Source organism: Bacillus sp. 5mfcol3.1 (assembly GCF_900114335.1).
Taxonomy (GTDB): domain Bacteria; phylum Bacillota; class Bacilli; order Bacillales; family Bacillaceae_G; genus Bacillus_A; species Bacillus_A thuringiensis_S.
Genome location: NZ_FOST01000001.1, coordinates 1636110 through 1693780, shown reverse-complemented (window position 1 = coordinate 1693780; position 57671 = coordinate 1636110). Strand labels below are relative to the sequence as shown.

Sequence of the window (57671 nt, the reverse complement as noted above, 5' to 3'; positions counted from 1 at the left end):
GTGTAAGTCTGAAATTTGTAGAATTTTATACCCTTTAAAAGAGGATGGTATTTTACTAGAGGTTATTTTAACCTCAGTTATACTTATTAAATTGTTCTGTAAATATAAAAAGATACTACAACCTACTAATGTAGCAATAAGTAATATACTTCTTTTAATCTTCTTGCTCATATTCCCTCCTAAAATCTTCATCAATACTACAATTCTCAAAAACATTTCAATAGATTATTCTTTTTATCTAACGGTTCTCTTTTAAAGTGAAATCGATTTAACTACGATAATCAAGTACAAGTTTCTAATTTTAGGAACTGAAGAACTTATATCACTCTGTTGAAGTAAACATGCCCGGTTCTGTTCTAATCGTAACTCTATCATATAACATTAAAGCCGAAATTCCCAAGTTAAGGAATTTCAGCTTTTTGAGTTCGTATGAATATCTTAGTTTTAGTTCTATGTATCTTGCCGTTGTACATCATAGTACATACCAGTTGTCTCTCTATATGTGGTGAGTTTTTTATCTTTTTCAATAATCAACTATGTATAAAACATTTAACTTAGTTAATACCCTTAATGAATATCATGCTTTTTAAAGTTTCCGCCTTGTACTTCCGCAACATCATATACAGTGACAAAGGCATTTTCATCAATTTCATGAATAAGTTCCTTCATTGTTTCTAAATTTTAAAATTATGTAGCGTCATTCCATTCAGACTTCAATATTGAATATTGATATTCATCAATCCACTGCCCTTTTAGCATGTAATTCTGTAATAAATGACCTTCTCTCCTCAACCCCACTCGTTCTAGTACAGAAATAGACTTATTATTTCGAACGTCCGAAAATGCAATCACTTTATGTTTCCGTAATGAATGAAATATGTAATTCAGTAAGGCACAAACAGCTTCAGTTGCATAGCCTTTCCCCTGATATTCTGGAGAAAGAGTAAATCCAATTTCTACGATGCGAGGTTCATTTACAAGTGTGTGAAGTGCACAATCTCCAATTATTTTGTTATTTTCAGCCAAAGCAATTGCGAACTGGAACCAAGTACCTGGTAGATTAGGATTATTTTTAACTTGTTCATTTACAAACGTTTTAGCCTCATGATATTGATAATTAACCCATGACTGAAATCTAGCCACTTCTGGATTAGAACGATAAAAATGAAAGTAGTTAGTGTCATCCATACTAAACCTTCTCAAAACAAGACAATCTGTTCTCCAAAAGACTTGATTGTCATTCTCCATAACTATTCACCCTCTTTTCTACATTAATTATATCTTTATAATACATAGGTATAAATAGTTTACATGCTTATAAAAAAGCGATTCTTTTCACATTAAAAAGAATCGCTTTCCAAGTTCTTATTTTTAATTATATTACATAAAGAATTGAAAGATTATTACTTAAGAGCCTTAACTATAACTTCCGTTGCCTCTGCAATGAGTTGATTATCATAGCTAGCCTCTTTCTCACCTTTACTAGATAAAATTGCGATGATAATTGGTGCTCTATTTGGAGGCCAAACGATAGCAATATCATTTCTTGTTCCGTAACTGCCAGCACCTGATTTATCTCCAACTACCCAGTCAGTTGGTACGCCTGCACGAATAAGTTTGTCCCCTGTAGCATTTCCTTTCATCCACTCTGTAAGAATTTTACGTTTTTCAGCTGGAAGTGCATTTCCGACCGTAAAAGCTTTAAGATTCGTAGCAATTGCTTTCGCTGTACTAGTGTCACGAATGTCTCCTGGAATAGCTTCGTTTAATTCTGTTTCAAAGCGATCAGACATAGTAACCCGATCCCCCATCTTTCTAAGCGCTTTTTCATATCCTTTAGGTCCGCCTATTTTATTAAATAAAATGTTCCCTGCAGTATTATCACTTGAACGAACAGCAGCCTCAGCAATTTCTCCTAGTTTCATTCCAGTATCTACATGTTTCTCTGTAACAGGTGAATAATCCACTAAGTCTTCTTTCGTAAATGTGATTACTTCATTTAATGTATCAATTGAGTTTTGCTGTAGTAATACTCCTGCTGCTAAAGCCTTGTAGGTTGATGCGAAGGCAAATCTTTCGTTAGATCGATAAGAAATTGTTTGATTTGTACCAGTATCAATCGCATATACACCTACTCGAGCATCAAATTTTTTCTCAAGTTGAGAGAACTCTTTATGCGTCGCCTGATTTTTATGTTTCACTTGTCCAGTCTTTTCTTTCGCTTCAACTTGCAGTGCCCCTCCTGTAAAAGCTTCTAGGCTTGTAATACTTAAACCTAATATACCAACGCATATTCCTATTTTTAGCATCCTCTTATTTTTCAAAATCATCATTCCTTCCAAATTTTTAGCACCTTTTTATACGTACACATAATAGACAATCACCGAACCAAATTTGTTCCATAAACTAAAAAAATTATAGCTAGTATGAGAGTTATTAACAAAATAAGAGATAGTAGCTACGACGCCTCTATCTCCTATTTCATATTTCATTTTTTTACTTATAAATGGCTTTATATGAACAGGTTCTTTCCCTGAGAAAAGTACTCTAATTTTGCTTAGAACTACCTGTACTAGTAGCTTCACCATGTATACGTTGCTGTTTTAAATCAAAGTATACATCTAATACTTCCTTTCCGATTATAGAATTAATTCCATTTTTATCATCATGAAGCCATGGAACTACTACGGAAAATGCTACTTCTGGATTATCATATGGAGCATATCCAACTAACGTTAAGTTGTAACATTCCATACGTTCTCCTTTTGCATTTCTACCAATCGGGTCATCTCCACCATATACAGTTTGGGCTGTTCCTGTCTTTCCTGCTGGTTTATATGGCGCGTTTTTGAAATATTTCACGCCAGTTCCATCACCTTCTTGGAATACCCATCTAAACCCTTCTTTTATCCGATCAATATGTTCTTTCTTCATATCAATTCGATTTAATACGACAGGCTCTATGGAACGTATAACTTTGCCAACCTCTTCTTTTATTGATTGTTCTCGTATTTCTTGTACAATTTGAGGTTGCATTCTATAACCACCATTCGCAATCGTTGAAATATATTGCGCTAATTGCAACGGCGTATACGTATCATACTGACCGATAGAAAAATCTAGTAAAAACCCAGGTTGACTATCTACTTTTCTCGTTTGTCCAATTATTTCATTCGGTAAATCAATACCTGTTGGGACACCTAAACCAAATTGCTTGAAATAATAGCGCATCGTATCAAATGCTCCTTGTTTAATATCCAATGAGCCATTTGGTACGTAATTAACTCCCGCAATTTTTAAAGCTGTCTGGAACATGTATACATTCGAAGATACTTGTAAAGCCCGTAAATCATTAATATTACCAAATCCGGATACATTCCACGATTTCTTAGCTTGTGTACCTTTAAATTTCATCGGCGCGTCATAAAATTGATCTCCTGGATGTATTGCGCCTGTCTCATATCCAGTTAATAAAGTAGCACCTTTTACAGCTGACCCTAGCTCATACGAAGTTGTCATGTTTCCTAATGCCAAATCCTCAACTTCTATTTTCCCTTCTTTTTCTACAATCTTTTTGCCTGCCATTGATAAAATTTGTCCGTTATTTGGATTCGTCATGACAACAAAAGCTCGATCGAGCAGTGGCTCTGAACTCTTAAAAGCTCTCAAGTTTTTCTCTATACTTTCTTCCACTTTCTTTTGTAATTCCATATCAATCGTTAATGTTAAACTATTACCACTTTTTCCTTTAGAGATTATTTCTGTGCTAACAATGTTTCCTGATTTATCAGTAATATTTTTCACTTCTTCTTTTGTGCCGTGTAATACATCTTCATATCGTTGTTCAATATAACTTTTTCCAACACGATCATTACGGTTATATCCACGTACTAAATAAGAATCTAAATTTTCTTTCGGTAATCCTTCTTCACTACTCGTAATATTTCCTAATACAGAACGAAATAAATTACCGTTTACATAATTACGTTCCCAATCAACAGTTGCATCTACTCCTGGAAAATTCGCAAGATTTTCGCTTATCCGCGCATACTCTTCATCTGTTACATCTTTTTTAATGATTTGTGGTGTTAGTTGATAACCTGAACTCATTTTACTTTTAATAGCTAACACCTTTAAATCTTGTGCTGTTAATTCTGCTAATTCTACCTCTGTAACACGACCTCGTCTTAAGTCTTCTATTTTTTTATCTAACTCTTTTCCCTCTATACCCTTTTCTTTAAACTTTTCTATATCTTTCTTAGTAATCTTTGTCTCCGCACGTTTCGAATTCAACTGCATCCAAAAATCTTTTTTATCGATATCTGTTAATTTATTTATATCTTGTTCAGGCATTTCAAGTACTTTCGCCAAGTCTTTTGCTGTTTTTAAAATATCTTCACTCGTAATTCCCTTCACCCTTGTATACGTAATTGTGCGAAGAGATTTATTATTAACAACTGTTTTCCCTTCTCGATCTAAAATTTGTCCACGTGGAACTGGAATACTAGTTATTGCATTTTGACTACTTTCCACTTGGTTCTTATAAGCCTCTCCCTCAACGATTTGTACCTTTCCTAGCTGCATAATAATAGCTGAGAATAGTACAAATATGCAAAGGAACATTATATTTAATCGAATAGATATATATGTCTTCTGCTTCTTGCCTTTTTGTTCTTTCATAAATCCTCCATTTAATCCTTTCAGAAATTGCTACAAATACTAAAAGCATTCCTTATATATTAGATACCGATAATCGGTTATAAATATTGCCTCAATTTTTTGCTTAATCCTTGTAAGCAACCATTTCTTTTCGTTTAGATACGGAATTAATAACTCTCCCTTCCTGTTTTCTCTCTATTTTTTTGCCACTTGCATGAGAAGTGCTAAACTGTATAATGACTCTTATTAAACCTTACATATAAACTTGCTAGTAAATTTTCATGCTAATTATTCCTTTCTTCATGCTGTAATACTTAATAGACAACCTAAACAATAAAGTTGTTCCACATTTACAAAAAAAATAATTAAATATAAGATGAAATAGGCTACATAAGGGAGGGTTATATGTTACATATAAAAAGATGGAGATTTTTTGCGTTTTTTTCTATCGTAGGTTTGATTTTACTAATTTTATTAAAAATCAACTTCATTTCAATTACTATCGCAACTTCTTCAGCTGAAAGAGGAAAGATTTTTGATCAAAATGGTGTAATACTAGCTACAAATAAGAAAATTAAGTCTCTATATTGCACTTCTAATGACGAAAAGCTATCGAAACAAGATACATCAAACACATTAGCTTTTTTTAATCAATTTTCAAGCGAGTTTCAACATGATATTTCTACAGAGAACATAAAATCTCAATTACAACAATCTTGTAAAAAGCAGACTATGAATGGTATACCGTTATACTCTGATATAAATGAGAATGAACTTGCATTCATAAACAAAAACAAACCCAATAATGTAATAATTAAAGATGAATGGATTCGATATTATCCTAAACACGAAATTGGTTCACAAGTAATTGGGTATGTAGAAAATGACCTTAATTCAAAGCATTTGGCTGTTGGAAAAAGCGGGATTGAGCTGCAATATGAAAATGATTTAAAAGGAAAACCAGGTAAAACTCTTATTTTTAAATTGAATAATAAAAAGTTCTTATGGAACATTCAAAACGTACAAAAAGGTAAAGATGTACGGCTAGCTTTAGACTCTGAGTTGCAGCAAAAGGCAGAAGAAGCATTAAAATCTCAAATTAAGAAAACACCTGATGCTAAAGCTGGTTATGCTGTAGTGAGCGATGCGAAAACTGGCGCAATTTTAACTATGGCCAACTCGGTAGTTTTTGATCCAAATATATTAAATACACATGTATCTTCTAGAAAAGAAAACATTAAATCTCTTTCGCAAAATAAAGCAATTCAAAAATTAAAGTATGGTGAATCTTATGTAAATATGGCTTCTACTATAAAACCACTTACTATTTTAATTGGATTAAATGAAAAGCTTTTCCAACCCGAAGATACTTATTTAGATAAAGGTACTTTTCAGTATGATAATCAAAATAACATTACGAATGCGCCTGGAACACCAACAGGGGAGATTACACCGAGGCAGGCTATCATTAATTCATCTAACACATTTATGACAGCAAAAGTAGCTCTGCCCCTATTCAACCAAAATAATGGGAATATAAAAAAAGTGGCACATATATGGACAGATTATTTAATACAATTCGGCCTACGTTCTAAAACCGGGATTGATTTACCCTTTGAAGAAGACGGACAATATGAATTCCATCCATCTAATAAGTTTGAAAATGGAATCTCCGCTTTATTAAACGCCTCTTGGGGAGGAAATGAAGTGCATACCCCTCTTCAACTCGCTCAATATGCAGCAACTTTGGCAAGTAAAGGTGATAAATATAAACCTCAAACTGTAAGTGCAATTATTAGTCCGGACGGTAAGGAAACAAAAAAGTTTAAACCAATTTTAGAAAGTTCAAATCGTTACCCGATGACCTTTTGGAGTGTCGTGCAAGGTGGAATGAGTCAAAATATAGAGGAAATTAAAAAGTTGCCCTTTGACGTCGCAGGTAAAACAGGTATTACAGGTTTTCCGAATGAGCAAGAAAGAATGATAAATCATTCTCTTTTCATTGCATATGCTCCTACCGAAGATCCACAAATTGCCGTTTCTGTCGTTATTCCTGGTAGTAATTCAGAAAAAAACATCGCTGCTCTCGTTACATCAGAAATTTTAGAGTCTTGGCATACACTTCAAAAAGAGAATAAAAACAAAGAGGAAGGTTCATTAAAGTGAACCTTCCTCTTTTACCAAATAGAATCTATATTTATTATTTTCCATTCACCATTATCATTTTTTTCGAACATAAATGAATACTTAATATCAGTTAAAACATACTCTTTTTGTACGTATCCAGTATTGCCATTAATTGTCGATATTTTTATATATCCATCATTTTGCACTTTTTCTGGAATCCAAGCTTTTACCATTTCATTAGATACTTCATATAACACTTGTGATTCTCGTTTTGGTTCAGCTAAAATTTTCGTTTTATTTCCAGTAACCGTTGCATATATAAAATGCGCTTGCTTTGGTTGGTTACTTTCTGTCAATCCACTTGGTACTTTGTATACTTTTTTTGTATCATTTGCAAACTCTCCCCCCATTGTAAGAGCGACTTGCAACTCATGAAAAATATCTTCATCAAACTTCAGTTCATCCTTTTTATAACTCTTCCCTTTAAATAGAACTTCATCATTTAACGCTTTGTACAGGTCATTTTCATTTTTTGAGTTCGTACTTTGATATAGTTCATTCATAAATTGTTTTAATGATGGATCTTGAGCAGACTCATCTTTTGTTTTAGGCTTAATTTGAGTACTACTTTGTACCGGTGATTTATTATCATCAAGCCAAGGTTGTTGAACAATGAAAAATAACATTGTACAAACCAAAACAACTACAATAGGTAATGCTTTTTTACGAAATGGTCTTTTATGTTTTACAAAATCCACTTCATTATTTTCATATATAGACTGCTTTATTTTAGAAATAAATTCTTCTTCATCTTTACGATTCTCCATTGGCCCTTTTTTTATTTTTCTATACCAGTCAGGATTTTGTTTATTGTTCATCACTACTACCCTCCCCTATTAATTTTGAAACCTTACTTCTCGCTCTACTTAATCTCGATTTTACAGTTCCAATGGATACTCCTAATGTTTCAGCCATTTCTTCATAAGATAATTCATATTTTGCGTCCAATATAATTATTTCACGGTGCTTTTTAGGTAGTTCTAATACAACCTTCCACACATCATTCATTTCTTCTTGCTTAAAAAATTCTTGTTCTGCTGACAGGGATTGCTTATCGTCACTAAAAAATCCTATTAAAGATATCCTTTTAAAATAAGAGGATTTCAAATAGTTTATTGCCGTATTTCTTGTGATTTTTAATATCCACGTTTTAATAGATGACTCCTTTCGAAATGAATTCCAATTTTTAAACACCTTTATAAATACATCTTGCGTGATATCATCTGATAAGTGTGGATCTTTCGTAATAATAAATGAATAATTCCATACATCTTGCCAATAGTCTTTTATAACATAGTCCAGCTCATCATGATTACACTTTTCAATAAACGTCTGTTCCATTTCCACACCTCAAACTTATTTGAATAAACATAAGACTGCCCTCACTTTTTTATTATGGTTTCAATATATAGACAAGATACAAGTTTCATTTGTTCCATTGTTTATCTTTTTCAGGCAGAATAATACTACTAAAAAACAAGTAAAGCATACAATGATAAAAATCCACTCACAACAATCTGTTTTTTTGAATTTAATGTAGCACTCCACTTGTCCATTTCAATTTGCTATCTCCTTCTATTTACCATTAGCAATGCCAACTTTTCTAGAATCACAGCAAAAAAGCATTCTTTCTAATCGAGAATGCTTTTTTGAAATTTAATTGTTCTATATTTTCCCCAATTTATATCTTTGAGTTAAGCAAACATGTAATAAATTTAGTCAAAAAATTCACCATATAATTAAGTATTATTTCTGAAATACATGTTTTACTTTTTCACCTGGAACGTTACTTCCTCCTCTTCCTTTTACATCTTCAATCATCATTGTAACAATCATGTCTGGCGCATTTGCATCGAAAGCTGCGAACCATCCCAGTTCTTTTCCGTCTGCTTCTTTCGACTCTTTCAGTTCTGCTGTGCCAGTTTTACCAGCAAGCGTTACACCATCAACCTTTGCAATTCTCCCTGCACCATCAGGGTCATTAATGACTTTGATTAATGCACTCTTTAATATCTCTTGATTCTTTTTAGAAACCACATTTTCTTTCCAATTCCCTGCTACTTTTGCTTCTTTTAAAAGATGTGGCGACGGAATATTCCCTTCATTCACAATCGGTGCATATGTTAATGCTAAATGAAGTGGCGTCATTAATACTTGTCCTTGTCCATAGCCCGTGTCTGCTAGTTGAATATCGTTTTTTATCCCATCTTTTGCAATGATTGAAATAGGAAATTCGTATTCGATTGGTAATTTTTCATGAAATCCGTACTTTTTAAATTCCTTTACATACTGATCTTTTCCCATTTTCAAAGCTTGTTGAGCAAAATAAATATTATCAGAGTACTTCATTGCCTTATCAAAATCAATTGGACTTGCATCCTTTACACGCGTTACATAGTAATTTCCCCAAGATGAATCTTTTGTCCACTTCAATCCTTGAATTTTAAATTCTTCCTTCGGATTTATTGTGTTTGTTTCCAAACCAATTGCACCTGTGATCGTTTTAAATACGGAACCTGGTACAAATGCTTGTGTAAAGCGATTCGTCATTGGTAGTTTCGAGTCGTTACTCCATGCTTCTCGTTGGGCTTTCGATGCTCCTCTAACTATTATATTTGGATTATAAGCAGGGCTACTTACAAGTGCGATTGTTTCACCTGTTTTAGGATTGACCGCTGCACTAGACCCTGCTTCAGTTTTCATCTCATTAAAGATTTTTTCTTGAATTGCAGCATCAATTGTTAACGTAACATTTTCTCCTTCTTTTGCTTCTTTTTTTGCTACGTTTTTAATCTCTTTCCCCTTCTCATCTTCTATAAATACGCGTCCACCCTTTTCACCACGCAATTTATTTTCTAACACTTTCTCTAAACCGGTCTTACCTACTAAATCATCTGCTTGATAACCTTGTTTTTGAAGTGATTTTAACTCCTCCGCATTCACCTTTCCGATATATCCAGTTAAGTGTGCCGCTGCTTCACCTAATGGATACGTACGAATATTTACTGGGCGAGATGAAACTCCTTCTAATTCAATATAATCATTCTGTCTGGTTCCCTCTTTTAAAATACCAATTGGTACAAAGGAGTCTGGTTTTATCCATTTTGCTGTGAGCTTTTGTTCGACCTCTTCTATAGACATATCAAGTAATTGTGCTACTATTTCTTTCGTTTGCACTGCTGTTTCGCCTAGTTTCTCTGGAATAATTCCAACCTCAGTTGCTTTACCATTCGTTGCAAGCCCTTTTCCATTGCGATCATATATTTCTCCGCGTTTTCCTTGCTCTATTTGCATACGTACTTTGTAATCTTTTTTCATACCTGGGAAGATGAAGTCTGGTGTCCAATCTGTTTTCCAAGACTCTTTATCTTTCACAAGTTTTGCTTCATGGATGAATGAAACTGGTCCTACATCCGTATCCATCTTAACTTCAAAAAGAAAAAGCTCTTTATCTTTCGTATTCTCTCCTTTCATTTTAACTTTTAAATTCTTAGCTCCAATCCCCTCATAGATTTTTTGATATTTTTCTGTAAATTCTTTTTTAGAAATCGATTTTTTGGCATGATCTGATAAATGATCATACATATTTGCAAACTTTTTATCATTCCATAAATTAATATATTCTTCAAATGCTTGTTTTGGCGGTTCGTTTTTATTACATCCTACCAACATAACTGCGAAACAAATGAAAAACAGCATCCATAATTTTTTCAATTCAATCTTCTCCCTTAGTTAAAAATGATGATTCCTTTCTTAATTTATTTAATAAAAAATGTTTTAACGCTTAATAGACAGTGAAAGTAAGGATATTGTTCCATATTTACAAAAAACTAAAAAAGAGTGATAAGAATTCCGTAAATTTGGAATCCTCATCACTCTCGTTTGATATTGTGCAAATCATGAATATGAAATAATAATTTCTAATTTTAAAAAATAATTTTAATTTTCCAACTAACGAGATAAAAATCATGTATTTGTTCTATTTTTAATAATTCATAAATTCGTTGAAATGTTCGCATCAAATTCATCTGATGTTTTGGTATCTATTTTTCTCCCATCAATTGTCATCTTTATTTTTTGTTTTTGGTTTGCTGTTACCACCCAAGCGTTCGGTAAATAACGATCTTCATGGGATAATGTAGACGGTGAATTTATAACCTTTCCTCCTAAATATAGCGTAGCAGAAGAACCTCCATCCATTGCCATTGCATTTATAGCTCCTTTTTCATATAGAATATCTTGACACTCTTTCAACGTAGCTCCTATACTATGTGTCTGTCTACCGTCAATAACTAGAAACATAACTGTACCATCTTCTTTTTGGGCCATAATACTTCTTGGAGCCGACCCCCAACCGCCGTCTCCTTCTGTAATCATTTTTTCTCCATTTACAATTAACTGTGGCATAAATCCAGCTGCGGAAACGACTTGTTTATCCAACAGTTGTTGGGTAGAATAATTTCCTGTTATCATTTGACCAAACTTTGTTAATCCCGTAATAATTGTAGGGGCATTTCTATCCATATTTGTATCAATAGCTTTCCCATTTTCTATCACAATTCCAGTAGCAACATTTCCTCCACCCCTTCCTGTTTCGTCAGCAAATCCACTTGCATTCACAGCAACAAGTGCATGATTACGTTTTGCCATTACGCTAATTTTTTCTCCCCTGTTAGCGCCCTGTGTTCCTTGATGGCTAACAAGTTTAACATTGAAGGGATTGCTAATAGTAACTAATTTTCCTTCAAAAAGAAAGCGACTATCTTTGTTACTTTTAATCGTTTCTACATCAATTTCTAATGGCTGATTTTTAAATTCTTCTAATCTTTTTCCTGCTATTTTTTTATAAATATGCTCATCACTATTTGACCATTTTGGATGATTAATTCTATCTTGCAATTTATCTAGTTCCTTTTGGGATAGGAATGTATACTTCGCATATTGTGGATGCTGAGAAGTTAGTATACTCCCAGCCATTGTTATGCGAAGCTCCCGGCCATAGCTAGTACCAAATAATATTCCTATGCCAATAAGCATGAAAATAGACAATAGAAGCAAAATTCGTTTGAAGATTTTTCTTAGATGTTTCATAGTTTTATCCTCCGGTATTAATTACATTCAATGAATCTTTTAAAATATTTTTTAATAAAGACAAGGGTGTTTGATTTCCTCATGCCTGAATTCCCCACTATATTTTAGCAATTAGGGCAAAATACTTATTCCGAATTTCATTTTTTCAGTGTATATTTATAAATTTAATAACATTTTTGCAACCATGAAATAAATTACTAATCCTGTTCCGTCAACAAATGTTGTAATAAATGGACCTGAAACAACTGCAGGATCTAGTTTTAATTTTCTTAGAATCAAAGGTAAAACAGCTGCTACAAGAGAGGCCCAAATAACAATAAATAATAAAGTAATTGCTACAACTTGTGCAACTTCTGTTCCAACTCCTAACATATAAGCACGAGTGAGCCCAGCTATCCCAAGTGCAAGTCCAAGAAGCATACCTATTGCAAATTCCTTTTTCATTACACGGAAAATGTCTTTAAATTTCACCTCTCCAATACCAATTGCACGAGTAATTGTTGCTACAACCTGTGTTCCTGTATTCCCTCCAGTACCTACTAATAATGGAACAAAGAAAGCAAGGGCAACTACAGTTTCAATTTCGTCTTCAAAATACTTTAATACTGTACCTGTATATGCCTCAGCAACAAAAAGAAGTAATAACCATGGTAGACGTTTGAAGAAAATACTCCAAACGCTAGCTTCAAAGTAAGATTGATTCAACGGTTCACTTCCGCCTAACTTTTGAATATCTTCTGTAGCTTCTGCTTCCATAACATTCATTACGTCATCAAATGTTATAATACCAATCATTTTATTATTTACTGTTATCACAGGTATGGCTGCTAAATTATAATTTAGTAGCTTTTTTACAACTTCTTGCTGGTCAACTTCAGCATGTACTGAAATTACCTCTGGCATCATGATAGTAGATAATATCTCTTCATCTGCTGCTAGTAATAACTCATGTATGGAAACGATTCCCTCAAGATAACCATGACTATCAAGAACATAACTATAAGATATTGATTCTACATTTTCAGAATGTTCCCTAATGTACTTCAATGTCATTTTTACTGACCAATTTCCTCTAACTGCAACAAAATCACTTGTGACAAGACTTCCTGCCGTTTCAGGTTTGAAATTCATCAATTTTTTTACGTTATGTTTTGTAATTTTGTCTAGATACGCCATTAATTTAGCTTGTTTTTCAGGATGAACCGCTAGAAGTAAATCTACTAATTCATCAATCGGTTGTAAATTTAGTAACTTTTTAGCTTTGTTTTCAGATAAGTGAATTAAGATATTATATTTTTCTTCTGCACTCATATATTGAAGAATTTTAGAGCTTTTTAATACGGGAATCGTATTTAGCAATATGATTTGATCTTCAATTGAAAATCTTTTTACTTCTTGCGCAACATCATACGACGGAAGACGTAAAACTTTCTCTGCATCCAAATTATTTTTGGTTACAAGTAATTCTTTTAATAATTTCTTCATGTTAACTCCTCCTCATATTGCTAAGGGAGACTCTAGAGTTTCATGAGTGGTTTTGTTTTATTTTATCTGTCTAAAATTTTTTATTAGAGCAATAATAGTTACATTGCAATCAATTCATTATTTAGAATTACCTCCTTTTTGAATATAGACAAGATAAAAATAAATAACATTAAACAGAAAAACCTTTACTCAAAAAGGAGTAAAGGTTTTATCACAATACAAATAAATGATTATTAAGACAGCTCTGCCGAAATCACAGAGGTGCCTTTCTACCAAATCGTATACCACTCCCTCGTTGAGTTTTAGCACTGTATAGCATAGGTTTTTATAACCAGCTACATTAAGAAGGGCCTTAATCCGACCGTTCCTGTTGACCCATTGGCGTCTCTCGACATTTTTGGGCAGCAGCGTTTCTCTATACAGGAGCCTCACCTAACAAAGTTTATTGAATTACTTCAAAATTTAAACCAGAATTTAATATTTGTCAACTGACTTTCAATTCCATTCATAAAAAAATCTTTTATAGAAAATGAAATTATATTTTATTATAAATTTAAAATTCCCCTTAAAAAACATAGAATTCAAATAGATTTAATTCGAAGAAACGTAATAAAACATATGAAACTTATTGTTTTTAATCAAATTCCAACTTTATAACAAAAGATGAATAATTAGTCATTCTGTATATCAAAAGAACATTCACAAAAAAATCTTCTTTTATGATTAAAATCTTCTTTACTGTTTATCAAATTTATATGGTTAAACTACTTAATCAAACGATACACTACAAGTCAAAAATATGTACTTATACAGAATGATTACAGACATTTTTTCATATCATTTCTCAAAGAACTATAAAGCAATAAAACAAATAAAATTAGCAATATGGTTGCTTGACAAGCAAAAAAAATATATTTATGCTTGCTACACGAAACAAACACATAAAATTTATATTGCTTAACCTGTTAGGTGAGGCTCCTATGCAAACACAGGCTATTGCCCAAAAATGTCGAAAGACGCCAATGGGTAGAACAGGAATTGTCGGATTAAGGCTCTTCTTAAGATAGCTAAGTAATGAATTTTCATTACTTTACGTTGTATAGTGCCAAAGCTCTACTAGAGGGAAAAAAGCCTTATTTACTCATGCCATTTTGAATCCCTCTAGTTACATACTAGGGGGATTTTTGCGTAAAAAACAGGGAATAAGCGATAGAATCTTCCTAAACAAAAGTCATATTTAGTAATAGACGAGAACAAGATTCTATTCATTAGCAAATGTAATATTATGTTTTGTTTTAAATCAGGAGGATATTAAAATGAAAAAAATATTAAAACTCGATTATCTATTGCTCCTTCCTCTATTCATAACATGTACTTTAGGTATTATCATGATGTATAGTGCAAGCTCCATTGTCGCTGTCCAACATTACGGTTATAACAGTAGACATTTTGTTGATTCTCAATTAACAAAGCTACTTTTAGGAACAATAGGATTAATAATTTGTGCTTTACTCCCATATGAAATATGGAAAAAACGAATAGTCTCAATCTGTATTATGGTTGGGGGGATTTTTTTATTAATTATGGTTTTATGGAAAGGAAAAGTGGTAAATAATGCTCAATCATGGATCTTTGGAATACAGCCAGCTGAATTTCTTAAATTAGGAACAATCCTTGTAACAGCCCGTTTTTTTGCATTGCGACAAGAACAAGCTAAAAATAACTGGAGTGGTATCGGAAAACTTTTATTTTTTTTAGCTACAATTTTTTTTCTTATCTTTAAACAACCAAATTTAGGATCTGCACTTTTAATATTAGGTATAGGTTTTAGCATATTTCTTTGTTCAGGAATAAATATAAATCTACTAATCAAAAGAACTACCATCGGTTCTATTTTATGGTTACCTATTTTATATTATTTGATTCAATATAGTTTATCAGAAGTTCAAAAGACACGTATTACTACGATTTTCAATCCCTTTCTTGATGCGCAAGGAAATGGATACCAGCTTGTAAACTCTTTTATTGCCATGGGCTCTGGAGGAATCACTGGTCGTGGATTTGGAAATAGCATACAAAAAACAGGTTATCTTCCAGAACCACACACTGATTTTATAATGGCAATAGTTTCTGAAGAACTAGGATTTATTGGTGTATTTATTCTATTGGTTGGAGTTTTGACTATAGTACTTCGCTCCTTAAAAATTGCACAATTATGTGTAGATCCATTCGGCAGTTTTATAGCAATTGGTATAGGATGTATGATTGGTATGCAATCAGTTGTAAATTTAGGTGGTATTACGGGACTATTTCCTCTTACAGGTACTCCATTTCCATTTGTAAGTTTTGGTGGAAGTTCTTTAATGGTGAATTTAATAGCAATAGGAATATTGCTTAATATCTCAATTTTCAATAAAATAAAACTTTCTCCTTTTTAAAATCTATTGTACTTTAGTCATTTTTGTTACATTTAGAGAGATTATGCAGGCTTTCATAATGATTTGATTAAACTGTAGATTTATTAATTTTAAACGAACATTTAAAATATTTTATAGCATAGAATAGACAGTATACAGTAGACACCACTAATATCTACTAGGTGAATAAAAAAGAAGGAGAAAATAAATGACTCTAAATATAAATAGAGTATTCCCACGTAATTGGTATGCTGTGAGTTATGTAAAAGATATAAAAAAGATCCCAGTAAAAAAAGAGTTACTGGCAAAGATTTTGTATTATATCGGGATGAAAAAGGCGAAGTTCAGGCTCTATCACCTTACTGCCCTCATCGTGGCGCTGACTTATCACTGGGACAAGTAGTAAATGGTAAACTAGTCTGTCCCTACCATGGTTGGGAATTCGATAGTTGTGGTACTTGTGTAAGAATTCCATCCCAACCCAATAAACCTATCCCGAAATTTGCTCATACCTTCTCATACCCTGTAAGAGAAAAAATTGGGTTGATTTGGATATACCCTGATAGTGAGGAAACTCCACCTGAATGGCAAACTTTTCATGTAATGGAGAACACTCCTTTTAAACTCTCTTTCTTCCACGCCACTTGGAATGCACACCTTACTCGATCAATCGAATCTGTGCTGGATACTGCTCATCTTGCTTATATACATAAAAAAACGATTGGTAGAAAAACAAAAGCCGAATCAACCAATTATAAGCTGGAGGGAACACTGGATCAGTTTATATTCTCAAATGGTGATGCTTACCTTGAATACAAATTCCCACATCAGTGGATGCTTCACAGTGGCAAACAGGAGAATGAGTCATTTATTCCGTATATTACGTTTACACCAATTGATGAAGAAGAGACATTAATTATGGGATATACCGGAAGGACATTTTTAAAGTACTTCCCTTTACTAGACCAAATTTTAGCTAAATTTAGTTTAAGAGTACTAAAAGAGGATCAAATTATTGTAGAAAGTCAACATCCTAGACCTATACCAGAAGCTTTAAAAATAGAGGCCCATGTTCATGCAGATATGGCTCAAATTCAGTTTAGAAAACGTTGGTTTCAGTTTTTACAAAATGGGTCTTGTTTTTCACTTGATTAAAGGCACGTAACGCAGTATTAAATATAGGTGTAGTGATGTTGATAGACGTGGATGCTACCCCATCGCCATCAAGCTAAAATTTTATAGTACCCCCTGAACCCAATTTTGTACTAACTCGTAACAAAAAATCCCTTCAAAAAAAGAAAGGCGCCTATGCACCTTTCTTTTGTAATTCATTCTCACTCTCTTAGCATTCAGAATCCCTTATGAATCACTTTAATGCATCATTGTACGGACCTAATGACTCTTTAGAAAAGTAATAATTTGTCTCCTTACTTTTCAGTAACATATTTCCTCTTATTATTAAAAATAAGTCGTTTCTACTTAATATTTTTACTATAACTCTAACTAGTGCTAACCAAAGGATCATAATAAGCCAAATATAATTTATTAATCACGTTTAAAGTACATAAGTCTGCACTGATTGAAAATGCAGAACCAGCATTAATATCGTTTAGCGTATTTCTAATCCGCTAACGACTTAAATCACCTTATTTCACTCTCTTCGGTAAAGTTGAGCCTGAATGTTCAATTACTGGATGAACATAAACATTAATGTCAGCATTACTAAAATAATTTTCACCTTGATCCCAATTCTTACTTATTTTCTTCCATTCTTTATAATTATTCCGCTTATATACTTCTCCTAATGCTAATACATCCACCTTATATTTTTTTGAACAAGCTTTATTGATTTTTGAATCCTTTGCTCCATCTCTTTTGAAATATCCTTCGTTAAGCGTTTTTCATCCATAACTTGTTTATAATCGCTAAAATGCAACTCCGCCAAAGTACCCTCGAGAAACAAATAGACGGATGTTTCTTCTCATTTCATGATCACGAATATGTACATCTAGCGTATTCTGTAAAACATTAGGATTCGAGAGTAATTTTTCAGAAAAAATAATCACTTGTATATGCGGAAAAAATAATTCACGACTAATTTTTTTAGCAATAATTCGTATTTGTTCAAATACACTATCTGCTTTTGCACTCACATTAATATAATTATTCCCTGCCCCTTTTCCACCTTGCTGCGCTAACTTACTGGGAAGTACCATCTGATACGTCCCTTTCATAATTGGATTTGATTTCTTTTCCTTAACAATATCGTAAGACGCGCCTACTACAAATCCTCTTTCTTCTATCTCCATTAACTCAGAGCAACCACTGTATTTTTCTGTTTAACTGTTGGGATTCAGCTCATAATGAAACATATTTTTACATAAAAGACTTTCGTATATAAATTTTTCAAATGATTTATTAGCGAATTGTTGACCAATATCACTTTTTTGAGTGAGTAATTTTTTAGATTGATGATGTAATGAATTTTGTTCGTTTCTTTTATGTAAAATATTCTAGTTTTGCATTAGGAAAGAACTGTTTCATATAGGAATAGAGATAATTTTTTATATCCTCTTCTTCTTCTTTTTGATAAATGTATTTTCCGATTCCATATTTCCCCCATTTATACCTTCTTTTCTCTTCATCTAATTCTAATTTTGTCATCGGGTAGTTTTTTTCAATCACTCTCTTAGCTGGCTTTGTAAAACGATGTTGAATAAATTCAAATGTAATATCATCCCGTGCATCAAGAGGTAATTCAGCATTTAGGCGTTCAAACATATGATAGTATCCTTCCTTCCAGCCTTCATGTAGGTAAATAGGAGCTACAATGAAACCAAGAGGATATCCAGCTCTAGCTACTTTTCCTGCTGCCTCAATTCGCTTAGCTAAGGGAGAAGTTCCTGGTTCAAAGTTTTTAATCACATAATCAGCGTTTACACTAAAGCGAAATCTTGTTTTTCCATTATGTTTAGCATCAAGTAAATGATCTACATGGTGGAATTTCGTAACAAATCTCAATTTCCCATATTCAGATTCTCCAAAATGCTCAATGGCCCGTTTAAGGGTATGCGTTAAATAATCGATTCCTACAATATCTGAAGTACACGACGCTTCAAATCTTGTTACTTCAGGTGCACGCTCTTTCATGTATTTATCAGCAGCATCTAAAATTTCTTCAACATTTACATACGTTCGTATATAAGGCTTACTTCCCATCGTTGTTTGTAAATAACAATAATGACAATGTCCCATACATCCCGTTGCAAAAGGAATTGCATACTCTGCTGAAGGCTTGGAAGTATCGAATTTCAGTGTTTTTCTAACACCAACAACCAGCGTGGATTTTGCTACTCGATACTTTTGAAAATCGTTATCCCCTGGCAAATCTCTTACTTGATTATGAGAAGTAGTATGTCGAATTTCAACATCCATCTTTGAAAACTTCTCAAACAGCTCTTTCCCCAAAGGATAATCTAGTGCTTTCGGTTCAAAATATACGAGCTTAGGCATAAATGGCTTATTCATTCTAACATCCCCTCTGAAATATCACCATAATAGTAAGTGTAAGCTTGGTTTGCCTCATCTTCGGTAGCATATATAGCCATCTCATTTGTTAGTGGATAATACGTTTCGTAAAGAAATAGTGCTAATTCATTAGGTCTTTCAGGATTATTTACAACTGCTGCAGCTTGTATGTTAGCTACGTCTTGAGTATGAGGATTTCGGTAAAAAATATAAACAATGTCACCAGCATGATACGTATTACTTTCAGAAGAAAATTCCATTCCATCACCATCTCATTTCATAAAATTCAATGCTCACAGTTTTACTTTCTAATTTCCTTGTAGTGTAACTATTTAATTACATTGATAATGATTACGTCATACAAACATATTTGAAAAATGAATAATAAATGTACTCCCAAAAAGGCAAGCATATATCAATGCTTGCCTTTCGTTCTAACGACGATGTTCAACAAGATCGATTACACCTAAAACGACGTGTGCTAAACCAAAACCAAATACTGTATTTGCAATCATTTTATTAGTTCCACGAGTTTGTTTAAGAGCATAACCTGCTGCTGTCACTGCTGTACCTAAAGCTGTTGGAATTAATCCTTCACGAATGTCCACAGTGATGCCTCCTTGTTTCGCAGTTAGTAAATTTGTTTTAATAACTCTAGGTAAAGTATTAAAACAAGTATTAGTATTTTTCTTTTTAATAAAATTATGTGAAATTTTTATGAATAATATTTTAAATTCATAACAGCTATAAAGATTGAAAAAATTATTAATTAACAAATAAGAAAATATCTTCAAAACGTATTTTCATATGAAAATTTTATACCTCTGACAAAAAAACTTTGCGGAAATTCTCTCCATAAAAAGTGCTCCTAAATTTATATAGGAGCACTTTTTTATGAAACACTATTCTTTATTTGCTTATGAACCACTTTATTATAATAACCATGCTTTACAACCTGCCTAAAATCATCTATCTCGATATCCATTCTTTCCGCAATATCTACAACAATTGTATTTTGTAAAACATTCACCACAAATCCTATTAATTGCAAATTAGGATTTTTACGATATGAAAATTGAACGTAATCCCCAAGTGTTACTTCTTTATTATGCTTCATTTGGCGCCCCCTAAATTATCGATAATTATACAATAGTTTTCCCCTTTTTCACTTCTACATACTGGGTCACCAGTTTATCATTTTAGCCAATTCATCTCCCACCTACTTATTTCGCGTTCCTTGAGGAAGGGGTCTTCTTGGTTAAAATGATAAAAGTTATGCATATAATAAAAAAAGACAAACTCTCCAATGTGAGGAGTTTGTCCAAAACCATGATTTCTTTAGTTTAACAATATAGAATTCAGTTCCGATAAGAATCTTTCTTTTTTCCATATCCCACGATTTTTGCATCGATACTAACAATAGTGGATTAGAATAATGACTTAATACTTGCTAGGACAGTAAGAATACCTATAATAATGACAAATACATTGCTCGATTTCCCTTTGTATTTAGCAAGTACTGATACTTTATGGATTGCATACATTGGTAGTATACATAAGATAGCAGCAACTAGCGGACCGCTAAGGGCATCAATGATTCCAAGAATACTTGGATTTGTATAAGCAACATACCAGCATGTTAATACGACAAAAGTAAGAATCATTGTCTTAACTGTTTTTTCTCCTATATCTTTCCCACGTTTTTTACTGGACTTGATAATCATGTCACGCATTACCTCATACGCTCCTATATAATGACCAAGGAAAGACTTTGTAATAGCCACAAATGCAATGATAGGAGCTGCAATAGTGATTACTGGCGAATTAAGCTCATTAGCAAGATATGATAGGATTGACAAGTTCTGTTCTTTTGCCACCTTAAGATCATTTGGAGTCAAACTTAAGGTACTGCTCCAAACAAAGAACATAACAACTACGAATGTCATAATATAACAAACTTTTTGTATTTGAGCACATTTAGCATCAGTAGCATCTATTCCATACGTAGCTCTCTGTTTCATAACAAATGACGAAATCATAGGCGAATGATTAAACGAGAATACTATGATTGGAAGTATCATCCATATCGTTCCTAAATATCCTGTTCCTGTTGAAGCAGTAGAAACACTTGAAAAACTAAGCATTGACGTATTCCACTGTGGAATCAAAGATATTGCGATAAAAAGGAGAGAAGCTATAAAAGGATACACTAGCATGCTCATGATCTTTACAGTTATATCTTGACCAAAATTTAGTATAGCGATAAGACCGAGTACTAAGACAAGCGATAAAATGGACCTTGGAGGCTCCGACATGTGCAATTGATGCACGATAAAGCTACTAGCGGTATTTGTAAGTGCGACCGAGTACATCAGCACGATCGTATAAATGGAGACAAAATACACAATATTAAAAATGATACTTGCCTTATTTCCAAAATACTCTCTTATTGTACCTGTAATCCCCTCATCGGCAGAGTTCGAAGCGTAAATCATTTTAGCAAGCGCCCTATGTGAATAATACATAACAGGATATGCAAGTATGGTAATTAACAGCAATGATAATAAACCACCTGAACCTGCATTAATCGGTAAAAAGAGTACTCCTGCTCCAATTGCTGTTCCAAAAAGGCTCAATGCCCAGGTAGTATCCTGTTTATGCCACTTTTTAGGGTCTAGATATTGCTCATTTTTTACTGCAGTGTTATCAGCTTGAAATTCTATGTTTTTTGCAGTATTCCCATCCATATAATAATTCCTCCTTGTGTCCTATTCTTAATTTTCTTTTTTTAGATATAGGAATATAGACCGTTCTTGAAAAATGAATAGCTTATATAGTGCGCCACAACGAATATCCCCCTTCTAGGTTAATAAAAATCAAAAAATTAGCGAAGCATCAACCTGAAGGGTTTATTACCACTTATAAAATATTTTAATTATATAGTAGTATATTTTATTGATAACTCCCCCAATATACAGACATCCTTAGGCGAACAATAGAGTAAAGATTGTTAAAAATTTCACAATACACTCGATAACTTATTGATTTAATTGTTTCTCCCCAAAGATTTTATTTTTAATGGCAATTCCTGTAGGTGTAGCTGCAATACCACCTAAACCTGTCTCTCTTAATTCGCGAGGCATCTGTCTTCCAACTCTATACATGGCTTCAATCACTTCGTCAGCATTGATGAGATTGTTTACGCCGGCTAATGCGATGTCCGCTGCTGCTAAAGCATTTGCCGTTCCAATGGCGTTTCTCTTTACACAAGGAATTTCTACCAAACCAGCGACCGGATCACAAACTAAACCGAGTAAATTTTGTAATGCAATCGAAAAAGCTTCAGAAGATTGCTGTGGCGTTCCACCCGCAGCTTCTACCGCAGCTGCAGCCGCCATCGCTGAGGCACTTCCTACTTCAGCTTGACATCCTCCGTACGCTCCTGAAATACAAGCGTTGTTTGCGACTATCGTTCCAAATAACGCTGAAGTGAATAGAAAATGAATCATATCTTCATGACTTAACTGCAACGTATCTTTAATACTAAATAGGACTCCCGGAGTCGTCCCACTCGCACCTGCTGTTGGAGTTGCACAAATAGCTCCTAATGCAGCATTTACTTCATTAACACCGATAGCACTTTGAATCCCTAACACCATCAAATCTCCAGAAAGAGTTTTCCTATTTTCTCGATAGTTTTTAATTTTTACAGCATCCCCTCCGGTCAAACCTGTTGGAGAAAATACACCGTCGCCCTCGATACTTTTATTTATTGCATGTTGCATAGTCGCTAAATTTCGTTCCATTTTACTCCATACTTCTTCATAAGAAATTTTAGTTTGTTTGATTTCCTGTTCGATTGCTAATTCATAAATTTGCTTTTGGCTTTTATTAGCTGCATCCACAATTTCTTTTATGGCCATATACATATTTTTCACTCCTAAATGTGACTAAAGAATAATAAGATTAGCTATATTGCTTAAATCTCCTAATTCCTTCTGAGCATTACCTGGCAATATCGAATCCAAAGCGAATGCATATAAATATTTTGTTTTATCTTCCAAACTATGAAAGTTGTTAATTTCCACATCATATTGTTTAAAGATCCTGCGTAAAACAAATTCAAAGTCAGCTCTTTCTGAAATCGCAATAACAACTGGCAATGGCCCCTGCAGATTTAAGCTAAATCCATCAATTTCAACATGTTTGACTTCAATCAACCCACCACCGACCGAAATCCCCATTACTCTAATACTTCGACTTTCATCCTCTGCATATACATCTGCCGTATTTGGATGACCAGCAGGACTATTACCCAATTTTTCAATAAAGGTAATGTCAATTCCCTTAGACTCTGCTATTTTAATAGCATCTGGCACTTTGCTGTCATCAGCAGCAAAGCCTAATATACCAGCAATAATTGCAAAATCAGTTCCGTGACCTTTATGGGTTTCAGCAAATGATTCATAATACTTTACCACAACTTTTTTGGGAAGACCTTGAAATAATTTATTAGCAACTGTTCCAATAGCCAAAGCACCTGCAGTATGTGAACTTGAAGGGCCTATCATTATGGGCCCAATCACATCAAAACAACTTTTGTATTTAACAATCTTTTTTTCTTTAATAGATGCTACATTTATGTTCATATAAGCACCCCCATAATTTATTATTTTTAGCTGTAGTTGAATCTAAGTTGTTAGAATGATCGATTCAAAACAAGTTTCATTTGATAACGCTTTCTTTATTGAGTTGAATAAACTTTCCTTCTAATCCGCTATCCACCGTATAGTAATCATATCAGTATGTCCAATTTTAAAAAATTACTGGCAAGTTCTTTAGAATTTTTAATCCAAAACAAGGTTTGATATTTTCTCTAGAGGTAATAAATTGTGTCTCGACGCCCTCATTATAACTTGTATATTTATAAGTTTAATCTTTTTTTATTTTTAGAAAGATTGAATAGACAGAATTTTGAATAGGTAATAAATCACACTTAGTATGTAGCAATTGTGTCCTTTGTTTGAAGCTGTATTAGTTAGTAAAAAAGCAAAAATAACACAGAGTTCCTTTCATAAACACATTGATTATATTGAAAAATCATTATAAAGATACTTATATTGTCTTTTGTTTGAACATCTTATTTTGGACGGGAAATCTGTTGCAATAAATAATTCATTCAGATGAAAAGGAATACATTAATGAAATTTAAAACCACTTCCGTATACTAATTACACAATTTGTATAAATATTAATTATCAGAAAAAACAAACTTCCCATTCGGATCTTAACATAAAGGATACATTCCAAATAACAATGGAGATTCTGCTTTATCAATTTCTTTATACGTTATATTTCCCTCTTTACCTGCAACAGCAACTTGTACTTTTTCATTTGTTTTCACATCTTCTGCACCTATTGCACCACCCGCCAATAATCCTTTACTTAACAGACTCTCGTGAACAAAAGTTAGAGAGTTATGGAACAAAATATAATGTGTATGTACATACATTTCTTTTAAAAGAAGTTTTGTAGTATGCAACTGAATTAAAAAAATATAGATTTTTATGACTCTTTTTAGGGGATATAGCAAAGTGGGATCTTTTATATGCACATTGCTATACCGAACTAGATTTCAGCATAGTATTTTTTTGCAACTCATTGATTTTTACCAAACACGTATAAAAACCAAAAATATGAAAATAAATGACTGGCTAAAATTTTACTTTCAATAAAATAAAAAAGAACCTGCAAATTTGCAGATTCTCCTGATAATGATTTATATGAGTAAGACTCGGAAATATAATACAATGATTCAAAAATAAGTTCAAGTAAATTCAAAGAACCCGCTGGAGTTCGAGTTCTTTCAGAAGTGATGATGTTTTCTAGGCTTAGCAAAGTGAGAAAATACAAGAATATAATACATTGAGATTTAGAGAATTTCAATACTTAAATTAGAGGTTATTTTAATATGATGTAACATCAGCATTTTGAAGGAATAGCAATGAATACCTTATACATTCCCAGTCTACATAACGCTTTATTATCAGTAGAAAGAAAAAGGAAAATCCCTACTTTCACAATAAATCCGTCTTGCTACTCTATTCATTTTTTGATACATTCCTATCCACCGTTTTAGGCTTCTCTTTTGTACTGTGTTAGCCGAAAAATTGTATAAATCATAATTCGTTTTTCTTCCACCTGTTTCACCCTTTCTACACCCTAGTTTTACAAAATAAGAAGTCATCAAAACTTATATTTATTACTTTCTGTTATCTCCTTTCTCTTGTTCTATGCATAGTCTATCTGAATTTTTATTAGCTACTAAAAAAAGAATTTACAGGACGATTAAAAAAAGCCAAGTGCATTGCACTCGGCTTTATGGTCGATTAAACAATTTTACTTCAGACGTATTAAACTGATGTAGATAGTCTTTAGTAGAAGTATAGCCTGAATTCATGAGTGTTTTCTTTTCTTCTTCTGTGATATCGAAATTAAACGACGGCGTAAAGAATGTATTGATAAATACAGTACGGGCAGCATCTTCTTTGGTTGTTTTTCCGCTCTCATGACCTTTGATCATCGTTTGAGACAAATTCCATGCAAAATGAATAAGAGAATGGCCAATATGATGTTCTGTTGAAGTTGCGATATGTTTTAACATGGCAATCTCGGCCTGAGATTCTAAACGGAAACCCAGTGTTTCTTTGTTGTAGACAATTTCATCTGCAGGATCAAAGAAAGATGCATTGTATTTCGTGTGTAAGCTTCTTAGTGTAGAATGATCCTCCGTATTGCTTACCAGTTTATTAACCTCGTCAATCGTATCTGTGGTCGTGAAGTGTTCTTCTTTATTCACAAAACTTTTCCGATCAAATAAACGAATTGGGTAGTTATCCAGTACACCTCCGTCTACATAATAATCTTTATCCCATTCCACAGATTTAAAAAAGAATGGGATGGACATCGAAATCCGCACAGCAACTACTAACGGGACATCAGGTGTCGTTTCGCGAGAAAACGTACGAAGCTGGTGTGTAGAAATGTTCGTTCCTTGGAAAAACACGTCTTTTCCTGTTTTGTCATATAACTGCTGAAAGGTTGTGTCCTTACTCCCTGTCCACTTTTCAACGATCTTTCCTACCCACTCAGTGAAGAAATCTCCTTTATAGATACCAAAACCATCAAAAAATAAACGAATATTATCTTGTACAATCGAAAAATCATCATCTTTAAACGCTTTAAAATTCATGTCTTTGTGGATTTTTACAAGATCTGCGAATGGAATGGAAAGACCTAAAAGTAATGCAGTAATCGCTCCTGCTGAAGTCCCCCCAAATCGTTGTATTTCTGGTAAAATCCCTTCTTCATTTAGTGCACGGATGGCACCTATATAAGCGCTTCCCTTTACTCCGCCACCTTCAAATACTAAGTTACGAAATGGATATGCCATTATATACCTCCAATAGAGAAATTTTCGATCTGTTATAGTATCGGAAGTATATTGAAATATATTCCAAATGGTATTAAGAAAGCTTCATGCCCTCCGATACATATGGCGGAATTATCTTTATTCAATGGATGAATTGTTTGAAAGAGAAGGAATCTGCTTGGAATGGTAATTTAGTAGGATAGGAAACAGGAAACGGAGCGTATCTATGGATGCACTAACTAATAACCCTTTTTGAATCGTATATAACGTAACTTCTTTTCCGATGTATCCTCAAAGTAAAATCACGAGCAAAAAACCAAGAAACAATCTACATTTCATAAATCCCTCACCATCTATAACATACAATCCAGTGAAATAATTTGTTTCAGATACGTAGAAATATGATTTAACCAGCAATTAATAATCAGGTCTTCTTACCCTAAATATACCTGAATCTATTTGTTTCCATACCGGAAGAGTTAAATCATTTTGTTCCCATTCATGCAATTAAACAGATATGTATAATTGCATATCCATTAAATCGCTTTTAGTGCTATATTTTAATAGCGATGAATGCTATTATTTCATAAGTTGTCAACAAGCGTTATGTATGTATGAGAAAAAGGAAGGAGCCAAATAGGTCCCTTCCTTTTTCTACTAATTAAATAAATTACTCTCTGGTAAAAATTTAATTAGTGATGCTCCTTTACAAGCGTCTGATTATGCATTAAAAATGCTAGCTTTGCTTGCTGTCGGAAAAATTAAAGATGATAGCATTAAGTTATTAAGAGACAAAAATTCATCAACACGAAGACAGACTCGTCTTGGCTAGATAAATTTGGTGATAAATACAGGAAGTAACTCTTACGATTCAATGATTCCTTTTCCTGCCTTCTACCCTTGCCACTTCTGTTTCATGACTTGCAAATATAGATCTTCAAACTCGTTAAAATGGACGCGAAAAGCACCTAATGTATCGATATAAGCAGTAATCACATCTTCTTTATTAAAATGGATCCCTTCCTGTGCAATATCATAGCTATCATCAAGGCTGTATAAATCAAAATATTCCTCTTCCCAATATACGCCTCTGTTTACTAGTAAACGAGTGGAGCAAGTAAGCGCTTGTTTCACATTACATTTCTGAGCTACTAACTTTTCATTTAAGACAGAAAGAAGGATATTTACCGAGTATTTTTCATCAACTATGCGGCTATATGACAGTAAAGCCGATTCTATATATATCAGCTTTGCTTTAGACATTAAAGATATCTCCATAATTTCATATGGCGGGTGCTCATTTGCTTCAATCAACCTATCGCACCATGAAATTACCTCCTCTCTATCCCAAAGCCCGCAGCCTAGTCCTAATGCATACAAGTGGGCTAACGTTTGATAAGATTTCAATATGTTTCACCTTCTATTTAACTGTATAGTGTTATTGCATTCATTTTGGAAATAATCACGTTTAGTAATAAATACAATAAACTCCCCAAACGGACAGCTTATTTGCATTAAAAACGCTACACATGAACTTTTGCTTTTTTTCGACGAATAAGCCACCAAACTAAAGATAGCAGTACTAGAGGGAACGGAATTACCTGAATAAAGAAAAATACTTTCCAAAAATCGTGCATCGTACTACCAGGGGAATCTGTTGCCATCCCGCCAATAAAAAAAGACAATGGAATGACAAGTATATTTATACCTAAACTAATCATTAGAAATGATAGATTCTCCTTCCAGATTATTAGTAATGCAGCCACTATAAATAAAACCAATGCAGTACCCAGTATAAGAAACAGTGCTCCAAAAAAAAATACAAAGTATAAAATACCATTGATTAAAGGTTCCACAATAGCCCTCCTAAGGATTCATTCTATAGAAACACTCATGTTATTTAGAAAGTCAGGATGCTAAACCTCTTAGTTCTCTTTCAATTTCTTCATTGCTATAGTCTTCTTGTCTTCTACCATTTTATCAGCTAAGAATACTTTATCTACATGCTTATATTCTGGACTGCGTTAGGACATATGTTTCTATTGTACAACCCGCTAACACTTAGACCTGCTAATACGATACCTTTAAAGGCTCTGTTCATATTCATTTGCCCCTTTTATCTTTTCGTATTTTTTTCTCCATCCATAGACAGTCCATTATGAACGTTTTCATTATAAGTATTGTCTGCTGTTACTGTTTTACTTTCCTTACTATCTGTTTCGGCCCTGATTCTTCTCGTTTACCGTTTCAGTATTACACTTCAATTCGCATTATCATTACATAAAAAGGACATACCTATTCATATATACCCCTTTATTATTTTATAAAGATTATACAAAAATTAACAATTAATCATTTACTCAACAATAGATAATATGGATAAAGAAAAAATACTAGAGAGTATCACAGTGTAGTAGTCTCCTAGTATCTGTTCATAGTATTTTAACGGCTATGCAAATGAGGAGGGATAAAAAAAGACCTCTTACGGAAAGATAAGAGGTCATCAAGAAGATAAAAATGTTGTATTTGAAACACGCGAGTTTCTAATTCACATCATAACACAGTATATCCATATATTCAATATATACATTAAATAAAGGAATGTATGTTCAAAAAAACACACGGAATATTAATTTGGAACAGTATGTTTTCTTCTTTTATCCTACTTTTTCTACACTGCCGTAATTGTAACAATGGATGGTATCCTCTGTATACTGATGAGCAATTGTAGCAAGTTTTTCTAAATTCTCTTCCGTTACCTCATGAGTAAACAGAACAAAATTACTGTCGGATTCGGAGTCTGTTGAAATGGAACCATCGATCCGTTATGAAATGTTGAGCTTGCATCTCCTAGATTCCATGTAAATATTCGCTAATTCCAATCCCCTTTCGTGTCATTTTATGTTTAATATAGTCTCGTACCGTACAAACGGGAAATGTTGTTAATTTGAAAAGAGAGCGGAATAAAATTTCTTTATCGCCTCTGTTCTTTCTTCTGTATGATAGAAAAAACGGAGAAAGATGGAATTTTATCTATCCTCATCACTTGTTAGAAAATTCTAATTTGATTAAATTAAAAGAAAATGATATATTGATTTTAGAATAATAATCCAATTAATGGATGAAAACCTAATACCTGTAATTGGACTATGACAATGTCAGATAAACGAGAGGAATTTAATATGAAAAAATTATGTTCATTTGCTTTAATCGGTGCCTTAACCTTTTCGGGTTTTATCGTTTTAGACAGTACGCTACCTGATAAAGCGCGCGCTGAAGTAAATACGATTAAGCAAGCTTCAGCTGTTGTGGATGATTGGCCATGGCAGACGTATTTCTTATTGCATCACAACGTGGACTATCTACAAGAATTAGCCCCTGGTACGTTAAAACAAGGTGATACGTTTGATACGACGGTATATATAGGCGGAAAAGATGTAGGTGTTGTAAAGATTTATCGATTGAACGGAGAAGGTAAATTGCAACGCTACAAAACCATTTCTGCAGGTGAGGCTGGACACCACTACTATTCTAGGTTCAAAACACCAATTACAACGGTTTACACACCAGGTACATATGTGGCAGTACTAAAAGTAGACAATTCATATTATTATGGTGGCTCCTTCCAAATTACAAAGTAAAACATATAGGTATATTTGTCTGAAACGCACTGGGTTACGGTGCGTTTTTTGTTATCTAACGAATAAATGATCACGCGGGAAGTCAAAGCATATTATCGAAACGGAGCTGAATGTGATGAAAATTGTAACAGTTAATGCGGATGCAACAATCCATGTTGGTATTTTAAAAGGGATGACAGGATGTGTTACTAGTTATGATGCGGATACTGGGATGCCGAAATCTAATTGGATCCATTTACAACGGTTATAATTAGGTCTATATTTCTAACGCAATAAGGTTTGTATAGGATTCTTTAGAAAATTAATATTTGATTTTTATAGTGATTCAATACATTCTATGATTAAAACTAAGTTACATATTTTAAAATCATCACCAGGAGAATCTGCAAATTTACGGGTTCTTATTTAAAACATAATGCCAGAAAAGCTGAGGTGAATAAAGTGCAAAGTTTAAAATCTTTAAAACGTGACGTATACATTTTTCTTCCATTTTCTATTTATTTTTCCTCCATTTTTATTTCATTCTATATTATAGAGAATACATTCAACTTGCTAAGTTTTTTACCAGCACTTGGAACCCTGTATGTCTGGCTAACTAGTGTGATAGACATTAAAAATAAAAATTACAAAATAAAATAAAAAAGCATCTGAACTAGATGCTTTGCTCTTAATGTTATAGAATATTGACGCCCATGACCATACAGCTACCAAAAACAATACATACCAAACCTAAAAATATTAAAAACTCTGGCAGATCAAAATGTTCGAGTAACGCGCCTATTAATAATAAAAAGGGATATACTAGAATTTCAATCCAGGTTACGCCCCCTGCTTTCTTTATTTCTCGGTAAGATACAACGCTGACAAGTAAAACGCCTACTACAATCAACCCTATTCCTAACATCATCCATTCACCCTTTTGAAAATTTAGTATTTCACTTTCATATACTGCTCTTTTACGAGCACCAATAATTCCCTCAGTTTCTTCTCTACAGGATGTTCTTGATTTTCTGGTACTTCTCTCCCGTATGATGAGAAGCTTTGTGAGCAAGCACTAGTTGTAACTGCCAATTTCGTGTATGAGAATGTATGCTCATTTTCTTTACCAATGTTTTCAGTAGTGCCTCCATTTGAACCAACGCGTATACAGCTTTCATCAAGTTTGGTGCGCTTACCTTCCTTGTTAACCGTGTAATACGTGTCATTGACTTCCCCATATTTCATATCGGCTGTAGATGTAACTGCGGTCCCGTCTGCAGAAAAAGTGACGACACGAAATCCATCTTCTTCTGGCAACAACTCAGCTCCTGGAACATTGTATATAACCAAAAGGTCTCCTTCGTATGCTTCAGGAATGAGATAGATTGTATCTGTAATGTCTTTTCCGAATCGGATACAACCGCTTAAAAGAATCATAATAAAGATCCCGCAATACATTATAACTTTTCTCATAGAGTCTCTCCCGTTATGTGTAAGAATGTATAGTATGTATTATATAATTCAATATATTCCCTTGGATAGAATAAGTTTCTAGTTTGAAGACGATTTTACTATTGTCATATAAAAGAGTTATGTCAGTGGATGATTAGCACAAAGAGAAATGGAGTGAATTGATGAGCAGACGTTTTGCATTAACATATGAAAATAAGATTTTGAGAAAGATAATAATTACCGTAAGTATTGTCATACTCGTTTTCATTGCAACAGGGTGTGATTCTGTCCAAAATGATGCAAAGGATGTAACGGAGATTCCGCTAAACAGCAAATTAGAATCCCTTATTTCAGAAAGTATCATTGCCTGGAATCAAGACAAATTAAATCATACAGAAAAACAATTTGAGACGCATGTAATCTATGGAACTGAAATGAAGGATGAAAAAATGTATGTCTACCTTCATTCCCTCATGCAAGGATACAACCGCGAAACACAGACAGTTTCTCAAGCAGGACATTTACTTCCAGTCCGTGTGACGGTCACAAAAAATGGGGATGATTACATCATTGAAGATTACCGTGAACCAGGAGATGGTGCTGAAAATGAACCTACTTTGCGCAACATGTTCCCGAAAAAGTATGCGGATCAAGCACTCACTATCTCAAATGAAACGATTCAATCATTAGAATCTCGTATGCAAGAATATGTTTCTAAGTGGCTGGAAGATACAAGTAATAAGAGACAAGATAGATAACAAATAAAATATTCATAATCGAATATTTTACAAAAAAAGGAGAGATATAATCTCTCCTTTTTCTACTTTATACCTAGCATTATTTGTTATATCCACCAAGTTGCTGTTCTGCCATAGCAACGAGACGTTTTGTGATTTCTCCACCTACAGAGCCGTTCGCTCTTGCAGTTGAATCCGCGCCTAATTGTACGCCGAATTCTTGTGCAATTTCATATTTCATTTGATCTAGTGCGCTTTCTGCACCTGCAACCACTAAAGAGTTGTTACGATTGTTTGCCATCATATATCACCTCCTGTACGTTTAATATGCTACGAAACAAAGAAAATATTATTGGTAAATAAAACCATTTATAGTTTGTTCTTTTATCCACTATTTTACTTTTCCGTAACGATTTCAGCAGAATAACAGTATGAGTTTCGTTTATTCGCATTAATATACAGAATGGAAAATATGTTTACGAAGAGTTATATTTTTTATAAACATTTATCGATGTAGTTGTATTGCAAGTTCTTCTAAAATATTGACAGATAATATGCCGTGTGTTAAATTCAAAATATTTAAATATTAAGGAGATGAGTGACAGATGTCAGTTAATAAGATAGAAGAATATTGGTATATGTACTCTAAAGAAAATGAGTTAAACATGAGTGTTCCAGATGCATGGATGTTTGGAGATGGTTCCAAAGAAATGGGAGATAAATTAGGAAGTTTAGTAGTTAAAGGAATCAAAACAGGAACATGCGCTGCACATTGTGTTTATGAGCTTGAAGGGGAAGAAATTCAAAAAGTTGGTCAGTACGATATTGTATTGGATGGAGACAATAATCCATTAGCAATTATAAAATATACAAAGATCGATTTACTAAAAATGAATGAAGTAACAAGTAATTTTGCAAGATCTGAGGGTGAAGGCGATTTAAGCTATGATTATTGGTATAGTGAGCACGTTAAATTTTTCACTTGGGAATTAAGTCGGTATGGACTTACTTTTACTCCAGACTTAATGCTCGTTTGTCAAACGTTTAAAGTAATGGATGTTTATAAAAATTAAACATGGATGAAAATCAAACATGTTTATTTTATATTATGTTTTTAAGCATTTCGTCATGTAAAAAAACAAAATCCCCTTCAGGAAAGCTGCTAAGCTAGCGTAAGGTGCTAAATTCCCTCAAAGTATCTCAAAAGCTGGATAATCATTTAATATTTCTGTACTCTCCAACTTACAACAAAACACATCGCAAAATATTTTTACGATGTGTTTTAAAAGGGAAATCATCATCAAGTTTTTCACCCATATTTTTATAAGGAGTTTTACCATTGAGGATAAACGCCTTCATTTCAAAACAGTTCTTTTCATTTGTATACGATATGTCTCACACATATAGTATACAAATTATTACACTTACTTTTCTTCACCGCTTGCTTGCATGGAATTAAAAGTCCAATTTAATTTCAACGCATCTCCTTGAAATACATTTTGTTCTTCACCGTTATCTACGAATGTAAACATTACATAAAATGTATCATCATCACCTGGAGCAAGTCCATTTCCTTCTCGATCTACAATACCGTTCTTTACAAGATTAGGAATATTTCCATTTTGCATAGCTACCTTTAATTCAGATAATGTAGTAGACCAAATTGGAACCTCATTTTTATCCAAGTTCCACAAGAAATCAACACGGATATGATCACCAAAATCAGCATTTCCATTATCCCCTTTCGCATCGATTACACTGTAATCTGTCAGGAGTTTCACATCTCCTATTGCTAAGGTTCCTTTGTTTACTAATTGAAAACCACGTTCCATTTCATCACCTGGTTTCAGATTGTCGACATTAATAACAACTTCTGGATTCACACTCAAATCTAAAGTACCCGCTGCAAACGTGTTTTGTGATACTTCCTTATCACTAAAATATGCATATGTTCCCCCGCCAATTAAGGATAAGCCAAGCATTGCAGTTACAACACCCATACCAAGTTTTTTCTTCATACCCATTTCACAAGTCCCCCTATTGTTAAAGTTTAAACTACAAACCTTATTTCCATCCCACAAACAACAATAATAATTAAGCAACTTCCTTGTCCCATAATGAAAGCAAACTTACTTTAAACTAGTTACTTCATGTACCCAAACGACTATGACTCTTAAAATGACCGGTAATGTTACCGTAAATCATTTCCGGTCATTTGTTAACCAATCCATTTCATTTAATATCCATTGTCTGATGCCTTTATTTACTCTAGAAGTTTGTCCACTTATTTTTTTGGTTCTAAACCGATAGAGCGTAAAATTTTCTCTAACGTCACTGGCCCTACATTTTCTTTCGGTTTCTCGTTTCCTTTAGCATCTGGGCCCTTTTTCAAGAAGTTTTTCTCAATTAAACGAACATCCGTTTCACCTACAACACCATCTTGATTTATATCTCCATCTTTTACAGATACTTTTCCTTTTCCATACGATAAAGCTGCTATTCTAGCATCTTGAATATCTACCATTTTATCGCCGTTTACATCACCTGCAAGGTTATCATCCATGTCAGCTCTAAAGTTTTGTCCCACTAATTCTCCATCCTGCATTTTCCCTATTTTTGTTGTTAATTTACTATTTAAATGACCTGGCATTTCTACGAAAATATCATATTCTTTATCGCTTACTGGAACACTATGAATTTCAAATTGTCCGTTATCACCAATCGTTCCTGTATATTTCTTTCCATCCTTTCCAACTGCGTACACTTTTGCTCCTAGTTTTGTATAGTCTTTCTTACCTAAATACCCCTCTTCATTCAAGAAAGCTTCCGGGCCAATATATCCTGTAACCGTTGAATGTTTCGAAACAATAGCAAAAGATTTATCTTTAAACGCAGGAATCTCAATGCCTTCTGATGCACCAACTTTTGTATAAGAGAACTTATCTACTCCAAATGCAGTCAAATCATTAAAGTATTCATCGTTCGTCATCTCGAATGTAACATCTAAAAATGGTTTATCTCCATCTAATCCTTTAAATTCTTTTCCTTCCAATGATGCGCCAACTTTCACCTTGTTTTCCCAAGCTCCTGCTTCACTTATCTTCGGATCTTCTAATTTAAGGTTCAATCCATGTTGTTCTACATATTCCGTAAGTGCTGGATTTGGTTTCACATCTGTAAATTTAAATAGCTGCTTGTAATAAGGAATTTCAAATGTACCTGACATAAGCTGTTTTACATTATTAAGATTCAAAGTTAATGTAATTTTCTCTCCTAATTTGATTTTATCTTTGTCATAACTTGGAACAGCGTATTCTGTCCCTTCTTTTACAAATACGTAATCTTTATATCCAGTTGCCATATTCCCTGCAGTTGCAAGATCATATCCAAATAATTTTAAATTTAACGGCTCATTTATTTCCTCTGGAAGTACTCCAAATTTAAAATCACCATTTGCTTGAATTGTATTCAACCATCCCGATGGGAAGGCTGAGTTTTGATAATATACAATTTGATTCGCTTTTTGATCATATTGCAAGCCTTTTGCCTTTAATGCATCTACTGTAGAATCATAAATATTACCATGCACCCATAATGCACGCTGGCCGTCTTCTTCTTTAAACATAGAATCATTGACTTCGTGTATACCAGGTTGTACATCCTTAAATTTCATTTCAGGTATTACATTATCAATGATAATGCTATCGCCTTTTGTATAAGATTTTCCTTCTTTATCATATCCAACGAAGTTCAATTCGTAATCTCCATCAGGCAACATAACAGGTTTATCCGCAATTGGATGAGCTGGATTTCCTGTGAATGGAAGTACATACCCTCCCATACGAGAAAACATCATATATTCAACATTCGGTGTTAGACTACTTGCATTAAGTGTACCAACGACTCCTAATGCCTTCCCTGTCGTTCGGTCCTTCACAATTGCATCAATGGTTTCGAGAGGACTATTTAATTTAAATGACAACGGCGAACTTGGTCTTTCCATAAATGGATGGAATTTAGAAGCATCTGTTGCCATTGCATCTCTCAGTAAATCTACAGACGCAATCCCTTTTTCTGTGAATTTAACTGCAAATGGTACTTGATATACTTCTTTTTCATTGTTTTTATTTGAAATATGAATATAGCCCTCATATCTACCAAATTCAGCGTTTTCTGGAATGGTAATTTCAGGGTTAATTTCCTCTGATGCACCAGGAGCTACTTTAATAGAATCTGGTACGTTTAGCTTCACACCATTCTTCGCTGCATCTTGCACACCTACACTTGTAGGTGAAAATTTCACCTCTAATTTAAACTCTTTCCCATCTGTTTTACTGCTGTTCTTAATTAAAACTTTTCGACTATCTTTAATAGGCCCATTTTCAATTTGATTTTTATACCCAAATGCAATAGAACCTGTTTTTTCTTCAATTTCTACTTCTTCATCACCTACAACGTTTGATGTTTTATCAACAACCTCGATAGATGTATCTGCATGAACTGCACGATATGCATCAATTCGTCCTGAGCCCACCTCAAATACAGAACGCTCTTCCTTTAAATCAACTGCGGTATTCATGAGTGCTTCTTTTACTTCAAATGGACTATAGTTTGGATGTTCTTGTAAAATAAGTGCCGCTACCCCTGCAGTATGAGGAGTTGCCATAGAGGTACCTGACATACGTCCATACGCTACCGGATAATTATCTCCATCTTTTGGATCATTAATATATTCAGGAACAGTTGAGAAAATAGACACACCTGGTGCTACAATATCTGGCTTAATATCATCTGTCTTAGTTGCAGGACCGCGGGAGCTAAAATCAGCTAAGTGATCTCCCTCTATTTTTATATTACTTAGTTCTCCAAACGCTAACGACACATCTCCTTGTACAGCTTTTACTTGTAATTTCTCACCATCTACTTTTGTTAAGCGGAACGATGGAATAGACGAAGTACTTTCCCCAAGATAACTTGTAATTTCACCATCTACATTGTTATATACGATTACCGCTTTTGCGCCTGCTTCCTTAGCATGCTTAATTTTTTCATCAAATGTAATCTCACCGCGTTGGATAAGAGCTAATTTTCCTTTTACATCTTTTCCTGTAAAATCATTTGATTTTCCAAGCCCTGCATATACAACTGATACGGATTGACCTTTCAAATCTTCAATCTTATCAGTAAAGCTTTTTCCAAGTAGCATCATCTTATCCACATGTAAATCACCTGCATCGATAGAAAACGTTGGGATCGTCATTGCAGCATCACTGGCTCCAACTGTAATTGGAAGTGCCGCTGCACTAGGTGATCCAATGGTACCTTCTTCCGGACCACTGTTACCTGCTGCTACTACTGTAACAACACCAGCTAACATCGTATTGTTCACTGCGACAGAAGTAGGATATAAAGGATCATTAATAGACGCTCCTAGTGATAAATTGATAACATCCATATCGTCTTTCACCGCTTTATCAATCGCAGCAAGAATACCGCTTGTTTGTCCACTTCCATATGGACCTAATACGCGATATGAATATAAATCTACATCTGGAGCAACACCCTTCACTGCATAATCCACACTATTCTGTTTGTCTGCAGCAATTGTCCCAGCTACATGCGTACCATGGGATGTATAATATGCACTCCCCTCATAAATCTCAGGATATCCTCCAGAATTTTGCCAATCCTTATACGTTGTCTCCATTGGATCAGCATCATTATTAACAAAGTCCCATCCTTTTATGGAGTTCGGATCTATTTTACTTGGATCTTCACCTTGTTTTGCACGATATCCTTTATATGCATCTTTCAAATCCGGGTGGTTGTAATCAATACCTGTGTCCAGTACACCTACCTTAATTCCTTTCCCTGTTATTTTTTCATCATGCAGCTTGTCCACACCAATTTGCGGTACACTATCCGCCATTTTCGGTTCAACAGCAGTCTTAGTTGTTTCTTTCGGCAAATCAATTTTAACCTCATGATCTTCCCATACGCGCTTAACGATACCGGTACGAACTAAGTCTTCGATCATATTTGCTGGTAAAGAAATCGCTACACCATTAAAAGCATTCTTATATTCTCTTGTTATTTTTGCAGATTTTACATTTGTTCCTTTCTCTTTATTCTTTTGAAGCTGCTCAAGCTCTGCTTTAAATCCTTTATGTGATGCCTCTACCCTTTGTTCCGCATTTGAAAGAGCTACTTTTTTCCCTTTAGCCGCTTGTTTTAATACCTCTATTTTGCTAGGCGCTTGCTTAAATTCTATAATCACATTCACATTATTAGGACTTGTTGTATTGATACCTGGCGAAATAACAAAACCTGGTTTTGTATCTAACGTTTTTAAGGCATTACGTTGTTCCTTTGTAAGACCTTTTAAGATAGCATTTGCATCATCAATTCCAGTTAAAGTAGATGTATTTACCTCTTCCGCTAATACGTTATATGGAATTCCTTGAGACAATAACATTCCAGCTGTTAACGTTCCAATAAGAATCTTTCCAAATTTCCCTCGTTTCATATTACATCTCCCCATTATTAATATTATTTTTTGAAACAAATTGATTCTTAAATTCCCATGTAGCATTGGAAACTCTATTAATCTTAATCTTTTGTATCATGAAAGACTTCCAACACTACTACCATCCCCATACCTTACATAGCTAACCACTCACTTTACTCTTTCTATAAGAGCCCTCCGTCATTTATTTCCAACAAAAGATTTTCACAAAATGAATTATTAACAAGATTAAAATGTAATTCTATTTTTATTATTCCACATTTTGATTATTCTGAAAATTAAACAAAAGGAGTATCTTTTCTCTAAGGATTCTATGCCTACATAGTACAAAAGAACTACCTTGTCCTTTATTCTTTGTAATACAGAATAAAGCGACACGATAGTTCTTTGATAGATTTCTTATTTAATCTAGCGGAACTAATTGATTTCGGACTGCATAAATCACTGCTTGCGATCGACTTTTCACATTTAGCTTTTTAAAAATTTTATTGATGTGAATTTTAACTGTTTTATCACTAATATATAAAACTTCAGCAATTTCTTTATTACTAAGTCCTTTTACTAGTTCAAAGAGAATTTCCTTTTCACGTTCCGTCAGTTCATTTTCATTTGATTCTACTTTCATTTTTTGCTGATGATATGTAATTAATTTTTTAGTCATACGCGGATGAATGACTGAATCGCCTCGATATAACATTCGAATTGCTGCTACTACCTGATCTGATGATGAATCCTTCAATAAATAACCATCAGCACCGGCCTGGAGTGCATCCATTAAATACTCGTCATGTTCATACATTGTAAACACAAGTACACGGCAACTCGGATATTTTTTTTTCACTAACTCTGTAGCTTCAATCCCATTTTTCCCTGGAAGATTAATATCCATCAAAATACAATCTGGTCGGCATTCTTCTACTTTTCCCAATACTCCATCTCCAGAGCTAGCTTCTCCAACCACTTTTATATCAGATTCATCCTCTAGTATGCTCCGAATTGCATCCCGTAAAAAAGCATGATCATCTACTACTAATATTTTAATCATTTTACGCACCCCTTGTTTGTGAATCTGGAATTAACAGTGTAATTTCTGTCCCTTTTCCTACAGAACTATCAATCTGTAAAGTAGCCCCTAATTGGTCAGCTTGTTCATTCATATGTAATATACCATAATGTGGCTCATTCTTCGTTTTAACCATAGACTCAAATAGTGAAAAGCCAACTCCATTATCCTTAACTCTTAAAAGCACGTGCTCCCTTTGATAACTGATTAAAACATCAGCCTTTTTTGCTTGCGCATGTTTTACAATGTTTTGCAAACTCTCTTGTAATGTATCAAAAATAACCCTTTCTTTTGAAAAACTAAGCGCACGTGCATGACCCCTTTCATGATATGTAATATCTAGTTCATATTCTTGTTTTAAAGATTTTATTTTACTTGCTATCGCCTGCTTAAGGCCTAGTTGTTGCGTCGGATATGGCTTTAAAGCATAAATAGAGTAGCGAACTTCTCCTAGGCTTCCTCTTAAATCTTTTATGCTTTTCTCTACTACCTGCTGCATATCAATTGGTTTATCACGGTATTTTTTCCGAGCGGATTCTAATTGGAATATCACCCCGGCTAATGTTTGCGCAATACCATCGTGAATTTCACGGGCGATTCTATTCCTTTCTTCTAAGATCATTCTTTTTTCCTGTTCAGAAATCAATAACCTTGTTTTAACTACGTTAGCTAATTGGTTAGAAAATGTAGCTAACGACTGTACATCTTCCGGAAAGAAACCCGCATTTCTACTTTTCCCTGCAACAAACATTCCGACTAGTTCATCATTTACTATAAGAGGAAAATATACAAGTGAGCGTATAACACTATCAAATATTTCATCTTCAGGAGCAGTACCAATTTTCCAATCATTAAATACAAGATTTTTAGAAAGTCCCTCAAACGCCTCTAACTTTTCTGAATCATCAGATATATCAGAACGGACTTTCCCATCTTTTAATAGAATATTCCAGTTACCATCATCTTTTGTCCATATTACATATGCTTGTATGCCAAAAAAACCTTTAAGTGCTTGTTTAATATGTTTCAAGTTTCCTCCGGTTAATCCTCGACTAATTTCGGTCGTAATAAGAAATAACTCATATAATCGTTCCTTTTCCATCCTTATCCGTACAGAAAAAGAACTAATTACTGAAGTTGCTACAAGTGGAAAAAAGAAAAACAGTACTGTAATTTCGTTTACTTCCACACTATATGTACTAATTAGTACATGCATCAGTGCCGCATAAGAGAAACCAAAAGTTTCGCAAAGAAATACCGTAATAGTTTTTTTATACCATTGATAAATTGAATATGGCTGCGGAAGAAGTATCATTAACAAATCATAAAAGCGATTGTTGAAAAAACAAAAAAACACGCAAAATAATAACAAAGATATTAAATTCTCATACAGAACTGACATACCTATCTTATTAATTATTAAGGACATACATTTGTCTGAAAACCATTTGGCAAAGATCAAACTAAGTGCATGTTGAGTACTATTAAATAACATTCTTTGTATCGGTGAACGACGATGCAGGTGAATAATTAGCGTGACAAGTACAATAGCAACAATAGTTATATGGATTCCAAACTGCCAACTCATAGCGTAAATTATCGGAAAGGTAAGCGAACTAGTTCCTCTCCAAAATCTTACAGGAAAATACTCTGCAATCCCCATAAAAAGTAACAACAATATTAGTATTGTTAGATGAGAAGGGATTTTAATTTCAAGTAAAGATATAGTTATAGTAACCAAACCAAGAAAAGAAATAAAATAAAGATAAAAACTAGCAATCTTTTCTCTCATAAAGATAGAATTTACATCTTTCAAAACAACCCCTTCTTTCCTTATAAAAACTTCATTTTCTCTATTATCCAACAAAAAACCGGCACTGGCAAAATGGAAGGACATCCACTAGCCAATCACCGGCTGTGTACTACACCTAAAAAGGCAAGACACAATACTAGTATATATCAGTTTGTGAAGTTTACCCATTAGTCAAATGGTGTAATTGTACATACTTTTAGACTTAGGTCTACTAATACAAAAGATGTATACGCAATTTAAATTTTGATTCACTAAAAAAATTCTAAGAAAAATAGGAAGGCAATCGTAGTAAATACTTATCTATATTAATTTCATCTAAATCTTTAGGTTATGTATGTGTCAAATACTCCCCATCTAATATTTGCAAATAACCTATGAGATAATCTCCTTATATACTACATATGAAGTTTATCACTTAATATTTATTGAAGAAAAGACGATGCATACAATATTCAAATCTAATTAACATATCATTTGATTATCGGTAGCGAGATTAAAGAGACTCCCTACTCTTAGAAAGGAACCTCCAATTCATATTATTACCCCATGCCCATCAACTTAAGAATTTTATAACACCCCAAAACAAAAAGTCATGACCTAACTTTCGGGGTCACCTCAAACGAGCCCATGACTTTTTATATGCTATCTCACAAATAATCCGGGAACACTTTACAGCCCTTTTCTTGCTCCATATCATGGCCAAAGAAAATAATCGGATTTTCTTTCTTAACAACATCTTTTAAACGTTTTATTGAAGATAAAGCTAAATCCGAATCAAACCCAGCAAACGGTACTTCATCTTCAAAGTTTTCTTTCGTATATGATGCATCAATAGTTAGCAACACTGGACCTGATTTTTCCGTCTCAATTAATAATGACTGATGACCTGGCGTATGTCCCGGTGTATATATTAATTGCACACCTGGCACTACTTCATAATCTCCTTCAATGATTTTATAGTTTAAATTCGGCAATATACATTCTTTCAAATATTCCTCTCTGTAGAGTGCTACCTCATATTCAGCACGCTGTACAATAATTGGTGTATTTGTAAAAACGCCATTTCCTCCTGCATGATCAAAATGCAAGTGAGAACTAATGATATAAAGAAGATCTTCTGGCTCATATCCGGCACGCTTTAAAATATTTGCGATCCTATCGTTCTCATTCATTTTAGGTAAAACTTGTCCTTCAACAAATGTACCTTTAAAAAGATTCTCATTATTAAGAGCACTTTCTGGCATACCTGTATCTACTAAAATAAGTCCCTCTTTTGTCTCCAAAAGATAACACCAAACAGGTAAGTTTAGTAGTTTACCCGGTGTAAGTGTACTATTAACTGAAGAATGATCCAACATACAACGACCTGCTGGGAGGAAATAAAGCTTCTTTACTGTCATTATGTATCCACCTTTACAAATAATTTAGGATAAAACAATACAATATAATATTTCGCTTATTAGAAATAAACTCCTTTTCACCTTTCATTATTTCAACCATTATTTTTTCAATTGTTCACAACTTTTCATTACAAATTCAGTGATACTGGAAAACCTATGCAGGAATTCAGTCCGCCTTTAGGCATAGGATAAAAGTGTCAACTTTCCGTAGAAAAGTTAACGTCAAGTAACTCCAAAATATATAATAAAGGTTGATTTTAGAGTTACTTTTCCACATTGGAATATCTTGTCTTATTCCCCTTTTTCGGTGGATGGGCAAAAACACCCTAATTCTAGAAATTCATCAGTTTCCATAAAACCAAACTTCTTATACACTGGTCTACCCATTTTTGAAGCCCCAAGCCATATTTGTGAGATACCTGAAATCTTAACTTCATCAACTAATTTAGTTAACAGCTTTGTTGCGATTCCTTGCCCACGATAATTTTCATTAGTATACATATTTGTGATATAAGCCTTTTTTCCAGTCTTATTGGTGTAACAAGGTGGAAATTCATAAAAAATTACTGCACCACAAGCTATAGTTTCTTCATTATCTTCCACTAGCCATTCAATTAAAGTACCTTCACTTAGTTTATTTTTAAAGAAAGCATATAGTTCTCTACCAATATCTATATTAGGTTCTATCCCCTCATCAACTAATTGCTTTTTCTTAACTCGACCAATTTATCAATATCATCGATATTTGCTTTGCGATATTTCAACTTTTCACAACTCCTTTATAAAATTACAACTGACCAGCCCCATAGCATAATTAATTCTCATCATTTTACCATTGGTTCTTATTAAACTAAACTGCCATTAAGTTATTTGGGGTATTTGCTCTTCTTTGCTTGATAGCCATATGTGTACTACCACGAATAGAACGATACCTTTTATATATTTTCTTTCGTAATATTAACCCCATATTCCCTATAAAAATCTAAAATTACAGATGCATTCATACCCAAATCTAATAAATTTTCCGGAAAGTAAATTTTAGAATCCGGAACCATAATATCAGATGTTTGTAAAATGTTCTCTGCTTGGACAGCTGCTCCTAAAGCAGTAAGATGTGTCTGTCCTAACGGATCTGATATGTTCACACATCGCCTATGCAATACACCATTAGCATCATAACCTTTAAGATGAATAACTATGTTATGTGCACTTCCACTTCCGGGTTTATAAAGAATATTTTTTCGTAAGTCATTAAATTTTTCTCCACTAATCAGTTTCCAAATTCCTGTATTCACCAGAGAAACCAGTCCATATGTAGATATTTTACTATCAAAAGCAATCCGAAAGTTAGCCGAAACAGCATGAATTGATTCTGGCAGGGTTACGTGATCAGGAGTATCCAAACGATAACATTTGGTTATATAACCGTTGGGAAAGCGGACTTTGATCGGATCAGTCATTGGATAAGCCTGTCGCATTCCCTCTCGAGCTTTGACTTCAAATGGAATCGTTAACCGGTCCATATATGCTGTTGAATTTGGTCCTGCTTTGTCTTGAAGAGAATATAGTGCGTTGATATCAACCGTAACCTCTTGAATATCTTTTGAATACATTTTAGCAAAAAGGGCTGCTGTCCCTCCCATCCACCCTGAAGCTAATACAACAGGGGATTGGACCTCAACATTTTTTAATCGATCAATAGAACTCTTAAAACGTTCAGTCCAACGAGTAATGTCAACCAATGGAATTTTTTTTGAACTGCAGATAGAAGTAGTCTATCTTGCGGGTCATTAACCGCATTAACAACTAATGTGAAATTATCATCCAAATTTCTTAACGGATCATCTGTTGTGTTGTCTACAGTGACTATTTTTACTCTATCTGATTCAAAAGGTAACGCTTTCCCTAAAGTTCTTCCTCCTAATCTAATTTCCAAATCAGGATGTCGATCATGTAAAATTTGAGCAATTTGACTACCAACAACACCATACCCACCAACAATTAATACTGTTTTCTTTTTCATCTGAAACCTCCATTTTAATTAGTGTGAAATCATAAGTTTAAATGATTAAAAACTTAAACCTTTTAACATAATGTCGCTAAAAAAAGGGACAAAGGGTGCCCCTAAACTATAAATGAGTACCTAATTCTTACATTCATCTTCAACTAAAGAAACAAGTTCTTTTAAAAGATTTATTGTTTCATTAAATTCAAGACAATAATACATTTCAGTGCCTTTTTTCTGAACTCGAAGTAACCCTGATTGTTTCAATATTTTCAAATGATGAGATACAGTAGGTCTTGACATGGGAATATGCTCCGCAATTTGCGTCACATTCAAGCTATCTTTATCAATTAAAAGCGATACAATTTGCTGACGAGTTGGATCTCCCAACCCTTGGAAACATGGTCTTAAATTTTCTAAAATATGCATTACTTTATCATTACAGTTCATTTCGCTAACATTACCTTCCGTTTAAGAATTTAATCATTTAAACGTATTATAAATTACATTGCTATCTAATGCAATAAAGAAGTAGCACCAACTTTAATTATAAATATTGAAAGTTTCATAAACAGCCATTTTCAATTTTCCAGATTTGTAAGAATGTCAGTTCTTTTTTCTGTAACAATTGTCAAATTCATTCTAGCTATAACCAGGACAAACCCACGAAATTTACTAAGCTTATATCGGATTGTATCAAGAACTTTCAACTCAAGTAATTCTGCTTCGCCTGTTTATCCTCCTACAGAAAAATGGCGAAAGTTCCACTGTTATGAGAAAAAGAAGTCTTTAATATTTTAGATGTTGTCTATAATTGTACTCTGTGTCACAAGAAAACAGCATAGCAATAAATAAAATGCCTTAACTTCTCATAAATGACTGTTGTAGTGATATAAAATTTTCGTTATGGGGGTAATTTAAAATATTAACTTAATAGCTATGGGGTACCGCCACACATCCATCAACTTAAAAATTCAAAAATAGGGACTTTGATTTGTCTTGCAATCCCATCCAATGATACTTAGCCTTTTATGAAGGTCATGTTCCTCAGACCGTAGATTTGTCATTGTCTGTCTCAACAATTCGGGTCTGGATCCCTAGAGAATATATGTATGCTAGTTGTGCTCAAGAAAAAATATAGTTTGTCTTCCTACTTTATAAATCCCTTAACATTTCCTGTAACTTTCCTCCGTGTTTTTCAGCAATTCGAAGTCTTCCGCACTTTGAATATCCTCATCAATGTCCATAATTATGAGGAGTCTAAAAATTTGAAGAAAACAACAAAAATAGTGTAAAAAAGCTACATACTATTTTTGTTGTTTTCTTTTTTAATCAGTATAAATTTGTTAATTATTACAAGCGTTTAATTTATTACACTTTTTGCGTGCTTTAATTTCCGCCGGCTGGGCACCAAGCCAATAAGTTGGAAAAGCTGTCCCTTCAGTAACACCCCCATCACGATGCATGTAATAACGCTCATCATGGTTAGCTTTAAAGTTTCCTTCAAGTGCAAGTTCCACCCACTCTGCACCAAAACGAAAAATTTCTGCAGCTACTCCACCAAGCGGGTGAAATTCATTCTCATAGACGCGTATCTCCTTTGGTGCTTCTACAAACTCATAAAGACTTAATGCTTCTTCCAAACGGGTAAGTTCATCAAATTCTCCTATTCCCATGAAGACTGGACAAGTAATCTTTGGCGCCAATTTCCACAGGTTCATCTGGCTACTCAACTCGTTTTCAAAAGCAACTTCATCAGTGTAACCAGACATGTACATAAAATTGGCTTTGAAACTCGGCTGAGCTCTGTTAAAGATGGTATCAAATTCACCATATACACCTTCAAAAGTGGCTATAGCGTTTATACGATTATCACTCGCAGCAGCTCGCATCCCCCAATACCCACTCATACTGATACCAAAAAATCCAATCCGTTTTGGATCAACCTCAGGCCGTTTTAATAGAAAATCGATATAACAACTAACGGCGCGTTCGTAATTAGTCAAATCGACTTTTAGACCTTCAGATACAGATTCACCTTGACCCGGTCCTTCAATTGATAGAGCTATGATACCACGAGACGTATAATAACGTTGCGCAATCTGTATATATTCTTCCTTAATCATATCCATACCTGGACCTAATATTACTGCTGGTGCATTCTGAACTTCACCTGAGGGCAAATGAAGTAGTGCATATATCTGTTTGCCTTCAAATTCTAGTACTATACGTTGTACTGTTCCTCCTCCAAGTGTTGAAATAGCTGCCACACATTCGTTACAACGTTCTCGAAATGCCAATTTTCGTGGATCATCATTAAAATATGAATATTGTGCACGTCCCCACATAACAGCAGCTCGCTGATATAGATCACGAGCAGTAACAGTGAATCCCTTTTGTTCATAATGTTTTGCACGTTCTTGAGCCTGAGAAGCAACCGTCGCCCATGCTTTTGGTATCATTGCTCCACTCTTTACTTGAGAAAAAACTTTATCAAAATCAGTGTGGTCATGTCCTAACTGTTCCATAGTTGCCTTTGCTTCAGGATGCAAAGCATCAAACCCACCAAGTGCAAGGGCTATATCTAAAGCCCATCCTTGAGATTGTGAACGTTGAGTCATAATAATCATCCTTCATTATTTTAATTAAGTACTTAACAATTAAGTACTTAATTAAAATAATGAAGTATAATATGTACTTTTGTCAAGACTACAAACCAAGTCGTCTTATTATTTTATTGATGATTTAAGGTGAGCATATATAATATTGCTTGGAAAATGAATAGCCAGTCTCTACTTAATTTGACTCTACTCTTTTTCATATGTTAATGTTAACACCATATAATTAAGTACTTAGTTAACGGGAAAATGGTGATGTTATGAAAAATTCTTCAAATAAGTTAACTGCGATAGACGAACTTAGTCAAGCTATATATAGTCTGACTGCAGCCGATGGACGTTTAAGAGGGCGAGCTACTCGTACATTAGGGGCAGTTTCAATGGTCCATGCTCGAACCCTTAAAGTATTAGCTGAAGAAGGCGAATTGTCAGTCAAAGAATTAGCTGATCGAGCAGAAACTACCGCCGCTGGTATTACTCAATTAATCAATGGATTACAACAGGCTGGTTACGTTGAGCGTGTTCGTTCAAATAACGACCGGAGAGTTGTCAATGTCCAACTTACGCCTAGTGGTTTAAACTGTCACTTAGAAAGAGAGAAAAAACTAAAACATATTCTTAATGCGAACCTTTCAGATTTTGATCCAGAGCAAATCGAGAAATCCTCTGAAATAATTAGGTGTCTAGTTCATGTCCTTGACCAACTATAATAGTATTCTAAAGCTTTCTTGAGTTTTTAGAACTAACACATCGCTATTATGCTAAAAGAACTAGTTACCCCAAAATAATAAAACCGCATCTCCAATTATTAGATAAATATCTAATCCATTGGAAATGCGGTTCACTTAGGTCATTGATGTTTCAGCTATTCTCTTTATTTGAAAATTACATCTACCATACTAATTTAATATTATATTCCTGAAGCCAACTATTAACTTGAAGTAAATAATCTATTATACCTCGTGCATCATTACCTGAAATTACTTCGTCTTTTCCTTCTGCAATAGCACGAACTCTTTCTACATTAATCAATGGCAAAATAGGTGATTCAGGATTGTTCAACACATGTAACATCCAATCACTAATACCTTGTACATAAGAGGCATCCTTTGTGCTTGGATATGCACTTTTTTTGCGATAACGCACATCTTCTGGAAGTACATTTTCAAAAGCTCGACGTAAAATACCTTTTTCAATATTGTCTATGCTTTTCATTTCGAATGGGACATTCCATAAGTATTCTACAAGCCGGTAATCGCAAAATGGAACTCGTACTTCAAAGCCATTCATCATACTTGTGCGATCTTTTCGTTCTAGCATAAATGGCAAGAAACGTGTAATAAACATGTAAGACATTTGACGTTGCTTCATTTGCAGATCACTTTCACCTTCTAAAAAAGGAACCTCAGCAACCGCATCTTCAAATTTTTGTTTTTGATATTTTTCAGGGCTAATCTTCGCTTTAAAATCCTCTGATAGAATTTCTGTGCTATACCATAAATTAACACTCCAAGGGAATATCTCTGCATCTAGAAACTTCTCTTGATGGAACCATGGATATCCTGAGAATACTTCATCTGCGGATTCGCCTGAAAGTGCAACTGTTGCGTCTTTTTTCATTTCCTTAAATAGCAAATAAAGAGACGTTTCCAGTTCTCCAACTCCAGGTAGATCACGCGCTCGCATTGGAGTTAATAAATACTCTATTAAACTATCTGATCCTAACTCTATAGAATGATGCTTTGTTCCTACATATTCAGCCACACGTTTCACCCAAGGTTCATCACGATCAAAACGAAGGAAGTCTTGCTCAAAGTCTTTTTCATCATTGATGAAATTCAGGGAATATGTATGAAGGCGTTCCCCTTTATTCCCAAATTCATTTCCTGCTAAACCTGTTAAACCACTGGAATCTAAACCTCCGGAAAGCATAGATACCACTGGTTTATCAGCAATTAACTGCCGTTTAACCGTATCTTGTAAAATGGAGCGGATTGTCTCGACTGTTGTATCAATATCATCTACATGTTTTTTACTTTCAAGTTTCCAATACTGTGTCGTAGTCGAGCCATTAGAGGTAAACGTCATATAATGGCCAGCACGCACTTCATGTATATCCTTGAAAATAGCATGACCAGGAGTACGTGTTGGTCCAAGGCAGAATATTTCAGAAAGTCCTTCTTTATCTACCTCTGCATCTACAAATGGATGCGAAAGTAAAACTTTTAATTCTGAACCAAAAAGAACTGCACTTCCCCTTTGAGCAAAAAATAAAGGTTTCACACCTAGATGATCACGACCAAGCATCAATTTCCCAAATCTTTCATCCCAAATACCAAAAGCAAAAATCCCATTTAAGTGTTGAACACAATCTTCTTGCCATTCTAAGTAAGCGTGTAGTAATACCTCTGTATCCGACTTGGTCTGAAATTCATGACCTTTCTCCTCAAGTTCTTTACGTAATTCTTGATAGTTATAAATTTCTCCATTGAACGTAAGGCCAATCGTATTATTTCCATCTTTATACAGCATAGGTTGAAGGCCACCTTCAGGATCAATGACGATGAGACGTCGATGACCTAATGCCGCTCGTTTTGAAAACCAATGCCCCTCTGCGTCAGGTCCTCGGTGAATGATAGCATCTGTCATTTTTTTTAACGTTTCTTGTTCATTAGACAGGTCTTTAGACCAGTCTATCCACCCTGCAATTCCACACATAGTGTCTACCTTCTCTCAAATAGTATAGAAACCGACTAAAATCAAATATCAGTCGGTTTTTCGTAAAAAAATCCGACTAAAATCATCTTTTAGTCATGTTTATATAATAAAATGAATTGAATAAAAAATCAAATAATTCACTCAAGAAAGAAATCACCGTCCCCTTTCACTTGAATTCTCATCGTCCGATTAAAAAATTATTACCTTAAACTTTCATTTTCATCCTAAGTGATACAGTTGCATTCTATTATAGTTATATACTAGAAATAAGAATGGTGTATGTTATTCTATAAGAAGCAAATAGAGGACTTTCTATTAGGATTTACAAAATTAGAAATGAACTAATACAGAATGTAAAGACAGAAAACTTCGCTAAATATTTCAAGGATAGGGTGTAGACAATGATCAAATTAGAAAAAGAAAATAAAAAAATGAAAATCATTCAATCTGCCACAATACTGTTCTCTACGCGTGGTGTCCGTAACACAACGGTTGATGAAATTGCAAAGACAGCTAAAGTTGGTAAAGGTACTATTTATTATTACTATACAGATAAAACTGAAATATTATGTGACTGCTATATGCGTCATATTCAGCTTAAACGCTCACAATTATTTAATTTATATAAAGAAGAAAAAGATGTTTTACTTCGAATACAAAAAATTCTTCATTATATCAGCCTAGAATATCATCAAGATCCATTTGTTTCTACACTCTTTCAAGAATATAAAGAGTACCATTCACCTGAAATTACAACTTGTTTTAAACAATCTGAAGAAGAAGCAATTAACATGATAAGTAATTTACTTGAAAAAGGTTATCAGCAAGGAGCTTTGCATAAGGTCCCATTACCGCTTACAGCTTTTATGTTAGTACGAATGATTTTTAACTACGAACAGGATTATATAAAAGATGATAAAAGTGATACAGAATTTCTGCAGTTGCTAAAACATATGCTTCTTAAAAACTAGTTTTAACCACATACAAAAAATAAGTGCGGTGCAATTATATGAAGAAGAACGTGAATAATGGCGGTTTTTTATGAGTTCTTTTCACTCTAGACAAACATACGAAATATCCAACGCTTATGTAGAAATGAATGAAAAAATCATATAAATTTTTCTGAAATTAGAAAGCCTATACTTAAATCTACAATAAAATAGCCCAGTAAAAAGAGCGTGTTTCATCTATCTAAACACGCTCTTACAAATATTTAAACCCTATATGATTTGCTTATTCCATTCTGATTTTCTTTTAACTAATACATCTCTTTATATACGATTATCATGCCAGAAGTTTATTGGAAAATGATTATTCTCATCATAAGCTTCAAATTCATACCCTTTTTCTTTTAATCCTTTTATTATTGCTGGAACTGCTGCGACAGATTGTGGATGAATATCGTGCATTAAAACAATTTCCTTTGAAGACGTCGCACCTGCTAAGACATTTTGAACAATTTTTGCGGCCGCTACATCCACAGGTAATTTATTGTATTTCCAATCTAAAGAATCAATTGTCCAATCCCATACTTTCAAATCATTTCCGACCACTTCATTTCGAAGTGATTCATTTAAGCCAGGCATTGATCCATATGGTGGACGTGTTAATTTCGGTGTGTTTCCAATAACATTTCTAATTAAAGATTGATCTTCTTTCATTTCCTTAACATATTCCTGATTGGTGTACAGCTTTTTAAAATCATGTGTCATACTATGCATGCCCACATAATGGTTTTCTACATGCTCTCGTTTCACTAAATCTGGGAACCTTTTCACGTTATCGCCAATTAAAAAGAATGTTGCTTTCACATCATTTTTCTTTAATACATCTAATAGATTAGCTGTATATTTTCCTGGTCCATCATCAAAAGTTAAATATACAACTTTTCTTTCTTTACCATCAAAACGATTAGGTATCGATTTTTTCAATTCATTTTTAGGTAGACTGCTCACTTGTTGAACACTATTTGCTTCTTCCGCATTTACCAGCTTAGGATTCGTAATAGATTGAAACATGTAATACCCTATTGCTACTAATGTAATAGCCAACAATACACTTATAATTCTTTTTTTCTTAAGCTTAATTTTCATATTATAATCTTCTTTCTATCAAATCATTCCACTTTATGTCGTTTAGTTTTACTATCCTATTTGTTTATTAAGTTTTTTAACTTAACCAATCTCAATTTTGGACTAATCATTTTAATAATCTATATAGGTGAAAATTAGTGCCCTGCACTAGCGTTCATGGCATTTCCTATAATAGTTAGAACTACTGGAAATAATACTGGTCCTAAGGTAAGGACAATGTTTAAAAGTATAATAAAACTATATAGTAAGCTGTAATTTTTACTATTACGGTTTTCGAATACTAGGATGACTAATGTTATTATAGTAATTAAATGTAATAATAAAATTATCAACCAATAATACATCATTATAGTAAGATTCCACTTTCCTAATAGTTGGTATGTTACCCCTATTATTATCCCTAATATAGTAGCATTAAAGGAAATAAACAAAGTTCTTTTTAGTATTTTAGGAAATGTTTTGTGATCCACAGTTTTATTATATAAACCGATTAAAATGCCCAAAGATAGATATGCCAGTAATAACCCTACCCAATTCCAGATCCAATCTTGATCCCCCATTAAATTAAACAAAAGCGAAAGGATCCCTCCTACTGCAAGAATCGAGGAGATCATAATACTATTTAAAGCTGATTTCATACTATTTTCACTTCCTTAAAAATTTTACAATACAGCATTGAAGTCTACTCTTAAGTTGTCCTTTACTTATTAGAATCCTTTTCATTAAAAATCTTGTATGGAAATCCCATCATATAATACGGTCATCATACCTATTAGCATATACGGAAAATGGTAGGCCCAGCAAAAATTACATGTCCATGATCCCGTACAATAATTTTTAAACCGAACGAAACACCACCAAATCCTACTCCACACGGTAGATATACAAATAGAGGATGCGATTCATCAACTTTTATTTGTATATCAATTATTCAGACGAGTAGCAGCTACTGCATAACCTTAAAATAAATGCTTTGATTTTTCATCGTCAATCAAATAGCACATTTGATTCTTATTAACTTGTACTCTTCCTTCTTCTACTGCTTTACTATAGCCCGCTGTATATTCAAAAATAGTAGCCCCTTTGTTTCTAAGTAAATCTTTTTCCCACTTTTTCGCAGCTGCTGCCATATGTACATATGATGTTTTAAACTTAATCATACTTTATTATAATTAAGTATATATTAACAATATATTAAGTATAAGTAAATAAAATTAATAATTATTTAATTTTATTTACTTATTTAAAGGGGATTACATATATGAACGATATTAATGTTGGTCACAGAATTAGGGCATTTAGAAAAGGTGCTGGATTAACCAGTAAGCGTTTAGCAGAGTTAGCTGATATAACACCTTCCATGTTAAGTCAGATTGAAAAAGGAATCACAAATCCTTCATTACAAACACTAAAATTAATTTCTGTAGCATTAAATATTCCATTGTTTAATTTTTTCTTAGAGGATACCAATACAGAAGAATTAGTTGTACGAGCTAACCAAAGGAAAAAAATAATTTTTCCTGAAAGCGGCAATGTTTCGTATGAGCTATTATCTCCTAATTTAGATGGAGCACTAGAATTGGCTTTAATGAATCTGTTACCTCAAACTGCTTCATCTATGGAGCCTGTGGCACATAAAGGGGAAGAAATAGCATTTATTATGGAAGGACAAGTGAAACTATATCTAAATGATGCGGTTTTACTTCTCAATACAGGTGATAGTGTTAAAATCCCACCTTATGCAAAGCATAAGTGGGAAAACACTTCTTTAAACAAAGTCACTGTTATATTTGGAGTAACTCCACCATCTTTTTAATTTCAAATACTAGCGAAGAAAAGTTAGAGAAAATAATTCTCTAACTTTTCTTGTATACATAACTTTATTTTAAGAAAGTAAAAAACTTGTCTCTCAATTATATGAGATTAAAACTAGTGAAATAGATCTTTTTAATTACATACTTAATTTACTTTTTAATGTCCAGTATTTTTCTCCATTCGCTTCAAAAGAGAATTCTACCCATCCATTTGGATCTTCACGATAAATAAAGATGGTTGTTCCAGGAGTTACTGTACCAACTTTATTCTCCTCGACAGCTACATCTGGTCTACTTTTAATTTTTAAATTAAATGGATAAGGTACCTGATAGTAAGTAGCTGATGATACAACATTTGAGCTTGAATCGTCTGCATACATTTTATATGGAATTTCATTAGATAACGCGTCGACATCTAATGTTTCAGGATTCTTTGGTAATTTTTTTGCATATGTATAGTCTTCTACACGAAACGGTTTAATACGTTCCATAATGCCTGCAATTTTCTTAGCCCAGCCTTTATCTGATGCATATTTCACGTTCATGCCAGTTAATGTTGGCCCGTTATAATACATACCGCTTTCTTCCAAATATCTTTCTCGTACATAATTAGCATTATAAGCAATGCTATCGCCGTAGCTTGGTAAATATTTCGCATATTTAAACGGATCTCCATCATATGCACGTAGACCGAATAGATTATGTTTTTGATATGCGATTTCTGATTTTCCGTATCCAGATTCTAAAATCGCATGCGCTGCTAAATAATGAGCACTCACACCATATTGATTTTGCGCATTGATAAAATCTTGCCCATGGCCAACTAAAGGACTATCCGAATGATATTTCGCAATAAAACTATCAATCTCTTGAGCTGTAATTTTCGAAGCCACTGTTAAATTTAAATCTTCATATGAGGTAGCAGTAATAATCTCTTTTTCATCGTTTAAATTTTGTTGTAACATATCTGTTTTTGCAGTAAGTTGAGCAGCTTCAGCACGTGTTATAAATCTATTTGGTTGCCAACCGTTCTCGGTACCATTAGAGATTTTTAAATCTATTAAAATATTGGCGTATTTTTCTCCCCAATGCCCTTTTAAATCTACAAATCTAACCTGCTCGTTATGATTTGCTGTGCTTTGTAGTTTATATGCATTTACTAACATCGTAGCCATAGCAGCGCGAGTTACTTTTCCAGATGGATTGAAGATTCCATTACCTTCACCCTTAACAATACCAGCTCTTTCAGCAGCAGCAATATAAGGAGTAGCCCAGTGATTTTGTGAATCAGTAAAAGATGGTTTTGCATTAGGATCAATTTGTATCCCTAAAACTTTTGTCATAATTTTTGTAGCCGAAGCTCTGTCCAATGAGTCATTTGAACCAAAAGTTCCATCTGGATAACCATTCAATACCTGTTTATCAACTAAATAATTAACAGATTTATCGGCCCATACAGGAACATCAGGGAATGTATGAGTATCTGCTAAAATATTAGAAGAATAGGATAATATAGATCCTGCAAGGATACCTGTTGCAATTAATTTGTGCTTCATTAAAATAAACACCTCTACCATTGTATTTATCAAATTGGGATTTTCTATTTTTATATTTACATGTTTGTAATAATAATAAAATCGTATTATCACACATTCAATTTGATGTAACGAGTATAGTTACTTATATACACAAGTGTCAATGAGTTCCTTTTACAAAAATGTATAATATTTACATTATTTTAAATTTACATGATCTTATAATTGACTTAGGTATAAATTTTGTAAAGGACTTTTTGATAGATTACTTATTAGCTTACCTGAAGAAATCTCTTTAGTTGTTAATTTGCCAACCTTCCTTGTTTACTATTAATTAATCAATTAAAAAAAGAATTTTTTTGTTTAAGAGCTACTTTAAAATCTTAAGTTGATGGATGTGTGAACGTACCGCTACTAAAATTCTTGCTTTTAAATCATTATTAATGTATTATATTTACGTAGAAATATAATGATTATAGTATATAAAAAGGAATCAAATCTATAAGTAAGATTTAAATCCTTTTCCAAGTCAAAAAGACTTTGCCAAAATCTAATATAATTTATGCTTGTCTTTTTAATATGTATCTAGTAAAAACATATTTTTTATCAATGGAATTCTGTTTTCAATATAAATTGAAACTTTTAAATAGATGTTTATTTAGTTTCAATAATAGAAATTAGTGTTCTAAATAAGGAATTATACAAAGTGATCTGAAAAACCTGAGAGATATTGTATGTAGTTTGCTCATCTCCAGGTACTACAATAAAAGAGCCTTACCTCTCTAGGCAAGACTCTACTAGTTTAGTTGTATAATATTTACATGATAACTAAGAAACAGAAAACATATAACACCAAATAACAGCCCCCTATTACTCCTCCTACAGCTAATACCTGTTTAACCCAACTCTTAAATTTTTGATTACTGTAAATCGCTTGCACTCTTTCCATATTTCCTCCTATTAAGGAGAACTCTTAAAGACTCTCACCTCGCTATAGTACCATTAAAAAATGAATAATAGAGATCCAATGTATAAATATGCAATATTGCATACGAAAATGTATTGTTATTATTATAAGCGGTTACTATGATGAGGTTATAAAGATTTATCACATCTTAATACGAAAAAGAGGAGAGAATAATATGGAAATCGCAATGGCAGTTTTAAAATTTATAGGTGGAGCAATCCCATTAATTCAAGAACTTCTAAAAGCATTTATGTAAATTTACTATTTAGCAATTATTTATAAAAATTATTATACAAATAATCTGTATATCAAAAATAAATTGGCTTACATATCATTTGCGTGATCAAGGTCCCTTTAACATGACTAAGGGGACTTTTTTAAATTTTCAAATAATTAACGTTACGTCACATCACCATCAAGTTAGCAAAATAAAATGAAACTTTAACTTGATGGTGATGGGAGTAACAGTTGTGATTTAGAGATAAGATCAGATTATACAAAGTTTTGCACG

46 protein-coding genes, 5 pseudogenes and 2 riboswitches (1 of these 53 only partly in view) are annotated in these 57671 nt (G+C 33.5%); of the genes and pseudogenes, 11 read left to right on the top strand and 40 right to left on the bottom strand.

What is annotated here, in order from left to right; genetic code table 11:
* From BM089_RS08635 to BM089_RS08615, 5 genes and pseudogenes are all read right to left on the bottom strand, one after another.
* Positions 1-171: the 5' portion of a metallophosphoesterase gene (locus tag BM089_RS08635; protein ID WP_000037685.1), read on the bottom strand. 672 nt of this gene lie to the left of the window's left edge; 171 of the gene's 843 nt are visible here — the first part of the coding sequence; its start codon is at positions 169-171; its stop codon lies beyond the left edge, outside the window.
* Between the two features lie 396 nt (positions 172-567).
* Positions 568-669: pseudogene (locus tag BM089_RS08630) on the bottom strand (DUF2179 domain-containing protein); the annotation flags it as partial.
* Between the two features lie 18 nt (positions 670-687).
* Positions 688-1248 (bottom strand): GNAT family N-acetyltransferase, encoded by a 561-nt coding sequence (locus BM089_RS08625; RefSeq protein WP_025118371.1) that lies wholly within the window; start codon positions 1246-1248, stop codon positions 688-690.
* A 155-nt stretch (positions 1249-1403) separates the two neighbouring features.
* Entirely contained in the window at positions 1404-2330 is a 927-nt protein-coding gene (gene bla, locus BM089_RS08620) for a class A beta-lactamase Bla1 (protein ID WP_139213245.1), read from the bottom strand.
* Between the two features lie 217 nt (positions 2331-2547).
* On the bottom strand, positions 2548-4680 hold the full coding sequence (locus BM089_RS08615) for a peptidoglycan D,D-transpeptidase FtsI family protein (protein ID WP_000662990.1): 2133 nt from the start codon (positions 4678-4680) through the stop codon (positions 2548-2550).
* Positions 4681-5064: 384 nt separating this feature from the next.
* Between BM089_RS08615 and BM089_RS08610 the strand changes: the two genes are divergently transcribed.
* Complete coding sequence (locus BM089_RS08610; RefSeq protein WP_090976643.1) at positions 5065-6825, top strand: peptidoglycan D,D-transpeptidase FtsI family protein; 1761 nt, start codon at positions 5065-5067, stop codon at positions 6823-6825.
* 11 nt (positions 6826-6836) lie between these two features.
* Here BM089_RS08610 and BM089_RS08605 read toward each other — a convergent pair whose 3' ends face one another.
* From BM089_RS08605 to mgtE, 5 genes are all read right to left on the bottom strand, one after another.
* On the bottom strand, positions 6837-7664 hold the full coding sequence (locus BM089_RS08605; RefSeq protein ID WP_001060761.1) for an SH3 domain-containing protein: 828 nt from the start codon (positions 7662-7664) through the stop codon (positions 6837-6839).
* A complete protein-coding gene (locus BM089_RS08600) occupies positions 7654-8187 on the bottom strand; it encodes an RNA polymerase sigma factor (protein ID WP_000438327.1) in 534 nt (177 codons plus the stop codon). Before BM089_RS08600 ends, BM089_RS08605 begins: the two co-directional genes overlap by 11 nt.
* Before the next feature lie 405 nt (positions 8188-8592).
* Entirely contained in the window at positions 8593-10560 is a 1968-nt protein-coding gene (locus BM089_RS08595; protein ID WP_016512814.1) for a penicillin-binding transpeptidase domain-containing protein, read from the bottom strand.
* A gap of 279 nt (positions 10561-10839) precedes the next feature.
* Positions 10840-11937, bottom strand: a complete 1098-nt coding sequence (locus BM089_RS08590) for a phosphodiester glycosidase family protein (protein WP_090976641.1) — start codon at positions 11935-11937, stop codon at positions 10840-10842.
* Positions 11938-12093: 156 nt separating this feature from the next.
* Positions 12094-13422 carry a magnesium transporter gene (gene mgtE, locus BM089_RS08585; protein WP_000734827.1) on the bottom strand — a complete coding sequence of 443 codons (1329 nt, stop codon included), beginning with the start codon at positions 13420-13422 and terminating at the stop codon, positions 12094-12096.
* Between the two features lie 281 nt (positions 13423-13703).
* A riboswitch (M-box (ykoK) riboswitch) is annotated at positions 13704-13869 on the bottom strand.
* Between the two features lie 507 nt (positions 13870-14376).
* Positions 14377-14553: riboswitch (M-box (ykoK) riboswitch) on the top strand.
* Between the two features lie 185 nt (positions 14554-14738).
* Here mgtE and BM089_RS08580 point away from each other — a divergent pair.
* Together BM089_RS08580 and BM089_RS08575 are read left to right on the top strand one after the other, a co-directional pair.
* Positions 14739-15860 carry an FtsW/RodA/SpoVE family cell cycle protein gene (locus BM089_RS08580; RefSeq protein ID WP_000722115.1) on the top strand — a complete coding sequence of 374 codons (1122 nt, stop codon included), beginning with the start codon at positions 14739-14741 and terminating at the stop codon, positions 15858-15860.
* 222 nt (positions 15861-16082) lie between these two features.
* Positions 16083-16994, top strand: a complete 912-nt coding sequence (locus tag BM089_RS08575) for an aromatic ring-hydroxylating oxygenase subunit alpha (RefSeq protein WP_139213233.1) — start codon at positions 16083-16085, stop codon at positions 16992-16994.
* Between the two features lie 211 nt (positions 16995-17205).
* Here BM089_RS08575 and BM089_RS30595 read toward each other — a convergent pair.
* From BM089_RS30595 to BM089_RS30585, 12 genes and pseudogenes are all read right to left on the bottom strand, one after another.
* A pseudogene (locus BM089_RS30595) lies at positions 17206-17304 on the bottom strand (HXXEE domain-containing protein); the annotation flags it as partial.
* 181 nt (positions 17305-17485) lie between these two features.
* Positions 17486-18148, bottom strand: a pseudogene (locus BM089_RS31465) (Ger(x)C family spore germination C-terminal domain-containing protein).
* A 190-nt stretch (positions 18149-18338) separates the two neighbouring features.
* Positions 18339-19367, bottom strand: a complete 1029-nt coding sequence (gene splB / locus BM089_RS08565; protein ID WP_001039638.1) for a spore photoproduct lyase — start codon at positions 19365-19367, stop codon at positions 18339-18341.
* A complete protein-coding gene (locus tag BM089_RS08560; RefSeq protein WP_000396091.1) occupies positions 19364-19627 on the bottom strand; it encodes a transcriptional regulator SplA in 264 nt (87 codons plus the stop codon). Before BM089_RS08560 ends, splB begins: the two co-directional genes overlap by 4 nt.
* A 174-nt stretch (positions 19628-19801) precedes the next feature.
* Positions 19802-19975, bottom strand: a complete 174-nt coding sequence (locus tag BM089_RS08555; RefSeq protein WP_000354585.1) for a hypothetical protein — start codon at positions 19973-19975, stop codon at positions 19802-19804.
* A gap of 284 nt (positions 19976-20259) precedes the next feature.
* Positions 20260-20484, bottom strand: coding sequence for a DUF2187 domain-containing protein (locus tag BM089_RS08550; RefSeq protein ID WP_090976639.1), 225 nt, complete (start codon positions 20482-20484; stop codon positions 20260-20262).
* A 310-nt stretch (positions 20485-20794) separates the two neighbouring features.
* Positions 20795-22114 (bottom strand): aromatic amino acid transport family protein, encoded by a 1320-nt coding sequence (locus tag BM089_RS08545; RefSeq protein WP_090976637.1) that lies wholly within the window; start codon positions 22112-22114, stop codon positions 20795-20797.
* A 291-nt stretch (positions 22115-22405) separates the two neighbouring features.
* Entirely contained in the window at positions 22406-23296 is an 891-nt protein-coding gene (gene sdaAA, locus BM089_RS08540) for an L-serine ammonia-lyase, iron-sulfur-dependent, subunit alpha (protein WP_000281775.1), read from the bottom strand.
* Between the two features lie 21 nt (positions 23297-23317).
* Entirely contained in the window at positions 23318-24016 is a 699-nt protein-coding gene (gene sdaAB, locus BM089_RS08535) for an L-serine ammonia-lyase, iron-sulfur-dependent subunit beta (protein ID WP_001024890.1), read from the bottom strand.
* A 1730-nt stretch (positions 24017-25746) separates the two neighbouring features.
* On the bottom strand, positions 25747-26820 hold the full coding sequence (locus BM089_RS08520) for a patatin-like phospholipase family protein (protein WP_000331130.1): 1074 nt from the start codon (positions 26818-26820) through the stop codon (positions 25747-25749).
* Positions 26821-27693: 873 nt separating this feature from the next.
* Positions 27694-28206, bottom strand: coding sequence for a hypothetical protein (locus BM089_RS08515; RefSeq protein WP_000844532.1), 513 nt, complete (start codon positions 28204-28206; stop codon positions 27694-27696).
* A gap of 116 nt (positions 28207-28322) precedes the next feature.
* On the bottom strand, positions 28323-28655 hold the full coding sequence (locus BM089_RS30585; protein ID WP_000433527.1) for a hypothetical protein: 333 nt from the start codon (positions 28653-28655) through the stop codon (positions 28323-28325).
* A gap of 1326 nt (positions 28656-29981) precedes the next feature.
* Between BM089_RS30585 and BM089_RS08505 the strand changes: the two genes are divergently transcribed.
* Positions 29982-30440, top strand: a complete 459-nt coding sequence (locus BM089_RS08505) for a DUF5065 family protein (RefSeq protein WP_023521971.1) — start codon at positions 29982-29984, stop codon at positions 30438-30440.
* A gap of 115 nt (positions 30441-30555) precedes the next feature.
* Complete coding sequence (locus tag BM089_RS31760; protein ID WP_255259031.1) at positions 30556-30690, top strand: hypothetical protein; 135 nt, start codon at positions 30556-30558, stop codon at positions 30688-30690.
* A gap of 423 nt (positions 30691-31113) precedes the next feature.
* Here BM089_RS31760 and BM089_RS08495 read toward each other — a convergent pair whose 3' ends face one another.
* On the bottom strand, positions 31114-31347 hold the full coding sequence (locus BM089_RS08495; RefSeq protein WP_002152897.1) for a hypothetical protein: 234 nt from the start codon (positions 31345-31347) through the stop codon (positions 31114-31116).
* Between the two features lie 20 nt (positions 31348-31367).
* A complete protein-coding gene (locus BM089_RS08490) occupies positions 31368-31892 on the bottom strand; it encodes a DUF6843 domain-containing protein (protein ID WP_090976633.1) in 525 nt (174 codons plus the stop codon).
* A 161-nt stretch (positions 31893-32053) separates the two neighbouring features.
* Here BM089_RS08490 and BM089_RS08485 point away from each other — a divergent pair, with 161 nt between their 5' ends.
* Complete coding sequence (locus tag BM089_RS08485) at positions 32054-32629, top strand: peptidase M56 (RefSeq protein ID WP_090976632.1); 576 nt, start codon at positions 32054-32056, stop codon at positions 32627-32629.
* A 79-nt stretch (positions 32630-32708) separates the two neighbouring features.
* On the opposite strand, the gene BM089_RS08480 is transcribed toward BM089_RS08485, so the two are convergent.
* Complete coding sequence (locus BM089_RS08480; RefSeq protein ID WP_000002881.1) at positions 32709-32909, bottom strand: alpha/beta-type small acid-soluble spore protein; 201 nt, start codon at positions 32907-32909, stop codon at positions 32709-32711.
* Between the two features lie 304 nt (positions 32910-33213).
* On the opposite strand from BM089_RS08480, the gene BM089_RS08475 reads away from it, so the two are divergent.
* Positions 33214-33681 carry an ASCH domain-containing protein gene (locus BM089_RS08475; RefSeq protein WP_090976630.1) on the top strand — a complete coding sequence of 156 codons (468 nt, stop codon included), beginning with the start codon at positions 33214-33216 and terminating at the stop codon, positions 33679-33681.
* A gap of 351 nt (positions 33682-34032) precedes the next feature.
* On the opposite strand, the gene BM089_RS08470 is transcribed toward BM089_RS08475, so the two are convergent.
* The 9 genes and pseudogenes from BM089_RS08470 to BM089_RS08425 form a co-directional block, all read right to left on the bottom strand.
* Positions 34033-34632: a TasA family protein gene (locus tag BM089_RS08470; RefSeq protein WP_090976628.1), complete on the bottom strand. Its 600-nt coding sequence runs from the start codon at positions 34630-34632 to the stop codon at positions 34033-34035.
* Between the two features lie 260 nt (positions 34633-34892).
* Positions 34893-39134: a S8 family serine peptidase gene (locus BM089_RS08465; protein ID WP_090976626.1), complete on the bottom strand. Its 4242-nt coding sequence runs from the start codon at positions 39132-39134 to the stop codon at positions 34893-34895.
* 403 nt (positions 39135-39537) lie between these two features.
* On the bottom strand, positions 39538-40179 hold the full coding sequence (locus BM089_RS08460; RefSeq protein WP_000590664.1) for a response regulator: 642 nt from the start codon (positions 40177-40179) through the stop codon (positions 39538-39540).
* 1 nt (position 40180) lies between these two features.
* On the bottom strand, positions 40181-42013 hold the full coding sequence (locus tag BM089_RS08455; protein ID WP_090976624.1) for a GAF domain-containing sensor histidine kinase: 1833 nt from the start codon (positions 42011-42013) through the stop codon (positions 40181-40183).
* Between the two features lie 644 nt (positions 42014-42657).
* Complete coding sequence (gene aiiA, locus BM089_RS08450; protein ID WP_000216603.1) at positions 42658-43410, bottom strand: quorum-quenching N-acyl homoserine lactonase AiiA; 753 nt, start codon at positions 43408-43410, stop codon at positions 42658-42660.
* Positions 43411-43701: 291 nt separating this feature from the next.
* A pseudogene (locus BM089_RS08445) lies at positions 43702-44174 on the bottom strand (GNAT family N-acetyltransferase).
* Between the two features lie 171 nt (positions 44175-44345).
* Positions 44346-45433, bottom strand: a pseudogene (locus tag BM089_RS08440) (saccharopine dehydrogenase).
* Positions 45434-45553: 120 nt separating this feature from the next.
* Positions 45554-45865 carry an ArsR/SmtB family transcription factor gene (locus BM089_RS08435; protein ID WP_000995770.1) on the bottom strand — a complete coding sequence of 104 codons (312 nt, stop codon included), beginning with the start codon at positions 45863-45865 and terminating at the stop codon, positions 45554-45556.
* 896 nt (positions 45866-46761) lie between these two features.
* Entirely contained in the window at positions 46762-48036 is a 1275-nt protein-coding gene (locus tag BM089_RS08425) for an alpha/beta hydrolase (protein ID WP_090976622.1), read from the bottom strand.
* Between the two features lie 257 nt (positions 48037-48293).
* Here BM089_RS08425 and BM089_RS08420 point away from each other — a divergent pair, with 257 nt between their 5' ends.
* Entirely contained in the window at positions 48294-48743 is a 450-nt protein-coding gene (locus tag BM089_RS08420) for a MarR family winged helix-turn-helix transcriptional regulator (RefSeq protein WP_000798525.1), read from the top strand.
* A gap of 181 nt (positions 48744-48924) precedes the next feature.
* Here BM089_RS08420 and asnB read toward each other — a convergent pair whose 3' ends face one another.
* Positions 48925-50751 (bottom strand): asparagine synthase (glutamine-hydrolyzing), encoded by a 1827-nt coding sequence (gene asnB, locus BM089_RS08415; RefSeq protein ID WP_071714852.1) that lies wholly within the window; start codon positions 50749-50751, stop codon positions 48925-48927.
* Positions 50752-51152: 401 nt separating this feature from the next.
* On the opposite strand from asnB, the gene BM089_RS08410 reads away from it, so the two are divergent.
* Positions 51153-51722, top strand: coding sequence for a TetR/AcrR family transcriptional regulator (locus tag BM089_RS08410; RefSeq protein WP_000593069.1), 570 nt, complete (start codon positions 51153-51155; stop codon positions 51720-51722).
* A gap of 300 nt (positions 51723-52022) precedes the next feature.
* Here BM089_RS08410 and BM089_RS08405 read toward each other — a convergent pair whose 3' ends face one another.
* The 3 genes from BM089_RS08405 to BM089_RS08395 form a co-directional block, all read right to left on the bottom strand.
* On the bottom strand, positions 52023-52844 hold the full coding sequence (locus tag BM089_RS08405) for a peptidoglycan-N-acetylglucosamine deacetylase (protein WP_016083086.1): 822 nt from the start codon (positions 52842-52844) through the stop codon (positions 52023-52025).
* A gap of 134 nt (positions 52845-52978) precedes the next feature.
* A complete protein-coding gene (locus BM089_RS08400) occupies positions 52979-53482 on the bottom strand; it encodes a DUF3902 family protein (RefSeq protein WP_000833547.1) in 504 nt (167 codons plus the stop codon).
* A 321-nt stretch (positions 53483-53803) separates the two neighbouring features.
* A complete protein-coding gene (locus tag BM089_RS08395) occupies positions 53804-53974 on the bottom strand; it encodes a serine dehydratase (protein ID WP_338132713.1) in 171 nt (56 codons plus the stop codon).
* A gap of 131 nt (positions 53975-54105) precedes the next feature.
* On the opposite strand from BM089_RS08395, the gene BM089_RS08390 reads away from it, so the two are divergent.
* On the top strand, positions 54106-54660 hold the full coding sequence (locus BM089_RS08390; protein WP_000997928.1) for a helix-turn-helix domain-containing protein: 555 nt from the start codon (positions 54106-54108) through the stop codon (positions 54658-54660).
* Between the two features lie 135 nt (positions 54661-54795).
* Here BM089_RS08390 and BM089_RS08385 read toward each other — a convergent pair whose 3' ends face one another.
* Entirely contained in the window at positions 54796-56214 is a 1419-nt protein-coding gene (locus tag BM089_RS08385; protein ID WP_025118711.1) for an S-layer homology domain-containing protein, read from the bottom strand.
* Between the two features lie 796 nt (positions 56215-57010).
* Positions 57011-57142 carry a hypothetical protein gene (locus BM089_RS31755; protein ID WP_000442767.1) on the bottom strand — a complete coding sequence of 44 codons (132 nt, stop codon included), beginning with the start codon at positions 57140-57142 and terminating at the stop codon, positions 57011-57013.
* Between the two features lie 88 nt (positions 57143-57230).
* On the opposite strand from BM089_RS31755, the gene BM089_RS08380 reads away from it, so the two are divergent.
* Positions 57231-57416 (top strand): hypothetical protein, encoded by a 186-nt coding sequence (locus BM089_RS08380; RefSeq protein ID WP_002094014.1) that lies wholly within the window; start codon positions 57231-57233, stop codon positions 57414-57416.
* Positions 57417-57671: the final 255 nt, after the last annotated feature.

Excerpts from the sequence above, each read along its gene's own strand:
- BM089_RS31755 (WP_000442767.1), bottom strand. The coding sequence starts at position 57,142 with ATGGAAAGAGTGCAAGCGATTTACAGTAATCAAAAATTTAAGAGTTGG.
- BM089_RS08600 (WP_000438327.1), bottom strand. The coding sequence starts at position 8,187 with ATGGAACAGACGTTTATTGAAAAGTGTAATCATGATGAGCTGGACTAT.
- BM089_RS08610 (WP_090976643.1), top strand. The coding sequence starts at position 5,065 with ATGTTACATATAAAAAGATGGAGATTTTTTGCGTTTTTTTCTATCGTA.
- BM089_RS08625 (WP_025118371.1), bottom strand. The coding sequence starts at position 1,248 with ATGGAGAATGACAATCAAGTCTTTTGGAGAACAGATTGTCTTGTTTTG.
- asnB (WP_071714852.1), bottom strand. The coding sequence starts at position 50,751 with ATGTGTGGAATTGCAGGGTGGATAGACTGGTCTAAAGACCTGTCTAAT.
- BM089_RS08380 (WP_002094014.1), top strand. The coding sequence starts at position 57,231 with ATGCAATATTGCATACGAAAATGTATTGTTATTATTATAAGCGGTTAC.
- BM089_RS08615 (WP_000662990.1), bottom strand. The coding sequence starts at position 4,680 with ATGAAAGAACAAAAAGGCAAGAAGCAGAAGACATATATATCTATTCGA.
- BM089_RS08550 (WP_090976639.1), bottom strand. The coding sequence starts at position 20,484 with ATGAAGCATAATAAAGAAGTAACACTTGGGGATTACGTTCAATTTTCA.
- BM089_RS08420 (WP_000798525.1), top strand. The coding sequence starts at position 48,294 with ATGAAAAATTCTTCAAATAAGTTAACTGCGATAGACGAACTTAGTCAA.
- aiiA (WP_000216603.1), bottom strand. The coding sequence starts at position 43,410 with ATGACAGTAAAGAAGCTTTATTTCCTCCCAGCAGGTCGTTGTATGTTG.
- BM089_RS08390 (WP_000997928.1), top strand. The coding sequence starts at position 54,106 with ATGAACGATATTAATGTTGGTCACAGAATTAGGGCATTTAGAAAAGGT.
- sdaAB (WP_001024890.1), bottom strand. The coding sequence starts at position 24,016 with ATGAACATAAATGTAGCATCTATTAAAGAAAAAAAGATTGTTAAATAC.
- BM089_RS08480 (WP_000002881.1), bottom strand. The coding sequence starts at position 32,909 with ATGGCAAACAATCGTAACAACTCTTTAGTGGTTGCAGGTGCAGAAAGC.
- BM089_RS08545 (WP_090976637.1), bottom strand. The coding sequence starts at position 22,114 with ATGGATGGGAATACTGCAAAAAACATAGAATTTCAAGCTGATAACACT.
- BM089_RS08425 (WP_090976622.1), bottom strand. The coding sequence starts at position 48,036 with ATGACTCAACGTTCACAATCTCAAGGATGGGCTTTAGATATAGCCCTT.
- BM089_RS08410 (WP_000593069.1), top strand. The coding sequence starts at position 51,153 with ATGATCAAATTAGAAAAAGAAAATAAAAAAATGAAAATCATTCAATCT.
- BM089_RS08605 (WP_001060761.1), bottom strand. The coding sequence starts at position 7,664 with ATGAACAATAAACAAAATCCTGACTGGTATAGAAAAATAAAAAAAGGG.
- BM089_RS08495 (WP_002152897.1), bottom strand. The coding sequence starts at position 31,347 with ATGATGTTAGGAATAGGGTTGATTGTAGTAGGCGTTTTACTTGTCAGC.
- BM089_RS08400 (WP_000833547.1), bottom strand. The coding sequence starts at position 53,482 with ATGAAATCAGCTTTAAATAGTATTATGATCTCCTCGATTCTTGCAGTA.
- bla (WP_139213245.1), bottom strand. The coding sequence starts at position 2,330 with ATGATTTTGAAAAATAAGAGGATGCTAAAAATAGGAATATGCGTTGGT.
- BM089_RS08395 (WP_338132713.1), bottom strand. The coding sequence starts at position 53,974 with ATGGCAGCAGCTGCGAAAAAGTGGGAAAAAGATTTACTTAGAAACAAA.
- BM089_RS08520 (WP_000331130.1), bottom strand. The coding sequence starts at position 26,820 with ATGGCATATCCATTTCGTAACTTAGTATTTGAAGGTGGCGGAGTAAAG.
- BM089_RS08590 (WP_090976641.1), bottom strand. The coding sequence starts at position 11,937 with ATGAAACATCTAAGAAAAATCTTCAAACGAATTTTGCTTCTATTGTCT.
- BM089_RS08460 (WP_000590664.1), bottom strand. The coding sequence starts at position 40,179 with ATGATTAAAATATTAGTAGTAGATGATCATGCTTTTTTACGGGATGCA.
- BM089_RS08475 (WP_090976630.1), top strand. The coding sequence starts at position 33,214 with ATGTCAGTTAATAAGATAGAAGAATATTGGTATATGTACTCTAAAGAA.
- splB (WP_001039638.1), bottom strand. The coding sequence starts at position 19,367 with ATGAATAAGCCATTTATGCCTAAGCTCGTATATTTTGAACCGAAAGCA.
- mgtE (WP_000734827.1), bottom strand. The coding sequence starts at position 13,422 with ATGAAGAAATTATTAAAAGAATTACTTGTAACCAAAAATAATTTGGAT.
- BM089_RS31760 (WP_255259031.1), top strand. The coding sequence starts at position 30,556 with ATGAAAATTGTAACAGTTAATGCGGATGCAACAATCCATGTTGGTATT.
- BM089_RS08580 (WP_000722115.1), top strand. The coding sequence starts at position 14,739 with ATGAAAAAAATATTAAAACTCGATTATCTATTGCTCCTTCCTCTATTC.
- BM089_RS08435 (WP_000995770.1), bottom strand. The coding sequence starts at position 45,865 with ATGAACTGTAATGATAAAGTAATGCATATTTTAGAAAATTTAAGACCA.
- BM089_RS08385 (WP_025118711.1), bottom strand. The coding sequence starts at position 56,214 with ATGAAGCACAAATTAATTGCAACAGGTATCCTTGCAGGATCTATATTA.
- BM089_RS08470 (WP_090976628.1), bottom strand. The coding sequence starts at position 34,632 with ATGGGTATGAAGAAAAAACTTGGTATGGGTGTTGTAACTGCAATGCTT.
- BM089_RS08490 (WP_090976633.1), bottom strand. The coding sequence starts at position 31,892 with ATGAGAAAAGTTATAATGTATTGCGGGATCTTTATTATGATTCTTTTA.
- BM089_RS08485 (WP_090976632.1), top strand. The coding sequence starts at position 32,054 with ATGAGCAGACGTTTTGCATTAACATATGAAAATAAGATTTTGAGAAAG.
- BM089_RS08505 (WP_023521971.1), top strand. The coding sequence starts at position 29,982 with ATGAAAAAATTATGTTCATTTGCTTTAATCGGTGCCTTAACCTTTTCG.
- BM089_RS08405 (WP_016083086.1), bottom strand. The coding sequence starts at position 52,844 with ATGAAAATTAAGCTTAAGAAAAAAAGAATTATAAGTGTATTGTTGGCT.
- sdaAA (WP_000281775.1), bottom strand. The coding sequence starts at position 23,296 with ATGTATATGGCCATAAAAGAAATTGTGGATGCAGCTAATAAAAGCCAA.
- BM089_RS08560 (WP_000396091.1), bottom strand. The coding sequence starts at position 19,627 with ATGGAATTTTCTTCTGAAAGTAATACGTATCATGCTGGTGACATTGTT.
- BM089_RS08465 (WP_090976626.1), bottom strand. The coding sequence starts at position 39,134 with ATGAAACGAGGGAAATTTGGAAAGATTCTTATTGGAACGTTAACAGCT.